The sequence below is a fragment of the Microcoleus sp. D2_18a_B4 genome (assembly GCF_036702475.1).
In the GTDB taxonomy this organism is placed as follows: Bacteria; Cyanobacteriota; Cyanobacteriia; order Cyanobacteriales; family Microcoleaceae; genus Microcoleus.
In genome coordinates this window covers 78,839-135,495 of record NZ_JAUBTL010000002.1, presented here as the reverse complement: position 1 = coordinate 135,495, position 56,657 = coordinate 78,839, and the positions used below count along the sequence as shown (strand labels likewise).

Genomic DNA, 56,657 nt, shown 5'->3' with positions numbered 1-56,657 from the left:
CCCGCTGGCTGACTCTGCAAAACCGCGAGGGAGGTTTTCAAGCGGGAACTTACCAACTGTCGCCGACTCAGCCTCTGAGTGCAGTTGCTGACAAAATTTGGAAGGGCGAAGTCGTACAGCAGAGTTTCACGATTCCAGAAGGATGGTCGCTGCAACAAATGAGCGCTTATTTTGAAGCGCAAGGTTTTTTCCCGGCTAAGGAGTTTATGGCGGCCGCGAGTCAAATTCCTTACGCTCAATACCCTTGGCTGCCGAGCGGATTGCCTCATTTGGAAGGTTTTTTGTACCCGGATACTTATCAGCTAGACGGCGATAGAATTACTCCTCAAGCTGCGATAGCACAAATGCTCACCCGTTTCGAGCAGACAGCTTTGCCGGTATATCAAAAAAATCAGAATAATACAAAGCTCTCTCTCAAAGAATGGGTGACTTTGGCCAGTATTGTAGAAAAAGAAGCTGTGGTTGCTTCCGAGCGGAACCGCATTTCTGGAGTGTTCAACAACCGTCTGAAAAAGGGAATGGCGTTGGGTTCTGACCCGACAGTTGAATACGCTCTCGGTATCAGGCAAACTAAGGAAAAGCCTCTGACTTTTAAGCAAGTAGAAACGCCTTCTCCTTACAATACTTATATAAATCCAGGACTACCCCCAACTCCGATCGCATCTCCGGGAATCGCCAGTCTGGAAGCGACTCTGACTCCTGAAAATACAGAATATCTGTATTTCATGGCGCGGTACGACGGCACTCACATTTTCAGTCGCACTCTGGCCGAACACAATGCTGCTGTGGCTCAAGTTGACCAAAAAGTGCGATCGGGTCAATAGATGGGCAATGACTAATAAAAAAGTAAAAAGTCAAAAGTAACAAAGGAAAAGCAATAATTATTCACTTTTGATTTTTTACTTTTTCAATCTTTAACTCCCAATTTCTTATTTCTCAATCTAAAATCTAAAATCTAAAATCTAAAATCATTATGACTTGGGGTAAATTACTACAGCCTGACTTAGTTCTAGGCGATTCAGTCATGAAGTTAACGGCTGATATTCTGGAGAAACATCAGATTAAAGGATTAGTGTTGGATGTGGACGAAACTCTCGTTCCCATTACGGCAATGAATGCTTCTCCTGAACTCAGCTTGTGGGTACAAGAAATTAGACCCGTGGTATCGCTATGGTTGGCAAGCAATAATTTAAGTGAAAATCGGATCGGTCGAATTGCTGATTCTTTGAATCTACCATACATCACGGGTGCGGCTAAGCCGTCCCGCCGCAAGTTGCGAAAAGCTGTGACGGCGATGAATTTGCCGGTGGAACAGGTGGCGATGGTGGGCGATCGACTTTTTACTGATGTTTTAGCAGGCAATCGTTTGGGTATGTTCACTATTTTAGTGGAACCAATGGTTGATGCTGGGTATGCGCTTCGCAAGCATCCGGTGCGCTCTTTTGAAGTGTGGGTTTCTCAAGCTTTGGGGGCATCTCTGAAAATTAAAGATTAAAATTGGGCATCGGGAATTGGGCATGGGGCATGGGGCATGGGGAATTAGTAATTAGGAATTGGGAATTGGTAACTAATGGCAACAGACAACAGACAACAGTCAACAGTCAACAGTCAACAGTCAACAGACAACAGTCAACAGTCAACAGTCAACAGTCAACAGTCAACAGTCAACAGACAACAGACTAAAACTATTGTTGTTAAAATTGGAACTTCGACTCTGACTCGATCGACTACAGGAAACTTAGCTCTTTCAACTATTGCTGCATTGGTCGAAATTTTAGCTGATTTGCGGCAGCAAGGCCATAGAGTAGTTTTGGTTTCTTCGGGTGCAGTTGGGGTTGGCTGCGCGCGCTTGGGTTTGACGGAACGCCCGCGAAACATTGCTATGAAACAGGCTGTGGCGGCTGTGGGCCAAGGGCGACTGATGCGGGTGTACGATGACTTGTTTACTACTCTACAACAGCCGATCGCTCAAGTATTGCTCACCAGGGGCGATTTAGTGCAGCGTAATGGTTATGTTAACGCTTGCAATACTTTTCAGCAACTGCTCAGGTTGGGCGTGATTCCGATCGTCAATGAAAACGATACAGTAGCGGTAGACGAGCTTAAATTTGGCGATAACGACACGCTTTCGGCGCTAGTAGCGAGTTTGGTAGAAGCAGATTGGTTGTTTGTGCTCACAGATGTCGATCGGCTGTATTCTGCCGATCCGCGCAGCAATCCCGACGCGCAGCCGATCGTCCTAGTCCAAAGTATGGCACAGCTCACAGAATTTCAGGTGCAAACAGGAGATTCCCGCAGCGGTTGGGGAACCGGCGGTATGGTGACAAAAATTGAAGCGGCGAGAATAGCAACTGCATCGGGAGTGCGGACTGTCATCACTGACGGCTGCTTTCCTGGTAATATCGAGAAAATACTCAACGGAGAGTCGATCGGTACTCAATTTGAGCCTCAACCGCGCCCTGTAAACGCTCGCAAACACTGGATAGCTAACGTGCTAATTCCGGCAGGAAAACTATATTTAGATGCGGGTGCTGTCAAGGCAATTTCCCACGGCGGAAAATCGCTTTTAGCTGCGGGTATTGCTCAAGTAGAAGGAGAATTTCAAGCTGATGATTCCGTGCAGTTGTGCGATGCTGCCGGCAAGCAAATTGCTAGAGGGCTTGTGAATTATAGCAGTTTAGAATTGAGACAAATCCAGGGCTGCAAGTCAGAGAAAATTGCTGAGATTTTAGGTTATGCAGGCGTAGAAACGGCGGTACACCGAGATAATTTAGTGATTGTTTAAACTAACAAATATCGAGAAAGTCGATCGGGCAATGAGCGAAGGTAGAAATTGAGGATATTTGCAGCACAGTCTTGCAAGAATGTGTTTGGCTGTGTTGGAATAGCTCGTTCATCGCTTCTGTAAACAGTTCAAATACATTTTGTGCTAATTCTAAAGCTGCTTGGGATTCCGCATTAGTAAGTTTTATCTCTGCTAAAACTTCCAACATCTCTGGCGTGTTTAAAAGGTGATAATTTTCTAAACCCCCATAACCTCCTCCAAAATCAACATATTCTTTTTGGGTAACTTGCTGTAATTCCATTACCACTGCAAGCGCCGCCTCAAAAAAAACTTTTGCCGTTCCTTCGAGGACTTCCACTAACACCAGTTTCTCAATGGGAGAGGCTTTCCAAGCGTAGCGTTCGAGCACTGAACAGAGCGATCGAGTTTTTTTAGTTTCTTCACCCCAAAGCAGTCTGAAGTCGCCGTAACTCATTAATTGGTTTAAGCCTAGTTCCTCTAGGTATTCTAGATAGTCGTGCCAGTAATAGTTGGTTTTATAAGTATATTTATTAATTAGTTCCTGAACTTTGCTATTACTAGAAGATTCTCGCAATACATATTTATTTAAATCGCTCAATCCCACAGCCAAAGGAGCGAGTACAGGCGCAAAAATTAGTCGTTGATTCGCGTGAATGTGTTTATTGGCTAGAAAGTCAAACAAGGGCAATTTTGCAAACTCTTGCTTTTTGGGTTCAATGAATGCTACAATGGATTTCATACTTTTTTCGTCTGAATGGTGGCTGTCAAGATAATCTTCATACCTCTGTTAATTATCTATATTTTTGAGCCTAAATAATTGTGTTTATTATCATACATATTTGTATTTGAGATCATAGGTAAGAGTGTTTGCAGTCACAGCAAATTGTGACCGAAAGCATCCCGGATACAAGCCCCCGGATTCATTCCGAAAGCAGACTCAGGACGGAAAAATAAAAAACCTGTATCCGATAAGCCAGCCCCCGAATTTATCCCTGGGGTCAATGCTTCAATGCTTCAATTCTAAAATCTAAAATCTAAAATCTAAAATCGATTGACTTGTATCATATTGTGCCAGAAGTTCGAGCATCTTGTTCCCTAGAGATAAAATGCTATACATTTAGATTGGATATTTCGGGCGATGCTCAAAGCCACCCCACAAGAGTTTAATTATTTATTGACCGATAATTTAAAGGCTGATTAACTTAATATAGGCAAATGAGCATTCTGCTCAAACTCCTAAAAAATACTTTTTACAAAATCGCGGTTATCCATGCAAATCAGTCCTAGACGCATAGGAGTCTCCCAACCAGGTTTCTTCGGAGATTCATCGCTGAGCAACAAAAATTTTTCTGAGAAACCCGGTTTCTTTAACCCTTGCTTTTATTGGTTCTTCCCTCTTTTCTCTTCCCTCTTCTTATTCCTTCTGGGAGCATCTCATATTTGTAAAAACACTTATTATGGCTCCTTCCTTCTTCCTCCTTCCTTCTTCCTTCTTCTTCTTTCCTCCTGACTCCTGACTCCTGGCTCCTGGCTCCAATTTCTAGCGGAGGGCTGCTTTCATTGAGATGCTCCCTTCCTTCTTCCTTCTTCCTGCAGCCATAAGTCTCCAAATGACAATTTCCAATTCTCAGAATTGCCTTTAGGTGCGTTGTGAGTTACTCTATCTTTTGGATCAGTTAACACAATTATAGGAGTTAATCTTGGAACGGACTTTTTTAGCGATTAAGCCCGACGGCGTACAACGCGGACTCGTCGGCGAAATTATCGGTCGTTTTGAAGCCAAGGGCTTTAAGCTAGTTGGTATGAAGCTAATGACGGCGAGTCGCGAACTAGCGGAACAACATTATGATGTTCACAAAGAAAAAGCCTTCTTTGCTGGATTGGTAAACTTTATCACTTCAGGCCCTGTTGTGGCGATGGTGTGGGAAGGCGACGGCGTTGTGGCGTCGGCGAGAAAAATCATTGGCGCAACAAATCCTCTGAATGCAGAACCGGCGACAATTCGGGGCGATTTTGCCGTCAATGTCGGCCGTAATCTGATTCACGGTTCTGATGCTGTCGAGACTGCCCGTGCGGAAATTAGCCTTTGGTTCAAGGAAGAAGAATTGAGTGCTTGGACACCTTCTTTAACTCCTTGGATTGTGGAATAATTTTGATATTCTCCCGATGGTTAATCGGGAGATATAGCCTTTCTCAGTAACATGAGGTGCACGCTTGATAAGCGGGCATAGGGCATAGGGCATAGGGCATAGGGCATAGGGTATACCTCACCAAGATTGAGAACTGCTATAGCCTTTCTCAGATAGATGATATCGATTCCGGTTGCAGCCTCCGTAATTGTTGAATGTTGACTGTTGACTGTTGACTGTTGATTGTTGACTGTTGATTGTTGACTGTTGACTGTTGACTCGATGTTAAAAAAATGAAAATTGCGCGAATTATTTATTGGCAGCTTGATTAGACTTTACGCCCGACGATGAAGCGCGGATTTGAGATCATTCCGGGGTAGCCGGAATTGATATGAAATATCATGTCGCTGACTCACTCATCACCGTAAAATATAGAAGAGTTTGAGATTTTTACTCGTTACCAGGAGCTTCTTGGTAACGAGAAGAAAAAACGTTAATCGGAACTTAAAAACTCCAGATAATTATTAGTCAATTCTTTGACTGCTAATTCGTAAAACTGCTGACCGTGTTCGGGGGTTGCTAAACCCGGATTTGAACCCATTCTCCCGTCGGGAAATCGGCGGCGGAAGTCAGCAGCACCGAAAATTTTGTGCCCGGAAGCGACTTCTTCCGAAAGCGGAGCTTGCTTGATTGCTTCTGGATAAAGGTACTGGGTTAAGGCGATTTCGCTGGGGGTGGCGTGGGAACCTTCTTGGTTTCCGTACAATTCTTTTGCTAGTTTGTAGACTGAGCCGCACATGAACCAGTTGCCGATTTGACACTGGATTCGATCGGCATTCGGTAAATTTAAGTCAGACAAATGCGCGTAAGTCTCGGAAAATGCTGCTTTCATGGTGGCAATGTTGCCACCGTGACCGTTGATGAAGAAATATTTCTCAAATCCCGCTTTTGCCAAAGATGTGATGTAATCCCTGATTACCAGTATCAGCGTCTGCGGTCGGAGGCTGATTGTGCCGGGAAAGCTGGTGTGGTGCAAGGCCATCCCTACATTAATTGTCGGGCCGATTAAGGCATTGGCAGCTTCGCCGACACCGCGGGCGATCGCCTTGGCAGCAATGGCGTCAGTCCCGATCAAGCCGGTGGGCCCGTGCTGTTCGGTGGAGCCGATCGGGATAATTATGCCTCGGGAGCTTTCGAGATAAGCTTCTACCTCGGGCCAGGTACTCAAATGCAGCAACATGATAGGCAGTCTACAGAATTTTTACTTGCTATCGTCGATCGTAGCCGGCACAGGAAAAACAGGACTTTGGGCCAGTTTATTATTGTATTATTAAAAAAAGCTCTAAAGTGCGATCGCAACTTTACCGTTATATTACTTAACGTTAATAATTTAACCAATTGATTACCAAAATTTTACCTTTTAATAACCTTTTAAGAGTAGTATAACAAGCATCTCCCTATAGATTGGGTGTTACGTGGTCAATTAACAGCGGGCAATGTTTTATGAAATTAACACCGACCCCGAAAAATGACCAGACTTCTGTGGCCTGGACGCAGGCAGACAGCGCGGTTCCGGCAACTGCTCTACGGCTGTATTCCTTGCATGAGCAAGTAGCAAAGGTCGAGCGCGTGTCTGTGGCATGGACTGGCGAAGGATTCTAAGCGATCGAACAAATGGCGATCGTACAAACGATCGCAGCGCGAGAGTACCTCAGCTACTGAAGAAGGTACCTCGCGCTAGCCACATACAAACATCACTCCCACTGATATTTATGTCTTCTGCTGAATTAAGCGAAAGTCCTTCAAGGTTGGCTGTTGGACAAGCCGGCCGTATCTTGTTATTGGAAGGTGAAGACCTGTTGCGGGAAATGCTAGCTTTAGCCCTTAAAGAACAGGGCTACGAGGTGGTGGTTACTAGCGACGGGCGCAACGCTCTGCCTTCTGTACAGGCTGCTTCGTCATACCACGGTGAATTTGCCTTTAACCTGTTAATTATGGATTCAATTAACGGTTTGGATCTGTGTCGAATGTTACGGCATCAAGGAAATCCCGTCCCTATTTTGATTATCGGTGCTAGAGGAAGTGCCAACAATTGCGCTTTTTACCTAGAAGCCGGATCGGATGATTATCTGACCAAGCCTTTTGGAATGCGGGAGTTTATCGCTCGCTGTCGGGCGCTGATGCGGCGCCAGCGCCTCAGTCGGTTACCGGAAGCGAGGACGCTGCAATATAAGAGCATAACTCTGTATCCTGAAGAGTGCCGCGTGTTGGTTCGTGGTCTGGAAGTGAAATTTTCTCCTAAACAGTTTCGCTTACTAGAACTATTTATGAGTAATCCCCGGCGAGTTTGGTCTCGCGATCAGTTGCTGGAAAAAATTTGGGGTCAAGATTTTATCGGAGACAGCAAAACAGTTGACGTTCACATCCGCTGGCTGCGCGAAAAGTTGGAAATCGATCCGGGCCAACCGGAATATATCATTACGGTACGCGGGTTCGGCTATCGATTTGGTTGAATTTTTAAATCAGTTGTACGGTGGCAAGTTGCCGTCGAATAGACAAATAAGGACACAACATTGTTGTGTCCTTATTTGTCTATGGAGGGTGTGCAATACAATAGCTTGGAGGTGCAACCAGTAGAGCTCTTCCAGCGACTGTTGCCGTTCTCTTTTACCGTGGGCGAGCTGTATAAACTCACATCTTGCACCATTCTCAGGAACAGGCAAGATGCCTGTTCCACAAACAGTGAATTTTCTTGTGGAACAGGCATCTTGCGTCAGGAACAGGCAAGATGCCTGTTCCACAAAGAGTAAATTTTCTTGTGGAACAGGCATCTTGCCTGTTCATAAAAAGCTTATTGATAATGGTTCAACATCTCAGCATAAATTAAAACTCCCCTGTCCACTCCCAACAATGAAGTTTCCAGCAATCTCCTGGAACCGCAACAGCCGCCACCATATCTGAACAGGGAATTAATTCAATTAAAGACCATCTCGATGCTTCTTCGGGGTTGTCTTCAACATTTAACAGCGCTGCAGGTTCTCCTGGTGCGAGGCTGACATCAAACTGATTCAGGGGAATAGAAAGTCCTTTACCAACTGCTTTGATATAGGCTTCTTTGCGAGTCCAGCCGGTGAAAAAAGCGCGGGGTTGGATCTGTTCAGGGAGCGAACGCAACACAGAATTTTCTAATGGTGAAAAAAACTTTTCAGCAATTTCTAGGCAAGGAAAGTTGGGATTTATTCCTTCAATATCGACACCAATATCTCGATTTTTGGTAATCGCAATTAGAGCCATGTTTCCTGAGTGAGACACATTGAAACGGAGGGAATTTCCACCTTGGGCGACGATGAGAGAGGGTTTGCCGTAGGGATTGTAGTCAAAGCGCAAAATGTGAGGATTTATGTTAAGATAGCGACTCAGAATCGCTCTGAGTGCGCCACGACTCACAATAAATTGCGATCGACCTTTGGGAAAGTGAAAACCCTCAGCTTTTGTCCGCTCATCGTTAGAGAGAGTCTGTTGTAAACTCTCCAAGCAAGATTCTGTTTGAGCCAGAGACACGCGCCAAACATGAATTTCGCCCAGCTCCAATGTCAAGTCTAGCGGTGGGGAATTCCACGAATCAAAAGCAGCAATCATGTATTTATCTTCTTTTCTGAGTCACCTCATCCAGCATTCCCAGAAACAGGCAAGATGCCTGTTCTACTTTTGTTCTACTTTGAGAAAGAGGCAAGATGCCTGTTCTACAACAGATGAATTTCAATCGCAAGGGTCAATTAATCCAGGTTTGTACAACTTTTCCTGCTAATTCCTGTCCCAACCAAGGTGTATTTGCCGATCGCGACTTCAGACTTTGCCCGTCAACAGTCCAACTCATTTGCGGGTCGAACAAAATCAGCTCAGCAGAGACTCCTGGTGCAACAGTGGCGGGGGTTTGCTTGAGACAAACGGCCGGCCGGGTACTCAAAACTCGCCACAGTTCCAAAGCCGAAAAATCGCCCGTTTCTACCAGTCCGTGCCATAGCAAAGGCAAAGCTAATTCCAAGCCGATCGCCCCCGGCGGACTATCAGCAAAAGCCACAGTTTTCTCCTCATAAGTATGCGGGTTGTGGTCGATCGCGATCGCATCAATTACACCATCTTTCACAGCTTCAATCAGCGCTAATTGGTCGTTAAGATTGCCCAGCGGCGGTTCTAGGTGTAAATTCGGATCGTAGGCCAACGAAGCAGTCAGAGCATTTCTCCCGCCGGAATCTTGAGAGTTTCCTGAAATTGCCCCGACATTCAACAGTAAGTGCATCCAAGTCACACTCGCAGTCACCGGCAAACCCCGCGCCTTCGCATCTCGAATCAATTCCACGCTGCGCGCCGTGGAAACGCGCATAATGTGCACCGGAGTTCCCGCAGATGCCACCAACTCCAGCAAACCCGCCAAAGCCGAAGTTTCCGCACTCGCCGGAATTCCCGGTAAACCCAACCGCACGGACACCGCACCCTCCCGCGCCGCGCCATTTCCTGCCAAAGTTCGATCGCACGGCCACAAAGCCACAGACTTGCCCAAAGGCTGGATATACTCAAGCAAACGCCTCACCAGAGCCGGATTAGACAGCGGCAAACCGTCCGCAAAACCCACCACTGCACAGGAGGCCAGCTCGCCCAACTCGGCCATCTGCTGCCCTTTAACGCCCGCTGTCAGCGCACCCCAAAAATACAAGCGGGGCAGCCCAGGCGACAAATTGCGGATATATTGCTGCAACAAAGCTAAACCGGCCAAATTGTCAACAGGCGGCGACGTATCCGGCAAAATCGCCAGCCGCGTAAAACCGCCAGCCGCCGCAGCCTGCATCAAGGATTCTAGGGTTTCCCGATCCTCAAAACCCGGTTCTCCGCTGTGGCTGTAGATATCTGTTAATCCCGGCCCCAAAATCAGTCCCTGGCAATCCCGCACTTCTGTGTCAGCGGGAAACTCAGCAATTTTTTCCTCAACTGCTTTGATATTACCTTCAGCAATCAGAATATCAGCGATGCGATCGCTCCCTGAAACTGGATCTAGCACTCGTACATTTTGTAGCAGTTCGCGGCTCATATAACAGAAGGAAGTTCGGCAACGGATTATGTAACGGATGTAACGGATGTCAGGAAGAAGGAAGAAGGAAGAAGGAAGAAGGAAGAAGGAAGAAGCAATCCACCGCATTAGTTTCAGGAATTAAGAACTTCCTAAGCATCGGGCGCGATTGTTATCAAAATTCAAACATTTTTTAGGCGCGAACTCGTAGCGGTGGGCAGTGGTGTTAACTTAAGCCTAAAAGCTTTGATAAATTTCGCTTTGACACGAGTCTCGATCCCCCTAACTCCCCCTTAAAAAGGGGAGTAGGGGTTGACTTTAAGAAGGCTCCTGTCCCCCCCTTCGTAGGGGCGGTGCCCCCGTGCCCGCCCTTGGCTAGGGGGGATCGAAGGCCTAATCGTCAAACAGCAGACTGGTAATACGTCTACGGGTTCGCGCCCAGCACTTTACCGATTACAGTGCTCCGGCTGCTGTTTTGTCAAAAACGCCGCCGCTCAAATGAGTTGTGACATTCATCGCTTGTAATACCGGCAAACCATCGGGGCCGTGGGGATAATCAATCACGCTAACGGCTCCGTTTCCTTGTTTGAACTTCCAGAAATGTTCTGGTTCCAAACCGAATAGGTGGCAGAGAATAGCTTTGTTAATGGCATCGTGAGCAACGACAATCCCAGTACCAGAAACAGATTGTACGATTTCTCGCCAAGCTGCGATCGCCCGATCCCAAACGTGCTGCAAATTCTCTCCTTCGGGCATTTGGACTTTTTCAGGAGATGTTTTCCATTCGTGTAGCAAACCCGGATAGGATTGTTCTATTTCTGATTCAAATTTTCCTTCCCAAAGTCCGTGGCTAATTTCTCTCAAGTCGTCGCGGAGTTCTAGTTGCAAACCGCCGTGATGTTGGAGAATAATTTCCGCAGTTTCTTTCGGGCGCAGCATCGAACTGCTAATCGCAAAATCTAATTTTACGTCCTTGAGAAATTCTGCTGCTCGCCTGGATTGTTCGCGGCCGTTATCGTTGAGAGGTACGTCTATTTGCCCCTGAAATTTACCTGCTTTATTCCAGTCGGTTTCGCCGTGACGCACCAGCAACAATCGCGGGCCTTGGTGTCCGTCCCTCGGTTTGGGAAAAATTTCCCCGGTATGGGAAGTTAAATTCAGCGATTCTAATTGAACTGCAACTTTCTTTTTTTGCTCTCCGAGTTCGTTGTTAGTAACAGGGGAAGTTCCAAAATTAATGACGCTAATTCCGCAATTTGACTGTTGAATTGATTGATAGTAATCCGGGGTGATTTCCGAGGCTGTGGCGATAAGAGCGCGGTTGATTCCGTTGTGACCTATTACTAGAATTGTGCCGTCTTGGTGGCGCGATAAAAGTTCTTGCCAAAAATGACGAGCGTTAGCAAAAATTGCCAATACGGGAAAGTGTTCGATTTCTCCGTCAGCAGATGGCAGTTTCATGGAAAATTTGTCTGGCTGTCTTTGCCACTGCTGATATGCTTCGGGGAATTTGTCGATCGCATCTTGGCGTAGCATTCCTTCCCACAGAGGCAAATCGATTTCCATCAAATTATCAGTTGGCTGGAGTTGTGGCGGATTTGTCAAGCGCGACAGGATGATTTCCGCTGTTTCTTTGGCTCGTTGCAGGGGACTGGTATAGGCGGCATCAAAGGCGATACTGCTGAGTGTGTCGCCTACTTGCAGGGCGGCGCTGCGGCCTGCTTCTGTCAAAATTGATTTATCGAGGCGGCCTTGGATGCGGCGTTCTTGATTGTAGGTGCTTTTGCCGTGACGGACTAAGATAATGCGAGTCATTCGATTTTAGATTTTAGATTTTAGATTTTAGATTTAGCCTGCTACCCCGCTGCGGTTGCGCCGTGCGGATATTACCTCATACATCGCGGGTGCTTATGCCGCACTACTCCTGTATGGTGCGCCATAAGCACCGTTGGGCTAAGGTGTGAACCTTACGTATACATGGCGGAGCGAGGATTTGTGGCGTAAGTCTTGTTGAGGAGAGTCAAAAAGATGAGCCAGTGAAATTTTACCAGTTGTCGGGATACTCTCGTCTGCAACGACCTATGATGAAAGACGGAAAAGATTTAGCCACGGATTCGCGCGGGACGGAAAAGCAGGAATGACACTGAAGCGGGTTATTTTAGGTATTTTAACGGCGATCGCGATCGCCCTGGTCGGTTTATCTTTACTTGCTAGTTGGAATCAGCCGCAAATTCAAAGCCGGCTGGAACTCTACCAGACAAATTTGCTGCTGCACGCCTCGGAGTGGCAAGGAGAAAATAATCAGAGTGATAATTTAAGTTCGGCGCGCACCAATATTGTCGGTGCAGATCCTTTAAATACGGCTTTGACGCAATATCAAGAAGCGCGAGACTCGACTCGCAAAACTCTCGAAACATCTCAAGCACAAGTTAAAGAAATTCAGTCTGTCATTGCCTCTAAGTCTGAGGATAATACTCTGAATTTGGCTCAAAATAAGGCGGCGTCCGAGTCGATAAAGCAACAGTCAGTGCTGCTAAACGAACTTGACTTGCGATTGGGAATTTTGCAGGCAAGCAGTGGCAAAACTGAGGCTGCTCTCCAAAGTTGGAAAAATTTAGTTGAGCGCTACAAAACTAAAAGTGATGATGATTCTTCGGTGGAAACTGCTCAAGTTTTAACGGGAATTTGGAGCAATCCGGCTCAACTGCTGCCGGATGCCGAGCCGCGCATTCAAAAGTCTTTGGATGGCTGGTTTCGCTATCGCGCTCTAGCTCAACTTTACAAGCTGCAAGAACGTTCTAAAGAGCTGGCGGCGCTGCAAGCAGCAGAGCAAGTAACGGCCCAGCAAGCTGTAGAAAAGTTGGCAATTATAGTGGGCGTTCCGGCGATCGCACTTTGTATTGGTACGGTTTTGCTGGTTGGTTTGACCGTGCAGTGGCTGTTGCAGCGGAAGCAGTTAGATACAGCAGGTTCCGGCCCGGTGTTGGCGCGAAATGCGAGCTTGACTTGGGATGTACCTTGGGACGGCGAGATTGTTTGGCAGGTACTGGTGGTCGGCTTTTTCTTTGTCGGGCAAATCTTGATTCCCTATTTGTTGCTGCCAGTTTCTCTGGCTGTTTTAAAACTCAATCCTGCTACTTTTGACCCGCGCGACAAGGCTTTTTATATCTTTGCTACTTATTTGTTGCTGTCGGGTGGGGGGCTTTCGGTACTGTATTTTTCGGTCAAGTCTTTTTTGCCTTTGCCGGAAGGTTGGTTTCGGATTAATTGGCGGGGAAGTTGGTTTTTGTGGGGTTTTGGCGGCTATTTTGTTGCTTTGCCTTTGGTAGTTTTGGTGTCGCTGATTAATCAGCAATTGTGGCAGGGACAAGGTGGCAGTAATCCGATTTTGCCAATCGTTCTCGAAGGTAGGGACAACGTGGCTTTGGCGGTGTTTTTCGGCACTGCTGCGATCGCGGCTCCGGTTTTTGAGGAAATTGTGTTTCGGGGCTTTCTGCTGCCTTCTCTGACTCGCTATTTGCCTGTTTGGGGGGCGATCGCAGCTTCTGCTTTCTTGTTTGCTGTGGCTCACTTGAGTGTCTCGGAGATTCTGCCTTTGGCGACTTTGGGTGCGGTTTTGGGGTTTGTGTACACGCGATCGCGCAATCTCCTTGCTCCTATGCTTCTCCACAGTCTTTGGAACAGCGGTACTCTGCTGAGTCTGTTTCTTTTGGGCGGCGGCGCGAGTTAATTCGGGCGGTTGTTAATAATTGTGAATTAATCGAGTTTTTGGCAAGAGCGATCGTCAGGGCGATCGACTCTTGCCAAAAACACCAGTAGGGTGTTCGGTGCGCCCCTTATATCTAGCCCGGTAAAATAACCGGAATTTCATTAGGGGCGGGTTCACCCTAATCTGTAATCTCAGCCACAGATCCAGATAGACCCGCCCCGGTCGCTTATTTTAGCGGAAAAACAGGGTTTAACATGGAAGTAATATCTTGTCGGCTGAGGATTGAGAGACTGACGCGGGCGATCGAACCAAGCGGAAGTTGACAATCCGGCTAATTTATAGGTAAATTTTAATTTAGGATGAGGCTTAAACCCCATGAGCAATTTGAACAGCCACAAGTTAGAGGGAACGCCGAGTTGGATGCGTTTCGCACCCTACGCAGCCTTGGGTCTGTTAATATTTTCTTTCAATTCAGGCAGCGAACTCAATTATTTCTTGAGAGGCTACTTGGTGATTATGCAGGCTCAAGTCGGTATAGTTCTGCTGTATTTTGCGATGTCTAAGTTTCGCAAAAACCCAAATAAATGAGGAAAATTTAGTAAAATTACTTAGCTCGATCGTTCAAGGTCGCGCATTCAAAGTCGATCGCGGAAGTTAAAATAAAAAACTGGAGAAAGTAAAAATGGTAAAAGATAAAAGCGTAGCAGTTGTGTTAGCTTTCTTTGTAGGAGGTTTCGGTGTTCACAAATTTTATTTGGGCAATAACTTAGCAGGGGTATTATACTTGCTATTTTCTTGGACATTAATTCCGTCAGTGATCGCATTTTTCGATTTTATCGGCCTGCTGCTGATGTCGGAACAAGCTTTTCAGGTTCAGTACAATGGTGGCACGTTGCCGTCGGGGTATGCCCTCAGAGCGGCAAAAGATGTAACCGGGGCGATCGGCGAATTGAAAAAACTTTACGATATGGGCGCAATTACGGCCGAAGAATATGAAGAAAAACGCCAAAAACTGCTGCGAGAATTGTAATTAAGAAGGAAGTTCGGCAACGGATTATGTAACGGATGTAACGGATGTAACGGATGTCAGGAAGAAGCAAGTTCGGCAACGGATTATGTAACGGATGTAACGGATGTAACGGATGTCAGGAAGAAGCAAGTTCGGCAACGGATGTAACGGATGTAACGGATGTCAGGAAGAAGGCAGAAGGAAGAAGAAAGCTCACTTTAAAAAAGTGGGATTGAAATAAGTAAGTGTGAGAGCACAACTATTTAAGGATAAAATTAAAGTGTCTCAAGATTTATACTGGCTGCGTCAAACTCCAAACTGGGTGTGGTATTCTTTTATTCCCTACTTCGGCGGATTGGCGATCGCCTATGCAGGCCAAAAGTCAAATATTCGCAGTTGGATGGGATGGGGTGTTGCCATTACTTTAGCAGCACTAGCGGTATCTTCTTCAACTAATTTGGGTACGATCGTTTGGATTGCTCAAATTGTCACTGCTTTTAGTTTGAAAAAGCGCTATCTGATCAAAACTGCACCCAGAGGTTTACTGGTTCCTGCAAGTCCGACGAATGCCGAAGAACTGGCAAACGTGCGCGGCAAAATAGATATTAATGAGTGTACCAAAGACGATATGGTCAGAATCTTGGGTTTGCCGATCGTCTACGCCAACGATATTGAATCTCTGCAAAACGAAGGCTACATTTTTACCCACGCCGAAGAGTTATCAGAAATAGCCGGAGTTCCCGAAAGTCACGTTCGACGCATCGCCCCGATGATTTGCTTCAGCTACAATTATCAAAAAGAATTGCAGTTTACTTGGAAACGGTTAAATATTCTTTCGCCGGAAGAGTTAATCGCCAGCGGTTTAGATAGATATGTTGCGGAAAAAATAGTTAGAGAAAGGCAGAGAAAAGGCGCTTACAAATCAGTTGTCGAAGTAAAGCGGCGGACGGGACTGCCTTTTGATTCCTATCGCCATATTTGTTAATTTGCATATGATTCAAGGGTAGTATGGCAAAAAACTCGATCGCCTCCTGGTAATTGACATTAAATGCACCTGCTGGCAAAAATCTCCCCCAGCAGGCGGGCAAGCGCGAAATTATAAAAAAAAGTATTTATAGCAATCCTAAGTGATTTTCTAGATATGTAAAATCTGAAAGTCTTGCTATATAAGAAGTCTAGGAAGACAAGAAGGCGTGGTGTTGTGAGACTCAGATCGGATTGCTATATCAAAAAACTGGGTTTAAAACCCCGTCCTTCTAGGACGACTTTTATGTAAACTTTTGTTGTACCACCTCTTACTTTGTGCCAGATGATGTAGCATAAGGTGGGAGGTAAAACAATGCTAGTCTTCGAGTTAAAAGCTTACGGAAAATCAAGCCAGTTCACGGCAGTAGACGAAGCAATTCGCACTGCCCAGTTTGTTCGCAATAGTTGTTTACGCTATTGGATCGACAACAAAAAAGTGAACAAGTACGATTTGAACAAATACTGTGCGGTATTGGCAGCATCGTTTCCGTTTGCTGATGAACTCAATTCGCAGGCTAGGCAAGCTAGCGCCGAACGTGCTTGGTCTGCTATCTCCCGATTCTACGACAACTGTAAAAAAGGAACTCCCGGCAAAAAAGGGTATCCAAAATTCCAGAAAGACTGTCGTTCTGTCGAGTATAAATCGACTGGCTGGAAACTTGCAGACGACAGGAAATCGATTAAATTTAGCGACAAAAAAGGAATTGGCAAGCTCAAGCTAAAAGGTACACGCGATCTGCACTTCTACCAAATCAACCAAATTAAACGGGTTCGATTAGTAAAACGTGCAGACGGTGTATACGTCCAATTCTGTATCGATGTCGATAGAAAGGAAAACACGGAGCCCTCTGGCAATACCATCGGACTAGACGTTGGGTTGAAAGAATATTACACCGATTCAAACGGAGTTACGGTGGAAAATCCTAGATTCCTGAGAAAAGGTGAGAAAGTTCTCAAGCGTTGTCAGCGTCGCGTATCCAGAAAAACTAAAGGTTCCAAAAATAGAGGCAAAGCTAGACAGATTTTAGGTAAGCAGCATCTCAAAATAAGTAGACAACGCAAAGATCATGCAATAAAACTTGCACGGTGCGTAGTGAGCGTCAAGCGACTTGATAGCCTACGAAGATTTGAGAATCAAGAATATGGTGCAAAATCATTGCTTAGCTAAGTCTATTAACGACGCATCTTGGTATCAGTTCCGCATCTGGCTTGAATATTTTGGAAAAGTATTTGAGCGGGTAACGGTTGCGGTAAATCCGCAATATACCAGCCAAGAATGCTCTAACTGCGGAGAAGTTGTTAAGAAAACGCTGTCCACAAGAACGCACGTCTGCAAGTGCGGGTGTACCTTGGATAGAGATTTCAATGCAGCCAAAAACATCCTAAGTCGAGGATTGGGTACGGTAGGGCATACCGGAACCTTTGCACTTGATGCAAGTAACGCTTTGGGAGAATCAATCTCTACTTTGGCTGGAGAAATCCTGTCTCAGCAAATTGACTCGTAGATCAAAGAATCTCTGTGGCTTTAGCCCGGAGAGTGTCAATGAAATGCAAAACGACACAATAGTAGCAGTACCGCTAACATCACATTATGTCTGACTCTCCTCCATCCCAAATCTCCCCAGAAGCTGCACCGGAAAGTGTTGCTACCGAAAACCGCAGTGCCAAAACTAGGCAACTGTTGGGCATGAAAGGGGCAGCTAGCGGGGAAACTTCCATCTGGAAGATTCGCTTGCAATTGATGAAACCGATTACCTGGATTCCCTTAATTTGGGGCGTGGTGTGCGGGGCGGCGTCTTCTGGAAACTATGTGTGGAACCTAGAGAATTTCTTGATCGCAGCCGCTTGTATGTTGATGTCAGGGCCGTTGTTGACCGGGTACACTCAAACTTTGAACGATTTTTACGATCGCGACATCGACGCCATTAACGAGCCCTACCGTCCGATTCCCTCCGGTATCATCTCGATTCCCCAAGTAGTAACGCAAATTTTGGTATTATTAGCCGCTGGTATTGGGGTGGCTTATGCTCTAGACTTGTGGGCGGGTCATGAATTCCCGATAATGACTGTTTTGACTCTCGGCGGCGCGTTTCTAGCTTATATCTACTCTGCGCCCCCGCTGAAACTCAAGCAGAATGGCTGGTTGGGAAATTATGCCTTGGGTGCTAGCTATATTGCCCTGCCTTGGTGGGCGGGTCAAGCTTTGTTTGGTACACTAGATCCCACGATTATGATCTTGACCCTGTTTTACAGTTTGGCTGGGCTGGGGATTGCGATCGTCAACGATTTCAAAAGTGTTGAGGGCGATCGGCAATTAGGGTTAAAATCTTTGCCAGTGATGTTTGGCATCAGCACCGCAGCTTGGATTTGCGTGTTGATGATCGACATCTTTCAAGCTGGGATTGCAGGCTACCTGATCAGCATCCACCAAAACCTTTACGCTGTCATTCTGCTGCTGCTGATAATTCCCCAAATTACTTTTCAGGATATGTACTTTTTGCGTAATCCCCTGGAAAATGATGTTAAATATCAGGCAAGTGCTCAGCCTTTCCTGGTTTTGGGTATGCTGGTAGCAGCCTTGGCACTGGGTCATGCGAGTTAAGCAGAGTTTTGAGGTTTGAGTTAAAAAATTTTGAATTCAAAAAATATAATTCACTTCTCAAAAAAATACCAAACTCTGCAGCGTTAAGAAAAGTTTTGAATTTTGAGTTGTGAATTAAAAACTTTTTAATTCAAAAAATCTAATTCAAGGCAGCGTGTTATTCAAGAAAAAATGTCGAATTAAAAATTAAGAATTTAAGAAAGCTAGCTTTTTAAATTTTTAATTTTTAATCGGACTTGATGAGGTTTGAAGGTCTGAACGTGGCAGAATTTTTCTCAAATATCAAAGATACATTGAGCAAAGTCACTAACGCAATAAGCGGTAATTCCGATCGAGAACCGCCGAAGCCTGCGAAGGGCAATAAGCTCAACTCGCCGGAATCGGAGGCGGAATTTTATACAGGGACAACGGCCCAAAGATCGGAGTATGTGGTATCAGAAGATGCTGCACCTCTAGAAGAGTCTGAATTAGAATCAGAATATTTAGAATCAGAATATTTAGAACCAGAATACGCTCGATATCCAATAGTCAACCGCAGGTGGGAAGGGTTGAGGCGCTTAATCGCTTGGTTGGAAATTGAACCTCAAGTTACCAGCTTGCAAACCAAGGGAAAAGAATTGTTGCGGCCGGGATTAAGTTTGCTGGAAACTAAATCACCCAAAAAATCGGATAGTAGCCAATTGCGGGAAAATAGCGCACCGCAGAACACCGAACTGCAGAGACATACGGAACTACAGGAAATTAGCGCACCGCAGGAAAATAGCGCACCGCAGGAAAATCCTAAAAAACGGATCTCCCGTCGCCCTAGATTTTGGATAAGTTTAGGTGTGGCCAGTATAGGCGGGGGCGCTTTAATCTACGGTTTATGGATTTTGTACACCTTAGACAAAGGTTTGCCGGATGTTAACGATTTGTCGGCCTTTAACCGCGACGGGACACTGACAATTAAGGCGGCAGATAAGACGATTTTGTTGCAGTCGGGGCCTGCAACTAGAGATAAACTGAAACTTCAAGAAATTCCCGAACTGTTGGTTAAAGCTTTTATTGCCATAGAAGACCGCCGTTTTTACCAACATCGCGGGGTGGATTATCAAGGTATTGTGCGATCGATAGTTTCTAATTTGATAGCAAGAGATTTAGTGCAGGGCGGCAGTACAATTACCCAACAATTGGCTCGCGTTGTTTTTCTCAATCAGGAAAGAAGTATTAGGCGGAAGGTTCGGGAAGCTCTTTTAGCTCAGAAAATAGAGCGGGAGTTGAGTAAAGAGCAAGTTTTAGAAAGATATTTAAATCTGGTTTATTTGGGTTCGGATGCCTACGGAGTGGCAGATGCAGCTTTGGTTTTCTTTAGCAAAACTGTCGATAAATTAACTTTGGCAGAGATGGCAACTTTGGCGGGTTTGCCGCCGGCACCGAGCGAATATTCGCCTTTGGTTAATCCCGATATTGCTAAGAAACGGCGCAATCTTGTGCTGCAACAAATGCAGGAAGCAAAGGTAATTACAGAGGCTCAGGCGAAGGAGGCGATGGCGGAACCTATCGCCGTTAAACCAAGTCCGCCGAAGCGATTTAAAGTAGTCGCACCTTATTTTGCTAGTTACATTCGGAAGGAATTGCCGCGCTATGTTTCTCAGGATGCTTTGGAAGCTGGCGGTTTGACTGTCGAGACGACGGTGGATTTGAAGTGGCAGAAAATAGCGGAAGAGGTGGTTAAAAATGCGATCGAAGTTGATGGCCGCCGTCAGGGTTTTGAACAGGCCGCTTTAGTTTCTATGGACACTAAGACTGGGGAAGTTAAGGCGCTGGTAGGAGGTGGAAATTTTAAGGAAAGTCAGTTTAACCGTGCTACGCAGGCTTTGCGGCAGCCCGGATCGACGTTTAAAGGGTTGGTTTACGCAGCAGCGATGGCGGCTGGTTTTTCTCCCTATGACAGTTACGAAGACGAACCAATTATTATCGACGGCTATCAACCGAATAATTATGGCAAAAAATTTAGCGGTTGGCGATCGATCTCTGATGCTTTGACGAGTTCGGTGAATGTCGTAGCTGTGAAGGTGTTGATGGATGTGGGGTTTGAACCGGCGATAAAATTAGCCAACGATATGGGGATTAAGTCGAAATTGAGTCCGATTTATTCCTTGGCTTTGGGTTCTTCGGAGGTGAATTTGCTGGAGTTAACCAATGCTTACGGTACTTTAGCCGCGCAAGGGAATTTTATTGAAGCCCACGGAATTAAGCGGGTGATTAATCAGCGGGGAGATGTGATTTATCAGGCGAATTTTAAACCGAAGCGGGTTTTGGATAAGGATAGTGCTGCGATTACTACTTGGATGTTGGAGGGTGTGGTGCAAGACGGTACGGGGGGGCCTGCGGCTTTAAACGATCGCGCTGTAGCCGGCAAAACCGGTACTTCGGAAAATGTCAGGGATTTGTGGTTTATTGGTTACATTCCACAGGTGGTGACTGGGGTTTGGCTAGGGAATGATGACAATTATCCCACCTGGGGAACTAGCGGTACGGCGGCGTATAATTGGCGCGATTTTATGAGTCAAGCTGTTAAGGGAATGCCGGTTGAGAAGTTTCCGAAGTTGCCGGAGTTGGAGGGCCGCAAACGCAGTATTAAGCCCAAACCGGTGGAGCCTAAGAGGATTATTCGGGGGATGATTGTGAATGAGGATGGTGCGATCGTACCGTACAATCCTAATCCTGAACCGAAGTATTACCCACCGCAAGAGCCGGCTTATCAAGAACCTGCTTATCAAGAGCCAGCTTATCAAGAGCCGGCTTATCAAGAGCCAGCTTATCAAGAACCGGCTTATTAAACTATCGGTTTGGATTGACACTCCCTGGCCTGAAGGCACAGGGATTCTTGGATCAATCAGTCGAACTTGTCTCTGTTTTGCTACCACCAACGAGTAGAGATCGGTCTGTCCCCAAGCGTTAATTTCGGTGTGCCCCACCGTATTTAAGTTGACACCTGCCTGCTTCAACCCTTTAGCCAAAATGTTTTTTCCAGCGTTGTGGTCGCGATCTAATGTTGTACCACAACCGCAAATGTGAGTTCGGGTTGACAGCATTTTTTTGACTAAATTGCCACAATTTGAACACGCCTGGGATGTGTATTGAGGTGGAACAGCAATTACCGTTTTACTGTACACTTTTCCAAAGTATTCTAACCATTGAGCAAATTGTGACCACGCTGCATCGCTAATTGATTTGGCAAGCTTACGGTTTTTAACCATATTCTTAACCTGAAGGTCTTCGTAGGCTACAAAATCGTTAGATTTTACCGCGCCGGGCGTCGTCTTAATGGCGAAGTCTTTGCGCTGTCTACTCACCTTCAGGTGTTTTCTTCCTAACTTGTTAATCGCTTTTTTTCGATTCTTGGAACCTTTTTTCTTTATAGAGACGCGCTTTTGCAATCTCTTTAAAGCTTTTTCACTTTTCTTGAGATAGCGTGGGTTGGCGACTGTTTTGCCATCGCTGTCGGTATAAAAATGGTTCAATCCCACGTCTATTCCAATGGCTTTACCAGTCGGAACAATTTCCTCTTTGCGTTCCACGTTGATGCAAAATTGGGCGTAGTATCCGTCAGCACGACGCACAATCCTGATTCGCTTAATCTCATCGGGCGCGTAGAAATGCAAGTCCCGGCTACCGATTAATTTGAACTTTCCAGCAGCAAAGCCGTCCTTAAATGTTAGGCATCTTTTGTCGGCAGAAAGCGCCCAACCTGATTGCTTGTATTCAAGTGAGCGAGTATATTTTTTGAACTGCGGATAGCCCTTTTTTCCTGGTTTTTTAGCCTTGCAATTAGCGAAAAAACGTTGGATAGCAAAAATTGCCCGCTCCGCCGAAGCTTGACGTGCCGTTGAGTTAAGTTTGCCTGCCCATTCAAACTCTTTTGCCATTACGGCGCATTGCTTGTACAGATCGACCAGCTTAATTCCTTGATTTTCTGTCCAGTATCTAAGAGTTTTGTTGCGAACAAATTGAGCTGTTCTGATCATCTCGTCGATGATCCGATATTGCTCCGCTTTGCCTTTTAATTTAAACTCTAATACTATCATGGGAATAGTTTATCATCCTTGCAAACACGTTCACCTGCGAAATGTGTGTATTTCACAATTATTTACAAACTGTAGAAATTAAAGCCGTCCTATAAGGACGGGGCTTTCAACCCAGTTTCTTGGTAAGGACTTTACTCGTTTTTCAATTGCTTTAGCCTCACCATAAAAAAGCCGTCCATGTGATGTCTGTGCGGCCACACTTTCACCCATCCTTCGGGTGAGGGCTGTACGGGTAAATCAATTGTTGGCGGTTCTATTTGCCAGTGAGGATTGTTGTCTAAGAACGATCGAATAACTGTTTCATTTTCCAAGGGATGAATTGTGCAAGTTGCATAAACTAATACGCCGCCGGACTTGACAAATGTCGCTGCATTTGCTAGCAATTCCGATTGCAGTTGAGATTGTTGTTGAATGTTTTCCGGCGTGTGATGCCAGCGGGCGTCGGCGCGGCGGTGGAGGGTTCCCAGGCCAGAACAAGGTGCGTCTAGTAAAACTCTGTCTGCGAGATTAACAAACTCTGGGAAATGGCGGCTGTCTCCGGTATGAATTTTAATAGATTTCATCTGGAGTCTGTCTGCATTTTCTTTAAGTTTTTTGAGTCTGCTGGCGGTTTTGTCGCAAGCATAAATTGTGCCTTCATCCTGCATTAATTCGGCGCTGTGGGTGGTTTTTCCCCCCGGCGCGGCGCAGGCGTCGATAATGGTTTCCCCTGGCTGGGGCGCTAGTAAATGGGTGACTAATTGAGCGCTGCTGTCTTGGATTGTCCACCAACCTTCGCTGTATCCGGGGAGGTTTTGAATTGCGCCGATGCTGCCATTTAGTCTTAATGCTTGTGGCAAGTGTGGGATTCTGCTAGTTGAGATGTTGTGGGATTTGAAGGCGGTTTCAATTTGGGCGATCGAGCTTTTTAAGGGATTGATTCTCAGGTCAATTGTGGGGGATTGGTTGAACCATTCACAGAGTTGTTCGGTTTCGGTTTCGCCTATTTGTTCGATCCACAATTTTACCAACCATTCGGGGAAGCTGTGCAGAATTCCTAGGTGTTCAACGGTTGATTTATAATTCGTAACTGTTAATGGGTTTAAGTTGTTATCTGTTAAACGGATGTACTGGCGCAACAAACCGTTGACAAAACTGCTGAGTCCTGAAAATCCGTTTTCTTTTGCTAGTTGAACGGTGGTGTTGACGGCGGCGGAGGGGGGAATCTGGTTGAGATATTCGAGTTGATATAAACCTAAATGTAAGATGGTGCGGAGTTCTGGCGGTTGTTGGGAGGATTTCTTTGTTGCTAGTTTGTCGATGATGAAGTCGATCGATCGCATTCTCCTGACGCTACCGTAAACTAATTCTGTCACTAAACGCCGATCGAGGTCGTTGAGTTGAGAATTGCTGAAAGCGCGATCGAGTGCGGCATCTGCGAATGCACCGCGACGGTGGACTTCGCGGAGTGCGAGAAAGGCTATTTGGCGGGGATTTTGCATGGCGGCTTGCTAATAGGTCAAGTTATTATAGGTTGTTTGAGGATTGAAAATAAAAAATAGAAATCACGGCGATTGAAATCGCATCTATACAAACAAAGATAAGACGGCGATTGAAATCGCGCCTATACAAACGATGTCCGCCTCTGTGGACGGAAGAAAATAACCCGGTTTTAACCGCCCGGTCTTTTTTGTTCAAATTTCGTCGGGATTGATGCCCATTTCTCGCAATTTCTCGGATAGGCGATCGGCTTTTTGCTGTGCTAACTCTTTATCTTGCCGTTCTTGTTCCATTTGTTGCTGTGCTGATTCCTGTTGTCTTGACAACTCCACATAAGACAAAAACTTCTGTCCATCAGGCCGATAAATTTCCAAGTCTCCCGATGCAGTTTCAAAACGTGTCTGCAAACGCGGACTTACCCAACCCTCCATTAATTCAATATAGTTGAGTTTTCCATCAGAACGCAGCCAACCAATTAATTCATTATCCTCTGGACTGTAGACATAATATTCTTCGACTCCATAATCCTGGTAGAAATTAAACAGCTTAAACAGTGCTCCGATTCGATTTCCAGGCGAGAGGATTTCAAAGACAACTTGCGGGGCGATATTATCTTCAAGCCACTGTTGGTAGGAACCTCTGTAACCTTTCGGCCTGCCAAACACTACCATCGTATCAGGTGCTTGGCGAGTTTTGTTATCTCCTTCCACGGGATACCACAGCAAATCACCTGCTACAAAGACATTTTCGTTGTCTTTGTATAAGGCATCTATTCCGCCTTGAATGGTGACAATTAGTTCAAACTGTTTGGTATTGTCTGACATGGGTTTGCCGTCGCTGTCTGGGTAGATGATTTCTGCTGAGGTTTTAGTTGGAATTGTTGCGGTCATGGGGATGACTCCATTGCTAGTAGCATCAATTTCTATTTTATACCTATTTTATAGGACTTACGCAGGGGGCCAGAAACCGGGTTTTTCACGAAAAGACTTCGTTGCAATCGGCAGATTAGGTAAAAAACCCGGTTTCTTTGTCGGAGTGCGTAAGTCCTGTTTTACTTATTCTGGTTTGGTTGACACCAACGGTTCTAATAAATTGCGTTCTTCTATGGGAAGTTCTAGCAAAACTCGTCTATCGCCCTTTGTTTCCTTATAGCGGACAGCCGCATTCAGCAGGCGGATGGGAATTTGGAATTGTTCGTACTTGCTGGTTAGTTCTTGCCACAATTCTAACCAAGTGCGTGCGGCTTTGTCGCTTACCATTTCTGACATTAGCGCGGGGATGTTTCGCACAATTCCCTGTCCTAAGATTGATAGATATTCGTATTTTTTGTAAACTGCAATCAGGCTGGCGATGCGAGGTTTCCATATCGCTAGATCGTTGTTGTCGAAGAGGTTGTTGATAATTACCTCAGTATGTTCGCTGCTGGCATCATCGTCTGATTCAATACATTGGAATGCGTCATCTAAGGCAGCGATGCCTTCATCCCAATGATTCAATCCAAGAATAGCAATAACGACGTTGAAGAAGACAGATGAAGATGGATTGCCAAGTTCGATCACTCTATTTAAAGATGCTAAAGCTTCATCGTAGCGTTTGATTCTGTTGAGTAGCTCGCCTCGTAGAGCCCAAAAGAAGAGATTGTCGTACTCAAGCTCGATCGCTCTATCTAAGGATGCTAAAGCTTCATCGTAGCGTTTTAATCTGTTGAGTAGATCGCCTCGTATAAACCAAACAAGCCGATCGTCGCACTCAAGTTCAATCGCTCGATCATAAGATGTTAATGCTTCATTATAGCGTTTAAGATTGTTGAGTACATTGCCTCGGTGAGCCCAAGCCCCAGCATCATTAGTATCACTTTCGAGCGCCAGATCGTAAGCTGCTAAAGCTTCTTCATAACGTTTTAGGTTATTAAGTACATAGCCTCGGTTAGCCCAAGCTGGCTGATAATTGACATCAAGTTCCGTCGCTCGCTCGTAAGATTCTAATGCTTCATCATAGCGTTTTAGATTATAAAGTACATTGCCTCGTAAAGTCCAAATATCCAGATCGTTGGGATCGAGTTCGATCGCCATATCAAATGATACTAAAGCTTCTTCATAGCGTTTGAGCTGGTTGAGTACATTGCCTCGTAAAAACCAAATATACTGAATATTACGATCGGGTTCGAGCACTTGATCGTAAGCTCCTAAAGCTTCTTCATAGCGTTTGAGCTGGTTGAGTACATTGCCTCGTAAAAAACAAATATACTGACTATTGTCATTAAATTCGAGCGCCCGATCGAAAGATGCTAAAGCTTCTTCATAACGTTTGAGAGCATTTAGTACATAGCCTCGTACAACCCAAATCTTCTGAGAATTTGCATCCAGTTCGATCGCCCGATTAAAGGATTCTAAGGCTTTTTCATAGTGTTTGAGGTTGTTGAGTAGATAACCTCGCTTAGCCCAATGCCACGGATCATACTCGTCAAGTTCGATCGCCCTATCGTAGGATACTAAGGCTTCATCATAGCGTTTGAGGTTGTCGAGTACATCGCCTCGATTTGCCCAAGCCCTCGCATAATTGGAGTCACTTTCAATAGCTTTGTCTAAACATTCCAAAGCTTCTTCGTAGCGTTTAAGCCTATTTAAGCAGCGTCCCTTTTGTACCCAATCCTTTGCCTCACCCCGACTTGCTACCAATTTTTCCGCATATGCTAAAGCCGAAACATAGTCTTTCTGTTCCATACAATATTCAATTTGATCAAAATAAGCCTTCAGACGCGGGTCTTCCTCATTTCTCTCAGTAGCCTCAAGCGCCCGCGTATAATATTCTCGTTCCATCACAGCATCAGGTGGAATCGGTTTCAAACCTTGCCAATACAGAAAATGACTTTCTTTCTCCGCCATATCAACATCCGCCATCCTCAATCCCAATCGCTGCTGCAATTCTTTCCGCGTATAGCAAAGCCGAATGAAATCCACAATTAATCGAATCGGTTGATTTCGCTGCTTCTTTACCTCCAGACAAAAACGCATCAATGGTTCCCGCAATTCATACCACGATTCCCGTCCTATCTCCTCAGTTTTTACATAACCCTTATCTCGCAAATCTTTAAGTTGGCTAGATACAGTTCGCTGCTCAATAAAACAGCGTTTAGCAATTTGTTTTACTGGGGCGGCACCACCTCGATCGCACAAAAAGTCAACAATTTTTCGCTGCTGATTTGATAGATATTTCATCCGATCCTGATAGTAGGGCGTGAGGCTATCCAGCATTTCCATGAACGGTTCTACCAATTTATCTAGCGATTCAGGAGTCATCAGAAAAGCTGAAAAAACAATGTAGACGCGAGGACTGCCACCAGAAAGGTAATGCACAACTTTAATGCGATCGCGCCCTGTTGGACTTTGAATAAAAGATGCTAAATCATTATTTCCTTCTAAGGTGGCAATATGATTTAATAAAGCTACAGCATCATCGAGATTAAACTCATCTAATTCATGTAAATCAAAAAAATCATAAAAAGGATTATTAGAGAGTTTGACTCCATCAAACAAGCTTTGTGATGTTGCCAAAATAGTCAAAAAAGAATAATTTTGAATGTACGCCCTCAACTGCTTCTGCCCAAAATCCCCCAAGCCGCTAAACACGTCCTCTAAATTTTCGACAATCAACAACAGCACCCGCTTGCCAACAAAGTCTCTCAGCAATTCTGCGGCCTTAAATTCAGCTTGCTCCGGCGACAAATCATAAAGCTTTTCAACATCATTATGTAACTCAGCTTCATATTCTTCCTCATATTCTTTAGCAATTGCCCGGAATACTCCCCGCAATAAATCCAAAAAAGACGCAATCCCCCATTCTTCTTCCTGCAGCCACGCAATTAGCAATTTATCCCGCAAATCTTCCATGTTGTATACGCGGTGATAAATCAGGGAAACCAAGTGCGTTTTGCCAATGCCGCGCGGCCCTATTAGTAGTTGAAAATGCTTGTTATCTGTTAGGGCGCTCACCCGAATTAGCTCTACTAAACGTTCTGCCAGTGCGTGACGCTGTACTAAGATAGCTTCCAGGGTTTCTGGGGTCATCAAGCTAGGAGTAAATCGAGAGATAAATGTATTTTTCATAATATATATTGGGTTTAACTGGTTCCCCCGCTGTGCCTGGGAACCGATATCTAGAGGCTCTGCCTCGTCGGTTGCGGAGGAAAACAGGAGGCAGAGCCTCCGGATCAGCGTCCCCAGGCTGAGCCGGGAAGGAGAAAATGCTTGTTAGACAAGGCTTGTAGAAGTTATACGTCTAATTTACCATAGCTTTCCAAAAAATACGTCAAAACAGTTGTATATTTTTTAAAGCAGTGTTAGACTGCCCTTAACAAGCAAACAAGCGCCCCTAGCTGTAACTAGAGACGCTTTCGATCGCTTATCAGTTTTTGGGAGCCACTGGGTGCAACCAGTAGGACTCTCATGTTGTTTATGGTCTATATAGACCGAGGATTTCTCATGACTAATTATAACAGCGAACAGCTCAATCTGTTCACCCAGCCGATCGCAGTTTCGGTGGAAATGGGCTGCACTGTTGAACGTGCCGCCGAATTAGTAAAATGCTCAAAAAGCTCAATCTACTTCCCGCTAAGGCAAAATAAGCCGTATTTGCGGGAGGTTCCCACAGGTACATGGCAAGTTTACTCTACAGGCAAAAAAGATAGATCAATTCTTGTGAATGTTGCCTTCATTTATTCTCCAAAAGATAAGAATTGGAGACTTGCTTGAGCTCAAATCTCAAGGCTGCGTTAGTCCAAAGCTTAACGCAGCCTTCTGCCTCTTCGGTTGCTGAGGAAAACAGCAAGCAGAGCCTCCCAATCTGCGTCCCCAGGCAGAGCCGGGGAACAAAAAAAAATATAAAAAATCTTCTTTAAGACTTGTTACAATACACAAAACTTCATACTTTCCCCAACACTGGATGACCTTTTTCAACGCCTCCGAACCCCTAATCCGCTGCAAACAGGAACATCTCGACGTACAAGACATCGAAGGCCTGTTGCAACTCCGCTGGAAAATTGGAAATATTACTCTTTTCTCAGGATTTTATACCCGCATCGACCAAACTTTTCTGCTTTGGGGTTTGGTGACAGGGGGGATTTTTTTTACGGCTCAGTTTGTCCCCATCAGTTGGAGCTTTCAGGCGATTCTGTGGTCAAGTTTGACTTTAGTTGGCACTGCGGTAATGGCTGTTTTGACTTTGTTTTGGGTAAGAGTCGAGCGTGTTAGCTGGATTCTTTACTCTTGGGCGATTTTGATGATAACTGGTTTGGTTTTGACCGATTGCAGTATTTTTGCCGGTTGGGCAGGTTTGTTGCTGCACCTTTGCGATTTGTGGTTGGGGTTGAGCGCGATCGGCTATTTGTTGACGGGACTCGGTTTGCGATCGCGCACTTTTCTCCTGATCGGACTAACTCATTTATTTAGCATCCCTCTATTAACTTTTGTTGCACCTTGGCAATATCTAACCACAGGAATAATTATGGCTGGCTGTTTGTTGTTATTGTCCGAATTGCAGTGGGATATGCGATCGCCGATCGACAATAGTTTGCTAAGCGCAGAACAGAAAGAATTTAACAAAATTCAACAGCAACTGCGACAGAGTGGCGCGATGGTATCCAAATAAATCACAAATGTAAAGAATTCTGTAGCACTGCTGACACTTTCCACAAATCGTACACAATAGTAAAGATACAGCATAAATAAAAAACAAACTTTAACCAGAACAGGTGTTTTGCTGTTTTACCTGTGAATCGCCAACTTTAGGGGAACGGTGTCCGGGAGGCGACTGGCTAACAATGCTGTACTTGCAACCATAAAAGTTAATTCCGGTTGAGAGTAGTTGTTAAAACAAAAAAAGTGGTGCAGGGTTTTTACCGTTTCCCCTGCTTCGCAGTCTCTGAGGAGAGGCTAAACCCTCTACTAGAACAGCCCGACGAGATTGACACAAGTTTTGACAGTTGCTCATACCGATTTTTAAGTTCAGTGTTTAAGAAAATTGAGGAAATGCTCGCTGACGAGCATTGCAGGACTTAGGATTAAATAAGTCCTGCTTTAGTTTGGGAAATTTAAGTTCTGTTTTACTCTGACGTGCGTTTTCGCAATATTTCCCTTACTTCCATTAAAATCTGGCCCAACATATTTTTGCCGCTGCCATCTTTACCGCAACCCCAATAGTAATCAACAGGGGAATTTTCGACTATTTCCTCCTCCGCAGTAGCGAGTAAAATTTCTCTAATTTCGGCATGAGTTTCAAATTTTCGGAGTACGGCTTTTCTCATGATATCATCTTTTACTTTTTCCCAATCTTTGCGGAGGGGACGAGAGCGATCGCGCCCCATTTTTGCGGCATCTTTCGGTGTTTTTGCTTGGCGAATTTGGTCACAATGAGCCGTTTTGGGAAACTTTTGTGCTTGAAAATAATGTTCGGTAGTTGCCCAATATTCTCCGTCTAACTCGAATCCATGACTGGAAAAATTAGAAAAACAGCCGTATTCGCTGCCAGTGGTGTAGAAGTAGATAGTCATAATGTCGGCGATTTCAATTTCGTTAAGAATCTTGGTTTATCGTCAGCTTTACCTCTCTTGATTTTCCACTATCTTCAACCGCAAATCAATATTTTCCAGATAGGAACCGATGTAAGACAGCAGGGCGTAGATGAATACTATCACCCCTACCATTTCCAAAATTTCCTCAACAGAAGCCATCAAACCGTATATCAAGTTTCGCTGACCTACTGCATCTGCATAATAGCCGCAAACCATTTCCATGCCAAGTGCTCCACCGACATATATACTGCCTGCTAGTAAGAAAAAGTTCCTTGTTTTCCGGGGTAGGTGCCGGAGAAACTTGAGATAAGTCAGCCCAGTAACCCCAACAAAAATCGCCCCCGGAATTACCCAAATGAAGTAAAAAATTCCCCCTAAATCCAGTGCTTTTCGCAAGTCGTTAATAATTAATATTTCGTGCAGACTCAAGATTTCATCTAAACAAAAAAATACAAACATGAACCCCAGGGCTTTCCAGTGCCCAAAATAGCGATCGCCCTCTTTCTTCTTAGCACTAGCAATAATACCTAGCAAAATCCCGCAAAACAGCAAAGTAAATGACGAGTACCACGAAGGATAATTTATTTCTCTGTCTAAGTTAAACAAACTAATCCAGCGTTCTTGATAGTTAAAACCGTAACGCAGAACTTGTACGATGCAACCAGCAACAGCAAAGAAGAGCACCCAAATGCTGAGAGAGAAAGCAACTCTCTTCGGCGAAACAGAAATCAGGAATTTCATCAAGTTTTTGATAAACTAGAACAAGCAAAATCAAACTATAAAGTAAAAAGTTACAAATCGCAAGAGCGGCGCAATCCGCCACCTCGGATTTTTATCTACAAAAAATCACCAATCCCTGACAATGCACGTTCAAATTGAAACTTTCACTGTCCGCAAGCGGTTTGCCCTTACCATCAGCCGCGGGACAACAGCCCAAAGTACCAATTTATGGGTGAAGCTAGAACACGAAGGCATCGAAGGCTGGGGAGAAGCTTCGCCGTTTTCCACAGGTTCTCGGCCCCAAACTACCGAAATTCTGCTAGCCGCATTGCAGGAAGTTGCACCGCTGCTAGAAAAGTTTACTCCGTTCGATCGCCAAAAAATCGAACAAGTATTAACAGAGGTCAACTTACCCTCAGCCGCCCGCGCCGGCATCGACATGGCAATGCACGACTGGTTGGGCAAAAAAGCAGGCTTGCCGCTGTGGAAAATGTGGGGATTAGATCGATCGCGCATCGTCCCCACCTCCGTCACAATCGGCATTAACTCCCCGTCTGGTGCAAGAGAAAGAGTGCGCGATTGGTTTGGTAAAGATGCGACTGATCCAGCAAGCATCAAATACCGCGCCGTTAAGATTAAATTAGGCAATCCCGAAGGAATCGAAGCCGACAAAGCTATGTTAACAGCAGTGCTAGACGAAGCACCAGCTAACCTTAAAATCAGTGTAGATGCTAACGGCGGTTGGAGTTTGACCAGCGCGATCGAAATGTGTCGCTGGCTGGAAAAATACCAGATAAATTATGTCGAACAGCCGCTTTCACCAGTCGCCGATATGGATGAATTCTCAGAACTGTACCGTCAATCGCCATTGCCAATTTTTGCTGATGAAAGTTGCTTTAACAGTTCGGATATACCCAAGTTAGCGCACTGCGTCCACGGCATCAATATCAAAATGATGAAGTCAGGCGGCTTGACCGAAGCAATGCGGATGATTCACACAGCAAAAGCCTGCAATTTGCAAGTAATGTTCGGCTGCTATTCAGATAGCGCGATCGCAAATACAGCAGCAGCACAACTTTCACCCCTAGCTGACTATTTGGATTTGGACAGTCACTTAAATTTATTAGACGATCCTTTCACCGGTGCGATCGTCGAAAATGGGTGTTTGCTGCCAAACGGGCGATCGGGATTGGGAGTGCGACGAATTGAGATTGTAGAATAGAAGTATCGCTCAAAACAAATCTGGAGATAGTATGATACCAGTAGAATCAATAGGAGAGCAAATTAATAGAGAAGCCAAGCTTTTCTTTGAAGAACACAAGCCGCCGACTGATTTAATTTTTGATGATGGTGCAGAAATGGAAAGCAACCGCCACCGTATAGCAATGACCGTTTTAATCCGTTCCGTAGAACAAGGTTTAGCTAACCGGAACGATTTTTTTGTCGGTGGCAATATGTTTATTTATTACAGCGCTAAACAGATTCGGAATCAGGATTTCCGAGGCCCGGATTTTTTCGCTGTGTTGGGTGTTGACAGCAATCCTTCCCGACAAGGCTGGGTAGTTTGGGAAGAAAACGGACGTTACCCGGATGTCATTGTGGAACTGCTGTCGCCGTCAACGGCAAATCAGGATACAGGCAAAAAAAAGGATATTTACGAGCAGGTTTTTAGAACTCCTGATTACTTTGTTTTCGATCCTTTCGAGCCGAATTCTTTGCAAGGATGGCGTTTAGATGCCACCCTGCGTTATCAGCCGTTAGTGCCCAACGAGCGGGGTTGGCTGTGGTGCGAAACGTTAGGTTTTTGGTTGGGCACTTGGGAAGGAATTGTCGATCGAGAAACAGCGACTTGGGTGCGTTTTTTCGATGAATCTGGCAATTTAGTTTTGTTGCCGGAGGAAGCCGCTCAACAGCAAGCCGAAGCCGCTCAACAACAAGCGGAACAGGAACGCCAGCGAGCCTCGCGACTAGAGGCCAGATTGCGAGAATTGGGAGAAGATCCGAATGATCTTACCCTGAACCCAAATCACAGCTAACACCCAATCGATTTTAGATTTTAGATTTTAGATTTTAGATTGAAGTTAAAATCTAAAATCGCCCGTATCAAAAGTAAATCAATGACTAAAAACTATCCGATCAAAAATGGCAAAGTTGCTATCTTGTTCCACGAGGGAATTCTCGGTTCTTCAGGGAAAACAGGTTTAGCATTTTTGCGCTACAGCGAAGCACAAATTGTAGCAGTAATAGACCGCCAATGTGCCGGACAATCTTTACCTGAATTAACGGGCATTCCTCAACAAGTACCGATAGTTGCTTCCGTTGCAGAAGCACTGGAATTTGCGCCGGATATTCTGCTAATTGGTATCGCTCCTTCCGGCGGTGTTTTGCCGGCAGAATGGCTGCCAGAAATTAATCAAGCGGTAGCAGCAGGTTTGTCAGTTGTCAATGGTTTGCACGCGAAACTTGCACCTTTGATAACAGTTCCTTTAACCGAAAATCAATGGATTTGGGACGTGCGTCAGGAACCGAAATCTGTCGGTGCGATCGCCTCTGCTGCTGCTGCTCAATTAAGTTGTCGCCGCGTGTTAACTGTCGGCACAGATATGAGCGTTGGCAAAATGTCAACCAGTCTGGAACTCAATCGCACTTGCTTGCAGCGGGGTTTGCATTCCAAATTTTTAGCAACCGGACAAACTGGTTTAATGATCGGAAACGAAGGCATTCCTTTGGATGCAGTGCGAGTTGATTTCGCCGCTGGTGCTGTCGAACAAATGGTGATAAAATTGGGTTCTGAATGCGATATCCTGCACGTAGAAGGGCAAGGTTCGCTATTGCATCCGGGTTCGACCGCGACTCTGCCGCTGTTGCGGGGTTCGCAGCCAACTCACTTAATTTTAGCCCACCGAGCCGGACAAACTAGCATTCGCAATCACCCGCACGTATCGATTCCCAGGTTATCAAAAGTGGTTGAATTGTACGAAATGGTAGCCGCTGCTGCGGGTGCTTTTGCAGGGGGAAAAGTGAGCGCGGTCGCCATCAACACTCATCACTTAAATGAGGCAGAAGCGCTATTAGCAATAGCTGAAGTTCAAGCAGAAACGGGATTGCCTTGTACCGATCCGGTAAGGTTTGGCGCGGAGGTTTTGTGGGAGGCTATCGACAGTTGATATGCTACAATAAATTACCACTTGCAAATCGCTACAATAAACTATGATACAATCACTTCAAGCAAAAACACTGACACTGCGTGAGGTTAAAACAAAATTTAACTTGCAACTTGCAGAAGACGAGCAATTTTTTCCGGAGTGGATTGACGATTTACCAGAAATTACTGATGAAGAAAAGCGATATCTAGACAAAGTAAAAGCTGGCTACACTAACAGTGCTGAGTACCCCATGATAGAAGATACCGTAAAAATGGTGGTACTGGCTCCCTTGCTATTTTTAGCAGATTTTTACCTGACTCCCTTTCACATAGAGTCAGAAAAATCGGTGGAACTGGTTACAGTGGATGAAGATATACTTGTCAGAGGAAGCATTGATATTCTGCTTTTAATGGAATCTTTTTGGGTTGTGGCAATCGAAGCCAAGCGAGCTCAATACTCCCTTGAGGCAGGACTTCCCCAGCTACTCTTTTATATGCTGAGTAACCCCAATCCAGACAGACCAACTTTTGGGCTTCTGACAAATGGCAGCAACTTCAGATTTCTTAAATTGATTAAACAAGACACTCCGCAGTACGCTTTATCTTATGAGTTCGTAATCGATCGCGCTAATGACTTTTACGAGGTATTCCGCATTTTTAAACGAATTGCTGCTGTAGTTACCAACTATAACTAATGACTGAAACTTCTTTTTCCTTACCGTCTGAATGCGCCATCCGCCCAGCCTCAGCTCAAGATATCAAATCAATTAGAAGGTTAGTGTGGAGCGCCAGACTCGATCCAACTCAGTTGCGCTGGGAGCAATTCTGGGTCATCGAATGCGAGGGAAAATTGGCAGCTTGCGGACAGTTGCGGAACTTTGCGGGCGCGCAAGAATTGGGCAGTTTGGTGGTGGCGAAAGATTGGCGCGATCGAGGTTTGGGAAGCTACCTCACAAAATATTTAATTCAACAAGCTACAGAACCGCTATATTTAGAATGTTTGGGAAAGCGACTCGCATCATTTTATACTCGCTTTGGATTCGTAGAAGTTTCCGTACAAGAAGTGCCGCAGTCGCTTAAATTCAAGTTCGGTTTGTCTCAATTAGCTAAAACTTTATTCAAAATTCCTGTAACAATTATGCAGTATCCAGCAGGTTCTCTATAAGTATGACTTTTATGAATTTAAGATTCTGAATTTATGAATGGATTTTAAGTTCGACCTGTTCAATAATTGGATAACAGGGTGCGATCGACCTGCATCGATCAAAAACTCCTACCGCCTCCTGATATCTGCGTAAGTCTCGATCGCCTATTGTCTAGGCCTAAATAGGTAGGTACACCTCAATATCGCATGGGGAGGGTGGGTGAGTTGCCAAGTTTACTTGCTTATATCATAGATCCGCTTACGGGCCCCTAATGGCGCACAGGGTGTCAGAAACCGGGTTTTTAGGGGTTTGGTGCGTAAGTCACCGACTAGATATGTATGGATATTCCGGATTGGGCGATCGAGACTGCGTAAGTTCATAATTCACTGTTTGCGGTAGTCCAGTTAGCTAAATTGGCACAGCTAGCAGCCTGATATGTAGGCAAAAACCTTTGAAAAATGGTTGTTTGCGGGTGGGAGAGTGTCATGTGCCAGTACCAGACTCGGAAAGTGGACTGGCGATCGCCCCAAAGATATTGGACTCCTGGCAAATTAGTAAGTGTAAAGCAAGTGAGTCACAACCCAATCAAAACATAAAACCCAAAAATAAAACATTTTCACAGCAGCAGTAATGCGGAATCAGCCAATCTCTAATGTAGCTAACAACATCTACCCTTAAGGTAAATCCCACCAACTGCTCAACCACTAAATCCTTAATTCAATACCTCGGAATTACTGGATTTAGACTCCCCGCAACCGCTTCGCAAATCCCCTCAACATTTCAAAAATTCTTTGCCTTTTATCCTGATAGAACCACGGAAGGCAAGAACAATGAAATATCAAGGCAATCAATCAATCTTAACCGAGGAAATGCAGCCTCTCAAATAGCATAAACGACAATTACACATCCCCATATATTTTAACACAACAGGAGTAAATATCATGTTCAACGTAGTAAAAGCTTTCGGCTCGATTTTCTCTACCCAAGGATACAGCACAGCTAACAATATGCTTATCAAAAATTACGTCAACACCAATTTTAACTACTTCAACGAAGAAGCTGTCGTCGATGAATCGATTTACCCGAATCAAACAGGTCGCGTCCGCTTTCAAGGTAGCTGGTGGCCCGCACGGTGCGATCGCCAAATCACCCTCACACCGGGAGACACGGTTTATGTCATCGGCGTTGACAACATCACTCTCTTAGTTTCCCTCGCTCCCGCAGACTAAATCAGAGCATGAACAACCTGGGAATCAATTTCAACCAGGAAATGCTACTTTTCAAAGAGCCTCAAATAGGCGATTAAACTTCGATATATTTTAACACAAAAGGAGTCAACAAAATGTTTAACGTAGTAAAAGCTTTCGGTTCTATTTTTTCTCTTCACACCTACAGCACAGAAAAAAATCTCTTAATGGATAACTACATCAACACCAATTTTCACTACTTCAACGAAGAAGCAGTCGTCGATGAATCGATTTACCCGAATCAAACAGGTCGCGTCCGCTTCCAAGGTAGCTGGTGGCCCGCACGGTGCGATGGCCAAATCACCCTCACACCGGGAGACACCGTTTATGTCATCGGCGTTGACAACATCACTCTGTTAGTTTCCCTCGCTCCCGCAAACTAAACTAGAAAGTAATCTCAACCTTTTCACTGTCTGAGCCCCGACTTATTCAATAAGTCGGGGCTCAGACTATTTTGTTTTTTAGTGGCAATTTGGCGATCGCTTCCATTCAACACCTGACGCAAGACAGCAATATCTGCCTCTGTTTATTTACCAGTAGAAATATGGCCGATCGCGCTACAATAAAATGGCATTTTTGAGAGCTTGTTTGTTGAGGCGATCGCGGAGTTGAGATTCGCTATTTTCTCCGGTGACTGCTGCTTTTTCTGATGCCTTAGCGATCGGCGGTAGTGGTTCGAGGAGTTGGGCTTGAGCTTCCTGAATAGAAGGGTAATTTTCCGCCCAGGATGAAATCGCTTCTGAAAGGACATCGATGTCATCGGATAAGGGTTCAATTAGCTGGGCTAGTTCGGTTAATTGTTCGGCCCCGAAGAGCGATCGCTGCTGAGTTAATAGTTCGATAAACGAGTCGATATTTTGTTCGGGGAGTGACATCGATTCCCGTTGGATTTTGTTAATTGTTTGGCGAACAAATTCGAGAGACAAATCTAATAATTGCGCGATCGTCTCTAAATTTATCCCCAACCCTATCGTGCGACGAATGGCTTCTAACTTCGCCTGCCGCTCACCTTGTTCGAGTCCTTCTTCTAAGCCTTCTTGCTTGACTTCCTGGTAAAATCGAGTTTGTCTGAGTTCGCTTAAATTCAACATGACGGCAATTTCCTCGCGGCTTTTCTGGGGGAGTTTGTAGACGATAATTGTTTCGATGAGGTTAATTAAATCGCGTAGAACGGTTGGATCGGACAACTGTTGTCGGGCCATTGCGATCGACTGCCGTGCTTGTTCTGCTGCTGTCTCTGCTGGCTCGATTACCAGTTTAACAACTTTCACTCCCAGCGATCGATCTGCGGCTTCTGGCAATTCATCGAGGTAAATCCGTTGGACGCGCTGACTGGTTAAGAGTTCCTGAAATTGCAGCATCTGTTCGTGTTCGATGCGGCGATTGGGATAGATGACAACGACGCGCCAAGGATTGAGGGGTTTGTATTGTCGCAGATAGAGAAAGAGTTCGCCAAAGATGCGGTAGTACAAGTCGGCATCGGGTTGAAACTGAACTTCAGCCAAGTAAAATGGTTTTTCAGGTTCTTCGGTTTTGGGGAGAAATAACCCGTCGATGCGGAATGCGAGTTGTTTGATTTCGCGGGAGGTGAATTCATAGGCTGTGGCTTCGTCTGGGGAACGATCGATCAGTTCAAAGAAGAAGCGGGGAAATTCCTGAAACAGGCTGTAGAAAATGGTGTCTGTTTTCATGGGTTGTCGATGGGAATCGAAGATGGGTACTATACCATGCCGAGAGAGAACTATGACACAAGAACCCATTATGGGAGAAATCGATTTTTAGGCAGGGCAACATTTTATGCTATTGTCAAACTTGATTTTTACAGGAAATTTGGTATAAAATGGTCGATAACAAAGATACTATAGAAGTGCCTTTACGACCTCTTGTTTGGATGGGAGACTCTCGCAAAAATATCCGCGAGTTTCCTGAAGAGGTACAAAAAGCGGTAGGTTATGCGCTACAACTGGTGCAAGCTGGGGAAACACCTTTGTCAGCCAAGCCCTTTAAAGGGGTGGAAAGCGGTGTGTATGAAATCGTCAAACGTTACGATACGGATACTTACAGGGCGGTTTATGCTGTCAAGATTGGTGACAAAATCTATGTGTTGCACGCTTTTCAGAAGAAATCAAAGCAAGGGATTAAAACCCCACAGGCTGATGTTGACTTAATTAAAAAACGCTATCAAGACGCACTAGCGAGGGAGGAACAATTATGACAGAAGAAACCATTTTTGAAGAAAGCAGCGGTAATGTATTTGCTGACCTTGGATTGGCAGATGCTGACGAACTTTTTGCGCGGGGTAAAATCGGAATTCAGGTACTTCGTCTGTTGAAACAGCGCAACTTGGAACAGCGTGAAATGAGCGAGTTACTGGGCATTCCACAACCAGAAGTCTCTCATTTAATGGACGGAGAGTTTCAACGGTTCAGCGAGGGAAAACTACTGCTTTTCCTCAAGCGACTCGATACGGAAATTACTTTACATCTTCGCCCTCGTAATGGGGGAAATCAATCTGCTGAAATTGCGATCTCGCTATAGGGGTTGATGAAAGCGGATGGTAATGTCGTTCGTGATTGTATCCGCACCTTCGTAAATGCGATCGCGCAAGCGTGCGCGGCTAGCGCGATCGCGTTCATCAATCGCCGACTTCAACCGCAACAACGCCCGAATCTTCGCCAGCAGATATTTCCGTTTAATCAGCTTGCAAATAAAATTATCTGCGCCACAATCTAGCCTATAAACTAAGCTGAGAGTAGAGTCTTAGCCAACGCAATAACCTGACTGTTCCAAAATTCCTCAAAAAACAGAATGCAAATAATTCTAGAAGTCTCCGATCGCCGTGGTGAAAAACTGCAACCATTGGGCGATCGCCTCCCAGAAGCCCTCGATCGCGCACTCTAGGAAATCACCCCCCCAGAGAGGCCAAATCGTCGAACTATTCGATCGCCATAAATCCAGCACTCTCTCCCAATCGGAAGCAGTCGAACTCGATCGATACTTGCTGCTAGAACCTTGGGTGCGCTTAGCCAAAGCTCATGCTTACAAACACTTACAGACAGCAGCATGAGTTATGTATCAGGCACTTTGCGTCGCTTAGTGACTCAATGCGCCCGATCGCAATGCGAGTATCGATCTAGAAAACATTGCTATTATCGATCGCCATAACTCGATCGATACAATATACCTGAAAAAAGAACTTAAATATCCAGCAATACGTTCAGCATCTCTTATCTAATTTCGCCAGGGTTTATTTCAATAAATCCTGCCTTGAGTATGCTTAAATAAGTTGAGACACATACTAGCCATATTTAAACCAGTGAATTTTCAATCAGTCATTGCCACCTTAAACAAATTCTGGAGCGATCGAGGATGCCTGATCGCCCAATCCTACGACACAGAAAAAGGTGCAGGAACCATGAATCCCCACACCTTCCTCAGAGCAATTGGGCCCGAACCTTGGTCAGTCGCCTACATCGAACCCTGTCGCCGCCCCACCGACGGACGCTACGGCGAAAATCCCAACCGCTTCCAACATTACTATCAATATCAAGTTTTAATTAAACCCTCTCCTCCCAACATCCAAGACATCTATTTAGACTCTCTCAGAGCATTAGGAATTAGCCCTGAAGACCACGACATTCGTTTCGTAGAAGACAACTGGGAATCGCCCACCCTCGGAGCTTGGGGCGTCGGCTGGGAAGTCTGGCTCGACGGCATGGAAATCACCCAATTTACCTACTTTCAACAGTGCGGTAGCATTGACTGTCGCCCCGTCTCCATTGAAATTACCTACGGACTAGAACGCCTCGCAATGTATCTCCAAGAAGTCGATGCGATGACGAAAATTCAGTGGAAAGATGGCATCACTTACGGCGACGTTCACCTGCAAGGAGAAATAGAACAGTGTACTTATAACTTTGAAGCTTCCAATCCAGAATTGCTGTTTACTCTATTTGGATTGTACGAGCAAGAAGCGGAACAACTGACAAAAAAAGGATTGGTTTTGCCGAGTCTTGATTATGTGTTAAAATGTTCTCACACTTTCAATTTACTCGATGCTAGAGGTGTGATTTCGGTAACGGAAAGAACTCGGTATATTACCAAAATTCGCAATTTGGCGCGGCGAGTTGCTCAGCTTTATTTGGAACAGCGCGAAAAACTGGGTTTTCCTTTAGAAAAAGCTGTAAAAGTTTGAGTTTGAGTTGGATTGTGGGGAGTAGGGGGTTGGGCATCTTGCCTGCTTCCAGAACGGGCAAGATGCCCGTTCCACAAAGAGTCAGTTGGATTGTGGAGGGGGCATCTTGCTTGCTTCAAGAACGGGCAAGATGCCCGTTCCACAAAGAGTGAATTGGATTGTGGAGTGGGCATCTTGCCTGCTTCCAGAACGGGCAAGATGCCCGTTCCACAAAGAGTGAGTTGGATTGTGGGGCGGGCATCTTGCCTGCTTCCAGAACGGGCAAGATGCCCGTTCCACAAAGAGTCAGTTGGATTGGGGAGTGGGCATCTTGCCTGCCTCAATAACGGGCAAGATGCCCGTTCCACGAAAGCCATATTTTTAATTAATTAAATGCCTAATTATTCGGACAATAATACAGAAACAAATCCTCAACTGCGAATTGATAATGTTAGTTTAAAAACACCGATCGCCTCAAGTTATTTGTTGGAAAATATATCGTTTCAGGTACACAAGGGATCTCGCGTGGCAATTGTTGGCCCTTCAGGTGCCGGCAAAACAACGCTGTTGCGACTGCTAAATCGGCTCACCAGTCCCACCAGCGGCTCGATTTATCTGGAAAATACAGAATATCGCCAAATACCTGCGATCGAACTCCGCAAACAAATCACCCTCATTCTGCAAGAATCCAAGCTTTTGGGAATGTCGGTGCGAGAAGCATTGGCTTATCCTTTGAAGCTGCAGGGGGTGACTGCATCAAACATTGCTGAGAGAATTAGCGGGGCGATCGAACAACTGCACATACCCCAAGAATGGCTCAATCGCACCGAATTGCAGCTTTCCACAGGCCAAAAACAGCTCGTGGCGATCGCCCGCGGCATCATCCTACAACCAAAAATCTTGCTTTTAGACGAGCCAACATCCGCCCTAGACGCAGGAAAAGCCGCCCACCTTTTGCAAGTATTGACACAGCTAACAAACGGCGAAACCACAATTGTAATGGTAAACCATCAATTAGAATTAGCCGAGCAATTTAGCACCAGAATTCTGCATTTACAGCGCGGAAAGCTGATCGAAGATTTGCCCTCTCATCAAATCAATTGGGTGCAACTGCGGCAAAATTTAATCCAAGCAGAGGCAGAAGCCCAACAAGAATGGTGAACAAGCTAAAAAACGTTTTCTGCGACGGGTTGCGGAATTAATTTGGATGTTTTAACCGCAGAGGGCGCAGAGGGCGCAGAGAAAGAGAAGAGAAGAGATCAAGAGAGAAGTTTACCTATTGTTGAGGATTGCTAGAGATACTGTCAGATATTAGCTTTGGGAATGTTGTTTAATGTTGGCCTTTGTGCTTTTACGCTAAATTGTTACTGCGGAATTAAACCCATTTTTTGATAAAGTGGCCGGACGAACTTTTTTAAAGCTGGCAACTGTTTGGTAAAAACTATGGAGCCTAAAACACAAATTATACCTCCAATGATCACTGTATTGGGAGCGCCGATATAATTTGCCAATCCGCCAGCAACTAAATTCCCAAACGGTGTCACTCCAAAAAATGCCATTGTGTATATGCTCATCACTCTTCCGCGTTTGTCGTCTTCCACAATTGTTTGCAAAAATGTGTTTCCTCCGGCAAATTGGATAATGAAACCAAACCCCACAAACAACATCATGATTAATGACAGCCACAAGACGCGGGACAAACCAAAACCTATCAGTCCGAATCCCATAATGGCCGGTGACATCGCAATCAATTTGCCGAGGCCAACTATACTTTTGCGCGAAATCAAATAAATCGCGCCCGCGAAGGCTCCGACTCCCGAAGATGCCATCAAAAAGCCGAGGGTTTGTGCGTCGCCTTGCAGTATTTTGGTGGCAAAAATTGGGACTAAAACTGTGTGCGACATTCCGGCAAAACTGACTAATGCTAATAGCAGTAAAATTGCTCGAATCGGGGGAAACCCGAAGGCATAAACGAATCCTTCTTTTAATCTTTGTAATGGTTTGGTATTAGTTGCGGCAATTTTACGGGCTTTGATCTGCATCGCTAATAAGCCTGCAATTACAGCGATGTAGCTGAGTCCGTCAATGAGAAAGCAATAACTTGCCCCGACTGTAGCTATTAGCAAACCTGCAATTGCTGGGCCGATTAATCTGGCGCCGTTGAACATGGAAGCGTTGAGGGCGATCGCATTTGCTAAATCTTCTTTCTTTTCTACAAGTTCCGGTACAAAAGCTTGCCGTGCCGGCGCGTCAAAGGCGTTAATTGCGCCTTGAAAGAAACTCAGTACCAGGATCTGCCAAATGTTAACTACTCCTGTTAGCGCTAAAAATGCTAGCGCTAAGGATTGAACCATTGCTAATATTTGAGTGGCAATTAGGACTCGGTGGCGGTTCCAGCGATCGATTAAAACTCCTGCAAAAGGCAGTAAAATTAATGTGGGGATTTGACTTGTAAATCCCACCACGCCGAGCATCCAAGGTGAATCGCTCAAATTGTAGACAAGCCAAACAGTAGCGACTTGCGTCATCCAACTGCCAATCAGGGAGAGGCCTTGTCCTGCAAAAAACAGGCGATAATTTCTCGATCGCAGGGCTGGAGGAAGTTGTATTGTTTTGATTTTTGCTAGTAGATTCATTCTGCAAGTACGGCCTTAGCAATCCTATTTGATTGGTAAACATTTTTTAGGGGTAGCACCCCAGGGCCTACCCCTAATTAGCGAAGGGCAACCATCGGGGGACTGCCCCTAGACTCATTATTACGAATCATTGAGAATTGGGATATGAGCCGAAGGTTCTATTTTCACAACTCCCGAAAACTGAGATGTTGACCATTCTCAATAAGCTTTTTATGAACAGGCAAGATGCCTGTTCCACAAGAAAATTCACTCTGTGTGGAACAGGCATCTTGCCTGTTCTTGAGAATGGTGCAAGATGTGAGGAAAACCAAGATTTGAGTAGAGTTAAATTTTTGCCCGTAGGAAAACGATCGCCACAGTTAAATTTTTCTGTCGCGATCGCTTGAATAACGAGAAATTCCTTCCCCGAACCCTTCCCTCAAGTAATGCTCAACAGCCAAGTACCGAGGTAACGCAGCAAGGGAACATCTCCGGGGGTGCGGATGCGGACGTTGAAATGGTACATTCCGCCCGGAGATGGGTTTCTGACGTTGGAGAGTACAACCTCAACATTGTTGCCGGCGGCAATTGGTTCTGTGGGATAAATTTCTATGAATCGATTTTCTTTGTCCCAGATTACTTCTTGCAATTCTATTGTTTTGTCTTTGACGCGCACTTTAATGTCTTTTTGGTCGAATTCGCCTTTGTAGTAGTCTGGATAGGATATGTTCAGTTGGGCGATCGCCAGACTTACTTTCTTGGAAGGAATTCGCAGCCGATATCTATCGCCACTCATCCCGGCTGTACCGTAATCCAAGCGATAGTTTAATTGGTTGGCGCGCTCCGGGCCGCCGAAAATCGTGAATCCTGGCATCGACTGGGCTAAACTGATGGCGGGTAATCCAGCCACCAAGCAACCTGTAACCGCTAGTGCTGAAAATAATCGTCGCATAACAACTCCTCTAATTAAACTCTTGGTGAACATTTAATATTGCTCGCCCGAAATTTGCGATCGTGCCTACAATATATCGAATCTCTCAGCAATTTGATGAGGGCGATCGCCCGCCGGCTGAGGTCACTTTTTTTTGCGTAATTTTTGCGTAATACTGATAACTGACATTCAAACTACAGAATTAGGCGACATAAAATTATATCATAATCGGTGGCAAACTTAACCATTTAGCGAATTTGAATGTATAAGATAAGTTAAAGATACGGGTCGAATTTGGGCGATCGGCTTTAGTATCAACGAGAGAAGTTTAGGGGAACGGCTGCTTCAATGTAAAGGAAGGCATCGGGCGATTAAAAATCGCACTTCAAGAAACCTGCGGAGGCAGGTTGTGTCTGTGTAGGCGCGGTTTCAACCGTCCTAGGAAGGCTTAAATAAGGAGAGTGTATGAAATTAGCGATCGCAAAAGAAATAGCAGCAGGGGAACGCCGGGTGGCTTTAGTACCCGACGCTGTAGCCCGATTAGTCAAACAGGGCGTCGAAGTTTGGGTTGAGGCCGGTGCCGGCGCACAATCCTTTTTCTCGGATCTTGCTTACGAAGAAGCGGGAGCTCAGGTTGTCGCCGATACCGCTAGGGTGTGGGGCGAAGCCGATGTCGTCGTCAAAATCGGGGCCCTGCAAGAATCAGAAGTTCATCAACTCCGGGAAGGAGGCGTTTTCATCGGATTTTTGAATCCTCTGGGAGATCCAGCTTTAGTGCAGCGTTTAGCCGATCGCAAAGTAACGGCATTCAGCATGGAAATGATCCCGCGCACCAGCCGCGCTCAAAGCATGGATGCGCTGTCATCTCAGGGTAACGTCGCCGGTTACAAAGCGGTACTGATCGCAGCCGCAGCTTTGCCAAAATATTTCCCAATGCTGACAACGGCGGCGGGTACGATTCGCCCCGCGAAAATATTGGTAATGGGTGTCGGCGTTGCGGGCTTGCAGGCGATCGCCACGGCGCGTCGTTTGGGTGCGGTAGTCGAAGCTTTCGACATCCGCCCGGAAACAAAAGAACAAGTGCAAAGTTTGGGCGCTAAATTCCTGGATGTCGAACTCAAGGAAGAAACCGTCGCCGCCGGAGGCTATGCTAAAGAACTATCAGAAGCGGCCAAAGAATACACCCGCCAAGTGCTCACCCAACACGTCAGCGCTTCCGATGCAGTGATTACAACCGCTCAAGTTCCCGGCAGAAAAGCACCTATTTTAGTTACTAGAGAAATGGTTTCTCAAATGAAGCCCGGATCGGTAATTGTTGACCTCGCGGGCGAACAAGGCGGCAATTGCGAATGCACGGAAGCGGGGAAAGATGTTGAATGGAACGGCGTTAATGTCATCGGCCCGATTAATGTGCCCTCGTCGATGCCTGTCCACGCTAGCGAAACTTACTCGAAGAATATCTCCTCTTTACTTCAGTTGATGGTGAAAGATAAGGATCTCAATTTGAATTTTGAAGACGATATCATTGCTGGTGCTTGCGTTGCCCGCGACGGTGAGATTAGCAACCAGCGAGTTCGCGATGCTTTGGCAGCTCAGGCTTCAGCAGTCAGTTAACAGGTTTGTAGTAAGGACTTTAGTCTTTTCTCTCGTTACAATGCTCTGCATTGTAATGTACTCCAGGAGGCTCGGCCTCCAGTCTATATCGAAGGCTCTGCCTCCGAGGAATGCGTTAAGAGCATCGGGGATCTTAACGAGTCATTACCAATTACCCCTTGGTGTCAACAAACAGGTCAAACGCAGTCACAGAATGTTGTTTGGTGACTAGGGCCAGATCCCCCCTAGCCAAGGGCGGGCACGGGGGCACCGCCCCTACGAAGGGGGGAACAAGAAGTATTCAAAGTCCCCCTTCTTAAGGGGGATTTAGGGGGATCGAGACTCGGCAACAAACGAGAGATATAAAGGACTTTAGCGTTAATTTCACACCAATTTCCAATTACCAATTACCAATTGTTATGGCAGAAGGATTGATTGCAGGTTTAGTGGTGTTTACTCTAGCGTCGTTTGTGGGATTTGAAGTAATTAATAAAGTCCCGCCGACGCTGCACACACCTTTGATGTCGGGATCGAATGCGATTTCGGGAATTGCCGTTTTAGGTGCAATTCTGATTTCTGGCCAAGGCAATGTGACTGTTACTTCGATTTTGGGGACGATCGCGATCGCCCTAGCCACAATTAACGTTGTCGGCGGTTTCTTAGTAACCGATCGAATGCTGCAAATGTTCAAGAAAAAAGAGGTTAAAGCGTGAGCGATTTTCTGCCCAGTGGCATTCAACTAGGTTATTTAGTTGCCGCATCTTTGTTTATTATCGGTTTGAAACAGTTGGGTTCCCCTGCAACCGCGCGTCAAGGGAATGTGTTAGCTGCGATCGGGATGTTAATTGCGATCGTCGGAACCTTGCTGGAAAAGCAAGTAGTCAGCTACGAATTGATTGCTGTCGGAATTATCGTCGGTTCCATTTTGGGAACTATTATGGCGAATACCGTCGCGATGACGGATATGCCGCAGATGGTGGGTTTGCTTAACGGTTTTGGGGGCGCGGCTTCTGCACTCGTTGCTGTGGGCGAATTCTGGCGCTATCTCAGCATCCCGGAATCGCCAACTCCAGACGCGACAATCACGATCCTTTTGGGTGTGTTGATTGGCGGAATTACTTTCACTGGTAGCCTTGTGGCGTTTGCGAAACTGCAAGAATTGCTACCGGGTGCGCCCATGACGTTTCCGCTGCAACAGCCGTTTAATGCCATGCTGGCGATCGCGCTTTTAGCCGGCAGCGGTTATATGCTGACGAAGCCGGAGGATGTGCCGGTATTCCTGGCTTTGGTGGCGATTTCCAATATTCTGGGAATCATGTTTGTGCTACCCATTGGGGGCGGCGATATGCCGGTGGTGGTGTCGCTGCTTAACTCTTATTCGGGGATTGCGGCGAGTGTGGCTGGGTTCATTTTGATGAACAATATGCTGATTATCGCTGGTGCATTGGTGGGCGCGTCGGGGATTATTTTGACGCAAATCATGTGCAAGGCGATGAATCGATCGCTTGGTAGTGTGCTGTTTAGCGCGTTTGGTAGCGGTGGCGGTAGTGCTGCGGGTGCTGCTGGGGCTGCTGGTGATGCGATCGACAAAACTGTTCGCAGCATCAATCTCGAAGAAAGTGCGATGATGTTGGGTTATGCGCGATCGGTTGTAATTATTCCCGGTTACGGAATGGCTGTAGCGCAAGCACAGCACGCGGTGCGCGAGTTAGCCGACGGTTTGGAAAAAATGGGTGTTGACGTGAAATACGCGATTCACCCGGTGGCTGGGCGGATGCCGGGGCACATGAATGTGCTGCTGGCGGAAGCAAACGTGCCTTATCCGCAGTTGTACGATATGGACGATATCAATCCGCAGTTTGAAGAAACGGATGTGGCGTTGGTGATTGGTGCGAATGATGTGGTGAATCCGGCGGCGCGTCACGATACGGCGAGCCCGATTTATGGGATGCCGATTTTGGAGGTTGATAAGGCCAAGCATACGATCGTGATTAAGCGCGGGATGAGTGCTGGTTTTTCCGGTGTAGATAATGAGTTGTTCTACAAGGATAAGACGATGATGTTGTTTGGTAGCGCTAAGGATGTGGTTGCCAAATTGGTTTCTGAGGTGAAGCAGTTGTAGGATTTTTTAACCGCAGATGAACACTGATTAACGCGGATGATTAAACCCGGTTTCTTGAAGAAACCGGGTTTTTGTTTTGGGTTTGTATAGATGCTAATACTTCTATTTCTTTCAGTCTCGTAGAGAGGGACTTCGTGTGACAAGAAGCAATTTTAATCATCGCCGAATCTTATAGAAAGATACTGCTATATTGTCCACCCTGCGAATTATCTCAGTGGGATAAATTCAATCCTATCTTGATATTCATTTTCAAAAGATGCTCCCGCAATTTCAATTAACTCGTCAATCACTTGGCCCATATCTGCATTCAAGCGGATTGTGAGAATTCCTAAAACGTGGCGACCTTGGGCTGTATGATCTGACAAATGAACTGGCATTGAACGTCGGTTATTAGTAACGAGGATAAAGTTATTCTCCTCGCACCAACACAAGATTTCTGGATCTTTCGTTCCTTTAGGCGGAACACCTTCATCGCCAACCATCAAAACGACGATATCGGATTGATGATACAAAAGCTGCACCCGATATTCAGGGTCTATGTTTTCGTCTAACAGGTATTTAACAGTCATTAATGAACTTTATCCCGTTGTGTAGATATGTTCTTTTGTTCCTTAATTTGACGCATTTTTAAAACAAAAGGTGATGGATTGCGATCGTATTCAGCTTCCGCTTTGAGGCAATATTCCAACCAATCTCCTACATATTTACCTACAGTTTTGGGATTTTCCAGATAGTACAAAATCGTAGCATAAACTTGAGCCATAGTTAGTGTCCGAAATTTTTGAGCTATTGCTTCTGGAGTTTTGCCGCAGTGGATGTATTCGTAGAGAACGTGTTCGATACCTACGCGAGTTCCTTTGATGCGGATATCTTCTGGTGTTAAGAATTCAAAGTAATCTTCTAATTGCATGATTGTTGTTCATTTTCATTGTGAGTTTTGAGCGTATACTGAGTGTAGCACATTGGCTACATCAACTCGCCCCAGTCCGGCAGGGGTTGAAACCCCTGGCGGATTTCGGGAATGCGTTACTTGGCTGATGTAGAAATTTTCAACTTATTATCGCTCTTGTAGTCTATCAAAACTTTATCGAGGATTGTACCGTGAGTAATAGTGGAAAGTTCTTTAACGTCGCAAATCTGACTATCGGTGTACTAGGTTTGTTAGCGGCTGTTGCCGGTGCGGGAATTGCTGTTGTTCAAGGTTGGCCGCCTCTGTTGTTTGGAAAAAAAGCCCATTTTTACTGTGAATCTCGGCCAGATACTCAGCGGGGAGGTGAAGTTTGGACTGTCATGTACCGTCACGAGAAAGGTGTGCAACCTTGGCTGAAAATGGTCACAACTTTAGGCGGTGGTTATACACCCCTAAAACGCTGCGAAGAAATTGCTGAACGCTTGGACAATTATCGCAAAGATGGTTTGACTCAGTTAATTTATAGACGCGATTCTAATACGCCCAATCAATATGTGGTTTGTGCTAAAACTAAGTTGAGTGGCGATAATTGTCCGCTGTTGGTGACGTTGAAGCCCGGTAGCGAAACGGAGGCTTATAAAGCATTGCAAGATATGACTGAAAATTTGCAAAATGGTACTGGGGTTTATCAAAATAGCGATGGTAAGTTGGCACCTTCTAATTTTTCTCCGACTTCGCCAGTGATTAATTTAACTCCTTTTTTGGCAGAGGAGGATCGGATTGCTGGATCTAATTCTGCTAAGTGATATTAAACTTACAGGAATTACGCATGGGGTTCAGAAACCGGTTTTTTTCCGAAAATACTTCGTTACATCCCGCAGATTCGGAAAAAGACCCGGTTTCTTTGGTCGGAGTGCGTAAGTCCTGATTCATTGAAAAGTTCGTTTTGGCTAATTGTTATAACCCTCAAATTGCTGGCAACATCCTGGCTGGTAAGTGGCAGTGCCAGGTATCGGAAACCCAGGTACAGCATGACTTCGTGGATTTTAAGTCCCTCACAATTCTTGATAAAAACTTGAAGCCTTTATCGGTTACACTCTACAAGTCTCGATACGAGAGAAGAAGGCGCGGTTCCGACCAGACCACCCCCCCCACCCACCCACACCCACCATCCCCCACCCACCCCCCCACGTAACCACCGGCAGGTGGGCTCTGGGTGCTTGGGTATTGAAAGTTAGCTGGGAGTATTCTAGCCATTTTCCTTTTTCTCCTTTCTGTTTCCAGCCGATCGCCTCATTAAAATCTTTCCATTCTTTTGAATTATACTCTTTTGTGCCACCAAGACTTTGATAAATCCGCTTTTGCACCGAAAAGCCGAAGCGTCCATCACTGTATTTTACCCAAAGTCGATCCATCGCCCGCAAATCTGGACAGGAAAAATTGTAGATATTTTCACTGTCTAGCCAACGTTCTTTTTGTCTCCCCGCCACTTCTAACATTTTGTTAGCAGTTTCCCCATCTGCTGCTTGCCACTGCCCCGCCGCCAATAACTGTTCCAGTTTAGTATAGTCTGCCTTAGCAAGGGGTTGATTTTCCCAAGACTGATTTGCCAGATAAGTTTGAATCGGAATTCCCCACCGAAAAGTATTAACTTGTACCCCTCCAGCAACTCTTGCCGCCGCTTGTTGCAGCGTGGCTTTTTGTTGTTCGGACAAACTCGCTTGCTGACTCTGCAAATCAGCAACAATTTGAGCATCCGTCTTCCCGTGCACTGCAACCACTTTCCCGCTAGTATCTAAAACAGGCCCGCCACTCATCCCTCCAAAAGTAGAAGCATCATAGGAAATCCCATAACCTTGCTCCAACACATCCAAGCCCGATACCGAACCTCGCACAAATTGTTGTACTAATTTGCGGCTTCCCACCCTATCTGGAAACCCAGAAATGTATATTTGGTCTGTTTGTTTCACGCTATCGGAATCGCCAAGATTGAGACTCGGATAAGGACAATTTTCCCCAGCAGGCTTAAATGTTACCACAGCTAAATCCAGATTAGGACTTGCTTGGATGCTGTCAGTTTTATAAAGTTTTTGGTCGTTAGTTTGCAGGTTCAAACTGCGCCCTTCCACCACATGACGTGCCGTGAGTACCGTGCAAACTCCCGTTTTCCCCGGCACAATAAAGCCCGTACCGTGTCCGCCTTCATTTTGGTAGGAAATGAGCACGATGCTATTGGCAACAGCTTGGGCAATTTCTTGAGATGACTTCGGCTGGGAGCAGCTTGTTAAGGAGAGTCCGATGAGGGGAAAAATTAGCCAGCAAGAGCGGAATTTCATGAATTTTGCTGAGTGTTTTAGGGAATAAGGGAGTAAATGAATAATTTCTACAACAGTGATGTGTTGTTTTCCAGGTAGGAGATTAACAGGAAATCATACCATTTTTTTGAAATCGTAGCTACGGGTAAGGAGATGGGAGTTATCAGAGGTGACAAGTTAAGATTAAAAGCCTCTCGATATCTCGCTTGTAGCCAAGTCTAGATCCCCCTAAATCCCCCTTAAGAAGGGGGACTTTGACTGCACTCTTGTCCCCCCCTTCTTAAGGGGGGCTAGGGGGGATCGAGATTTTGTGGACTCACTTATAGCTAATCTATCGACAGCAACGAAGTATTTTCGTAAAAAACCCGGTTTCTGGGCCCATGCTAAGCCCTATTCCGTTATAATTTAGCTAGGATATTCTATCTGTAAAAATGGGATAGTAAATAATGACACTCACAGAATTAAAAATTGATCTAGCATCCTTAAATTCAGCCGACAAAGCAGCGGCTATAGAAATTTTACTTCAAACCTTAAGCACTGGTGCTATAGGCATTAAAAAAACTCCAGGCGTGTGTGGCGGCGATGCCTGCGTTGGCAATACTCGCATACAAGTTTGGGTACTTGTGGGTTATCGCCGTCTCGGATGCAGCGATGCTGAACTTTTTAAGTGCTATCCCCATTTGACTGCGGCTGATTTAGTCAATGCTTGGGCTTATGCTGATGCTTACCCAGAAGAAATTGAACAAGCAATCAAAGAAAATGAGGAAGCCTAAAACATGGCGCGACTTTATGCAGACGAACAGTATCCGTTGCCAGTAGTGGAGTTTCTTCGACCTTTAGGTCACGATGTTTTAACAGTTCAAGAAGCCGGAAACGCAGGATTAGGAATTCCTGATGAGGATGTATTGGCTTTTGCCGTGAGTAATGAGCGAGCAGTTTTGACTCTCAATCGAGGGGATTTCATTCGACTGCATCGCTCACAACCCAACCATGCTGGTATTATCATTTGTACTCAAGATAGCAACTGGAAAAGACAGGCGACCCGAATTAATGAGGCTATTTCTGCAGTTGATAATTTGAACGGTAAATTGATTCGAGTTAACCGTCCTTCGACATAAAAAAGCCGCTCCCCATTGTTAAATCCAAAGCAATAGTTCGATGGGAACGGTGCTATAATCTAGATAATGTATTACGGCGATCGCACTTATGACTATACAAGAATTAGAAACTCAAGTCTTAACCTTAAATGCGGTTGATAAAGCTAAACTAATCAGCATCCTAACTCAAACTTTAACCAACGGTTCTCTAGGAATTAAAAAAACTCCGGGTGTGTGCGGAGGCGATGCTTGTATCGGCAATACTCGCATACCAGTTTGGTCACTGGTGTGCGATCGACGTTTAGGTGCTTCCGATGGTATCATCCTAGAATCATTTCCCGATCTAACCGCCGCTGACTTGGTAAATGCGTGGGCTTATGCTGATGCTTACCCAGAGGAAATTGAACAGGCAATTAGAGAAAACGATGAAGTTATGGAAGAAAGCGAGGTTTATTAAAAGTTGGCACGTTTTTACACAGATGAAAACTTCCCGCTAGCAGTGGTAGAATTACTGCGGGCTTTGGGTCACGATGTATTAACAGCGAGGGAAGCAGGGAATGCAAATCTTCAAATTCCTGACGAAGATGTGTTGGCTTTTGCTGCGAGCAATTCCAGAACAGTTTTAACGCGAAATCGCCGTCATTTCATGCGATTACACATTCAAAACTCTGACCATAGTGGTATTGTTGTTTGCACGGAAGATCCAAATTTTGAAAGGCTGGCGACGCGAATTAATGATGCTATTTCGGCGATCGATACTTTGAACGGTAAATTGATTCGAGTTAACCGTCCTTCGACATGAAAAAAAGCCCCTCGCCCTTCCCGACCCAACAACCTTACAATTAAATCCCCCATTGCTCCCAATATTAGGTAAAATTATTGGCGTGTCTGAGGATAAACTATATGCGCTGGGTTCGATATATTGCGATCGCCATTATCAATGGTTTCGGTGTCGTCATCGGTATTATTTGGGTTGCAGTCCCCACAACAGTGGCTCAACCTTCCCTAAACTACCAACTCGCACTCTCTGGGCGACAGCCAGACGGCGAAAATCCGCAATCGCTCCCGGAGCTCTACAAATTGCGCGATCGGCTGAAAGTACAATTAGATAACCTTGCCAAAACTTCCGACAGCGCCCCGTTTCCTGGTGAACTTTGGAAATCCGCAATCAACCGCCAGCAATCCCAAACTCTGACGCAGCAACTCCAAAACGTTCAAAGTCAGATTCAAATAGAAGAAAGAGCCAAATATAATTGGGACGATGCTGCTAAATTAGCCGCCCAAGCTGTCGTAATTGGACGCACTTCTAATCCTTCTTCTGCTACCTGGGAAGAGTCCCAGCGGCTGTGGCAGTTGGCTATCAATACGCTGCGACTCATTCCCCACGATTCTTTTTTGGCCGATCGGGCGATCGACAAAACCATCGAATATCAAGGAAACCTCAGTGTAGCTACCTATGAAATGCAAGTTGCACGTTCAGTTGAGAAAATTAGAGCCGAGGAAGAAGAGATAAGAGAGCGAGCCCGCAAAGAGCAAGAGAAAAAAGAATTTGCTCGTCGAGAAATAGAGAGAAAAGAGCAAGAGAAAAAAGACCGGGCTAGAAAAGAACTTGAAAGGCAAGAGTTTGAAAAGCAAGAATTAGCCAGGAAAGAACTTGAAAGGCAAGAATTAGCCAGGAAAGAACTTGAAAGGCAAGAGTTTGAAAGGCAAGAATTAGCCAGAAAAGAACTTGAAAAGCAAGAATTTGAAAGGCAAGAGTTAGCCAGAAAAGAACTTGAAAAGCAAGAATTAGCCAGACAAGAATTAGCTAGACAAGAACTTGAAAGGCAAGAATTAGCTAGACAAGAGTTAGCTAGACAAGAACTTGAAAGGCAAGAGTTAGCCAGACAAGAATTAGCCAGACAAGAACTTGAAAGGCAAGAATTAGAGAGAAATCAGCAAGCAACTCCTCAACCAACTCCTGAATCAACTGCAACACCAACTCCCGCCCCAGTTACGCCTGCTGCGTCCCCGTCGAACTTTTTCTTTGCGGGAGATACTAACAGAGATGGCCAAATTAACCAGCAAGACGACGCCGGAAAAGAACAATGGTCTTTGTCCAAGGGCGCGCTAATTTTATTTAACGATCGCAATAACGATCGCGGCAAGATACCGACTTGGAAACAAACCAAAGTTAGCGCTCCCCGCCGTGCAGCAATGCTTTCTCAAGTTAACTTAACACTGTCTGAAAGCTTCAAAACCTCTCAACTATTTATCACGGCTGACAGCATTGCTAGCCCTCACATCAGCGTTTTTCAGAAGACAGGGGACGGCTGGCAACCTGTAGATATATCCGGTGCTAAACCTCTAGTTTTTAGCACGAATATTGTTTTAGGTGTCGAAGCAAAACAATTTGCCGATCGCAACTGGAACGGCACTGTTAATCTCAAAGCAACTGCCCAAAACAACGGTCAAGAAATCGCCTCCACAACAATCCAAATGGGCGTTAGTCCTTGGATGATAGCGCCCAATACAGCACCAGTAACCGAAGTTCAGGTCAGCGACAGAGGCTCGGTAAACAGCGAATTTATCTCGCAACTAAAACAAGCAGTAGAACCCACGGGCGCTAAAGTAAAAATTCTCCAGGGCGATCGCACTTGGATGCAAGATACCCAGAAAAACGGATTCGTTCAACTCCCAGAAAAATCGGATATCCGCCAGTTTAATGTAGCCCTAAAAAGCAATAGCGAGCCAGAGAAAAACCCGCCTGTTAAATCAACTCAAGACCGGGATTTGAAAGTAGTTAAAATTGGCAATCCTCGTTCTTTAGACCCTGTAAGTCAGTGGTCTGACGGATACGGCAATTTGCAGGTGACACCGCCGATTCCCGGACACCCAATGGGTCGAGTTTATTACGGGAATTCGGGAAATGCTAGTTTTAATCCAGAGGTACTTGATTTTATTCAAGCTCAGAGAATTCAAGGGCCGCCAGTGGATATTGATACTTCTTGGCTTTTGACTCGCCAAGTCGATGAAATTATCAATTTTATTCCCACTCAAACTCCCGGACAATATGTAATGGCGATCGCCAGTCCCGAAGCTGGAGTTAAGCTGTTGGAAGAATTGGAGGGAAGAGGTTACGGCGATGTGGCGATCAATCGTGGTTTGAGCACTCAAACAACTGTCAGCGCCGCTTTGAAAAACCGTGCTTTAATTCAACACAATCTCTATTTGCAAAATCAGAAACTTAATCCGATTATAGAGAAGTTGAAAAGAGAGTTTTTACTCGGAGACGACCAAATTATTCAAGTTCCGGTGATGTTTGGCTACAGCGGTTATGCTTGGTGGCCAAATATGGTCAATTCGGTGCCAGTTAACGGCAAGTTGTTAGTTTCAAATCCGCGCGGGCCAATGATTGACGGTGTAGATTACACTCAGGAAAGATTGCGCCAACTGCTGCTTCCTGCTGGCGTCAGCGTTAGTTTTCTGGATGACAGGTATTATCAAGAATTAAAAGGAAACGTGCAGTCGGCGACGAATACTGTGAGGAAGCCTGAAGAGCGGCCTTTTTGGCAATCTTTGCCTAATAATTACTAATTGGGAATCGGGCATGGGGAATCGGGCATGGGGAATCGGGAATCGGGAATCGTGAATCAGGAATTTGTAGGGGCGGGTTCACCAACAATACTCGCCTGTAACGAACAATCTCGTAAACCCGCCCCCACCCAACAGTAAATCTCAATATACCTCCTAAACCCGCCTCCCTATGCTAATATTTAGCAAAACTATGCTAGGAGTTTAACAGATGGCTACCCTACAAATAGAAAATATACCAGAGGAATTGTACGCGAGACTGCAAGAGTTAGCCGCAGCTCAAAACCTCTCGATTACCGCGTTTGCGATCGCCATTTTAGAAGCCGAGTTGTCAACAGAGACAAAATCCCTCTCAGGAAAAAATAAAAACTCTGTAACAGAAATATTGGCAGAAATCAGCCACCGTCGCGAGTCTCGTCCGGCGAATATGGGGATGATACTAGATAGTACCGCTTTAATTAGAGAGGAGCGCGACAAATAATATCTTGCACCATTTTTATGAACAGGCAAGATGCCTGTTCCACAAAAGTACCATTTTTATGAACAGGCAAGATGCCTGTTCCACAAAAGTACCATTTTTATGAACAGGCAAGATGCCTGTTCCACA

The 56,657-nt window shown here is 45.4% G+C and carries 55 protein-coding genes and 2 pseudogenes (1 of these 57 cut by a window edge); 38 read left to right on the top strand and 19 right to left on the bottom strand.

Features of this window, described 5'->3' with window-relative positions; all coding sequences use genetic code 11:
* From mltG to proB, 3 genes are all read left to right on the top strand, one after another.
* Positions 1 to 824: the 3' portion of an endolytic transglycosylase MltG gene (gene mltG, locus QUB04_RS01975; RefSeq protein WP_333280400.1), read on the top strand. Its footprint begins 301 nt before the window's first position; the window shows 824 of its 1,125 coding nt (coding positions 302-1,125); the start codon falls outside the window, past its left edge; it ends in the stop codon at positions 822 to 824.
* Positions 825 to 973: 149 nt separating this feature from the next.
* Positions 974 to 1,495 (top strand): YqeG family HAD IIIA-type phosphatase, encoded by a 522-nt coding sequence (locus tag QUB04_RS01970; protein WP_333280398.1) that lies wholly within the window; start codon positions 974 to 976, stop codon positions 1,493 to 1,495.
* Positions 1,496 to 1,570: 75 nt separating this feature from the next.
* Positions 1,571 to 2,785: a glutamate 5-kinase gene (gene proB / locus QUB04_RS01965; RefSeq protein WP_333280396.1), complete on the top strand. Its 1,215-nt coding sequence runs from the start codon at positions 1,571 to 1,573 to the stop codon at positions 2,783 to 2,785.
* Between the two features lies 1 nt (position 2,786).
* On the opposite strand, the gene QUB04_RS01960 is transcribed toward proB, so the two are convergent.
* A complete protein-coding gene (locus QUB04_RS01960) occupies positions 2,787 to 3,545 on the bottom strand; it encodes a hypothetical protein (protein WP_333280394.1) in 759 nt (252 codons plus the stop codon).
* A 628-nt stretch (positions 3,546 to 4,173) separates the two neighbouring features.
* Positions 4,174 to 4,416 (bottom strand): hypothetical protein, encoded by a 243-nt coding sequence (locus QUB04_RS01955; RefSeq protein ID WP_333280392.1) that lies wholly within the window; start codon positions 4,414 to 4,416, stop codon positions 4,174 to 4,176.
* A 90-nt stretch (positions 4,417 to 4,506) separates the two neighbouring features.
* On the opposite strand from QUB04_RS01955, the gene ndk reads away from it, so the two are divergent.
* Positions 4,507 to 4,956, top strand: coding sequence for a nucleoside-diphosphate kinase (gene ndk / locus QUB04_RS01950; protein ID WP_333280390.1), 450 nt, complete (start codon positions 4,507 to 4,509; stop codon positions 4,954 to 4,956).
* A 472-nt stretch (positions 4,957 to 5,428) separates the two neighbouring features.
* Here the strand turns inward: ndk and QUB04_RS01945 are convergent, their stop codons facing one another.
* Positions 5,429 to 6,175 carry a creatininase family protein gene (locus QUB04_RS01945; protein WP_333280388.1) on the bottom strand — a complete coding sequence of 249 codons (747 nt, stop codon included), beginning with the start codon at positions 6,173 to 6,175 and terminating at the stop codon, positions 5,429 to 5,431.
* Between the two features lie 532 nt (positions 6,176 to 6,707).
* Between QUB04_RS01945 and QUB04_RS01940 the strand changes: the two genes are divergently transcribed.
* On the top strand, positions 6,708 to 7,448 hold the full coding sequence (locus tag QUB04_RS01940; RefSeq protein WP_333280518.1) for a response regulator transcription factor: 741 nt from the start codon (positions 6,708 to 6,710) through the stop codon (positions 7,446 to 7,448).
* A gap of 370 nt (positions 7,449 to 7,818) precedes the next feature.
* Here QUB04_RS01940 and QUB04_RS01935 read toward each other — a convergent pair whose 3' ends face one another.
* The 3 genes from QUB04_RS01935 to QUB04_RS01925 form a co-directional block, all read right to left on the bottom strand.
* On the bottom strand, positions 7,819 to 8,574 hold the full coding sequence (locus QUB04_RS01935; RefSeq protein ID WP_333280386.1) for a 4'-phosphopantetheinyl transferase superfamily protein: 756 nt from the start codon (positions 8,572 to 8,574) through the stop codon (positions 7,819 to 7,821).
* A gap of 133 nt (positions 8,575 to 8,707) precedes the next feature.
* Complete coding sequence (locus tag QUB04_RS01930) at positions 8,708 to 10,021, bottom strand: dihydroorotase (RefSeq protein ID WP_333280384.1); 1,314 nt, start codon at positions 10,019 to 10,021, stop codon at positions 8,708 to 8,710.
* 432 nt (positions 10,022 to 10,453) lie between these two features.
* Positions 10,454 to 11,815: a histidine phosphatase family protein gene (locus tag QUB04_RS01925; protein ID WP_333280382.1), complete on the bottom strand. Its 1,362-nt coding sequence runs from the start codon at positions 11,813 to 11,815 to the stop codon at positions 10,454 to 10,456.
* Between the two features lie 322 nt (positions 11,816 to 12,137).
* Here QUB04_RS01925 and QUB04_RS01920 point away from each other — a divergent pair, with 322 nt between their 5' ends.
* The 8 genes and pseudogenes from QUB04_RS01920 to QUB04_RS01885 all read left to right on the top strand — a co-directional run bounded on the left by QUB04_RS01920 (position 12,138) and on the right by QUB04_RS01885 (position 21,168).
* Positions 12,138 to 13,730 carry a CPBP family glutamic-type intramembrane protease gene (locus tag QUB04_RS01920; protein ID WP_333280380.1) on the top strand — a complete coding sequence of 531 codons (1,593 nt, stop codon included), beginning with the start codon at positions 12,138 to 12,140 and terminating at the stop codon, positions 13,728 to 13,730.
* Between the two features lie 354 nt (positions 13,731 to 14,084).
* Positions 14,085 to 14,297, top strand: a complete 213-nt coding sequence (locus tag QUB04_RS01915) for a hypothetical protein (RefSeq protein WP_333280377.1) — start codon at positions 14,085 to 14,087, stop codon at positions 14,295 to 14,297.
* 94 nt (positions 14,298 to 14,391) lie between these two features.
* Entirely contained in the window at positions 14,392 to 14,739 is a 348-nt protein-coding gene (locus QUB04_RS01910; protein WP_006633318.1) for an NINE protein, read from the top strand.
* Positions 14,740 to 14,792: 53 nt separating this feature from the next.
* Positions 14,793 to 14,954 carry a hypothetical protein gene (locus tag QUB04_RS01905; RefSeq protein ID WP_333280375.1) on the top strand — a complete coding sequence of 54 codons (162 nt, stop codon included), beginning with the start codon at positions 14,793 to 14,795 and terminating at the stop codon, positions 14,952 to 14,954.
* Positions 14,955 to 14,965: 11 nt separating this feature from the next.
* Complete coding sequence (locus QUB04_RS01900; protein WP_333280372.1) at positions 14,966 to 15,703, top strand: helix-hairpin-helix domain-containing protein; 738 nt, start codon at positions 14,966 to 14,968, stop codon at positions 15,701 to 15,703.
* Positions 15,704 to 16,057: 354 nt separating this feature from the next.
* Positions 16,058 to 17,249: pseudogene (locus QUB04_RS01895) on the top strand (RNA-guided endonuclease InsQ/TnpB family protein).
* A gap of 86 nt (positions 17,250 to 17,335) precedes the next feature.
* Entirely contained in the window at positions 17,336 to 18,346 is a 1,011-nt protein-coding gene (gene chlG / locus QUB04_RS01890; RefSeq protein WP_333138645.1) for a chlorophyll synthase ChlG, read from the top strand.
* A gap of 239 nt (positions 18,347 to 18,585) precedes the next feature.
* The gene (locus QUB04_RS01885; protein ID WP_333280371.1) at positions 18,586 to 21,168 is read left to right on the top strand and encodes a PBP1A family penicillin-binding protein; all 2,583 of its coding nucleotides are present in this window, start codon (positions 18,586 to 18,588) and stop codon (positions 21,166 to 21,168) included.
* A gap of 63 nt (positions 21,169 to 21,231) precedes the next feature.
* On the opposite strand, the pseudogene QUB04_RS01880 reads toward QUB04_RS01885, so the two are convergent.
* The 4 genes and pseudogenes from QUB04_RS01880 to QUB04_RS01865 form a co-directional block, all read right to left on the bottom strand.
* A pseudogene (locus tag QUB04_RS01880) lies at positions 21,232 to 22,416 on the bottom strand (RNA-guided endonuclease InsQ/TnpB family protein); the annotation flags it as partial.
* Between the two features lie 131 nt (positions 22,417 to 22,547).
* A complete protein-coding gene (locus tag QUB04_RS01875) occupies positions 22,548 to 23,897 on the bottom strand; it encodes a 16S rRNA (cytosine(967)-C(5))-methyltransferase (RefSeq protein WP_333280370.1) in 1,350 nt (449 codons plus the stop codon).
* Positions 23,898 to 24,089: 192 nt separating this feature from the next.
* The gene (locus QUB04_RS01870; protein ID WP_333280368.1) at positions 24,090 to 24,785 is read right to left on the bottom strand and encodes a Uma2 family endonuclease; all 696 of its coding nucleotides are present in this window, start codon (positions 24,783 to 24,785) and stop codon (positions 24,090 to 24,092) included.
* A 165-nt stretch (positions 24,786 to 24,950) separates the two neighbouring features.
* Positions 24,951 to 28,001 (bottom strand): tetratricopeptide repeat protein, encoded by a 3,051-nt coding sequence (locus tag QUB04_RS01865; RefSeq protein ID WP_333280366.1) that lies wholly within the window; start codon positions 27,999 to 28,001, stop codon positions 24,951 to 24,953.
* Positions 28,002 to 28,376: 375 nt separating this feature from the next.
* On the opposite strand from QUB04_RS01865, the gene QUB04_RS01860 reads away from it, so the two are divergent.
* Positions 28,377 to 28,646 carry a hypothetical protein gene (locus QUB04_RS01860; RefSeq protein ID WP_333280364.1) on the top strand — a complete coding sequence of 90 codons (270 nt, stop codon included), beginning with the start codon at positions 28,377 to 28,379 and terminating at the stop codon, positions 28,644 to 28,646.
* Positions 28,647 to 28,836: 190 nt separating this feature from the next.
* Positions 28,837 to 29,541, top strand: coding sequence for a hypothetical protein (locus QUB04_RS01855; RefSeq protein WP_333280362.1), 705 nt, complete (start codon positions 28,837 to 28,839; stop codon positions 29,539 to 29,541).
* A gap of 454 nt (positions 29,542 to 29,995) precedes the next feature.
* Here the strand turns inward: QUB04_RS01855 and QUB04_RS01850 are convergent, their stop codons facing one another.
* Entirely contained in the window at positions 29,996 to 30,442 is a 447-nt protein-coding gene (locus tag QUB04_RS01850) for an NADAR family protein (RefSeq protein ID WP_333280358.1), read from the bottom strand.
* A gap of 48 nt (positions 30,443 to 30,490) precedes the next feature.
* Positions 30,491 to 31,204: a hypothetical protein gene (locus tag QUB04_RS01845; RefSeq protein ID WP_333280356.1), complete on the bottom strand. Its 714-nt coding sequence runs from the start codon at positions 31,202 to 31,204 to the stop codon at positions 30,491 to 30,493.
* 121 nt (positions 31,205 to 31,325) lie between these two features.
* On the opposite strand from QUB04_RS01845, the gene QUB04_RS01840 reads away from it, so the two are divergent.
* The 7 genes from QUB04_RS01840 (at position 31,326) to QUB04_RS01810 (ending at position 37,103) form a co-directional block, all read left to right on the top strand.
* Complete coding sequence (locus tag QUB04_RS01840; protein WP_333280354.1) at positions 31,326 to 32,405, top strand: dipeptide epimerase; 1,080 nt, start codon at positions 31,326 to 31,328, stop codon at positions 32,403 to 32,405.
* A gap of 31 nt (positions 32,406 to 32,436) precedes the next feature.
* The gene (locus tag QUB04_RS01835) at positions 32,437 to 33,219 is read left to right on the top strand and encodes a Uma2 family endonuclease (protein WP_333280352.1); all 783 of its coding nucleotides are present in this window, start codon (positions 32,437 to 32,439) and stop codon (positions 33,217 to 33,219) included.
* An 81-nt stretch (positions 33,220 to 33,300) separates the two neighbouring features.
* Positions 33,301 to 34,350 (top strand): DUF1611 domain-containing protein, encoded by a 1,050-nt coding sequence (locus tag QUB04_RS01830; RefSeq protein WP_333280350.1) that lies wholly within the window; start codon positions 33,301 to 33,303, stop codon positions 34,348 to 34,350.
* 43 nt (positions 34,351 to 34,393) lie between these two features.
* Positions 34,394 to 35,023, top strand: coding sequence for a restriction endonuclease subunit R (locus QUB04_RS01825; protein ID WP_333280348.1), 630 nt, complete (start codon positions 34,394 to 34,396; stop codon positions 35,021 to 35,023).
* The gene (locus tag QUB04_RS01820) at positions 35,023 to 35,493 is read left to right on the top strand and encodes a GNAT family N-acetyltransferase (RefSeq protein WP_333280346.1); all 471 of its coding nucleotides are present in this window, start codon (positions 35,023 to 35,025) and stop codon (positions 35,491 to 35,493) included. Before QUB04_RS01825 ends, QUB04_RS01820 begins: the two co-directional genes overlap by 1 nt.
* A gap of 921 nt (positions 35,494 to 36,414) precedes the next feature.
* On the top strand, positions 36,415 to 36,702 hold the full coding sequence (locus QUB04_RS01815; protein ID WP_333101688.1) for an NfeD family protein: 288 nt from the start codon (positions 36,415 to 36,417) through the stop codon (positions 36,700 to 36,702).
* Between the two features lie 113 nt (positions 36,703 to 36,815).
* Complete coding sequence (locus QUB04_RS01810) at positions 36,816 to 37,103, top strand: NfeD family protein (RefSeq protein ID WP_333280343.1); 288 nt, start codon at positions 36,816 to 36,818, stop codon at positions 37,101 to 37,103.
* Positions 37,104 to 37,277: 174 nt separating this feature from the next.
* Here the strand turns inward: QUB04_RS01810 and QUB04_RS01805 are convergent, their stop codons facing one another.
* On the bottom strand, positions 37,278 to 38,411 hold the full coding sequence (locus QUB04_RS01805) for an Rpn family recombination-promoting nuclease/putative transposase (protein WP_333280341.1): 1,134 nt from the start codon (positions 38,409 to 38,411) through the stop codon (positions 37,278 to 37,280).
* A gap of 149 nt (positions 38,412 to 38,560) precedes the next feature.
* Here QUB04_RS01805 and QUB04_RS01800 point away from each other — a divergent pair, with 149 nt between their 5' ends.
* The 4 genes from QUB04_RS01800 to glyQ all read left to right on the top strand — a co-directional run bounded on the left by QUB04_RS01800 (position 38,561) and on the right by glyQ (position 40,915).
* Positions 38,561 to 38,935: a type II toxin-antitoxin system RelE/ParE family toxin gene (locus tag QUB04_RS01800; RefSeq protein WP_106150423.1), complete on the top strand. Its 375-nt coding sequence runs from the start codon at positions 38,561 to 38,563 to the stop codon at positions 38,933 to 38,935.
* Positions 38,932 to 39,258, top strand: a complete 327-nt coding sequence (locus QUB04_RS01795; protein WP_333280339.1) for an XRE family transcriptional regulator — start codon at positions 38,932 to 38,934, stop codon at positions 39,256 to 39,258. Before QUB04_RS01800 ends, QUB04_RS01795 begins: the two co-directional genes overlap by 4 nt.
* Before the next feature lie 304 nt (positions 39,259 to 39,562).
* Positions 39,563 to 39,787: a hypothetical protein gene (locus QUB04_RS01790; protein ID WP_333280337.1), complete on the top strand. Its 225-nt coding sequence runs from the start codon at positions 39,563 to 39,565 to the stop codon at positions 39,785 to 39,787.
* 249 nt (positions 39,788 to 40,036) lie between these two features.
* Entirely contained in the window at positions 40,037 to 40,915 is an 879-nt protein-coding gene (gene glyQ, locus QUB04_RS01785; RefSeq protein ID WP_190660228.1) for a glycine--tRNA ligase subunit alpha, read from the top strand.
* Here the strand turns inward: glyQ and QUB04_RS01780 are convergent.
* Positions 40,858 to 41,271, bottom strand: coding sequence for a hypothetical protein (locus QUB04_RS01780; RefSeq protein ID WP_333280335.1), 414 nt, complete (start codon positions 41,269 to 41,271; stop codon positions 40,858 to 40,860). The two genes, glyQ and QUB04_RS01780, sit on opposite strands and share 58 nt — an antisense overlap.
* 16 nt (positions 41,272 to 41,287) lie before the next feature.
* Here QUB04_RS01780 and QUB04_RS01775 point away from each other — a divergent pair, with 16 nt between their 5' ends.
* Positions 41,288 to 42,055 carry an ATP-binding cassette domain-containing protein gene (locus QUB04_RS01775; protein WP_333280333.1) on the top strand — a complete coding sequence of 256 codons (768 nt, stop codon included), beginning with the start codon at positions 41,288 to 41,290 and terminating at the stop codon, positions 42,053 to 42,055.
* 203 nt (positions 42,056 to 42,258) lie between these two features.
* Here the strand turns inward: QUB04_RS01775 and QUB04_RS01770 are convergent, their stop codons facing one another.
* Positions 42,259 to 43,530 (bottom strand): MFS transporter, encoded by a 1,272-nt coding sequence (locus tag QUB04_RS01770; RefSeq protein ID WP_333280331.1) that lies wholly within the window; start codon positions 43,528 to 43,530, stop codon positions 42,259 to 42,261.
* Positions 43,531 to 43,742: 212 nt separating this feature from the next.
* On the opposite strand from QUB04_RS01770, the gene QUB04_RS01765 reads away from it, so the two are divergent.
* Positions 43,743 to 43,916 (top strand): hypothetical protein, encoded by a 174-nt coding sequence (locus QUB04_RS01765; RefSeq protein ID WP_333280329.1) that lies wholly within the window; start codon positions 43,743 to 43,745, stop codon positions 43,914 to 43,916.
* 32 nt (positions 43,917 to 43,948) lie between these two features.
* Here the strand turns inward: QUB04_RS01765 and QUB04_RS01760 are convergent, their stop codons facing one another.
* Complete coding sequence (locus QUB04_RS01760; RefSeq protein ID WP_333280327.1) at positions 43,949 to 44,461, bottom strand: DUF2808 domain-containing protein; 513 nt, start codon at positions 44,459 to 44,461, stop codon at positions 43,949 to 43,951.
* Positions 44,462 to 44,905: 444 nt separating this feature from the next.
* On the opposite strand from QUB04_RS01760, the gene QUB04_RS01755 reads away from it, so the two are divergent.
* The 3 genes from QUB04_RS01755 to QUB04_RS01745 all read left to right on the top strand — a co-directional run bounded on the left by QUB04_RS01755 (position 44,906) and on the right by QUB04_RS01745 (position 48,155).
* Entirely contained in the window at positions 44,906 to 46,054 is a 1,149-nt protein-coding gene (locus QUB04_RS01755) for a Re/Si-specific NAD(P)(+) transhydrogenase subunit alpha (protein ID WP_333280325.1), read from the top strand.
* A 398-nt stretch (positions 46,055 to 46,452) separates the two neighbouring features.
* Positions 46,453 to 46,746: an NAD(P) transhydrogenase subunit alpha gene (locus QUB04_RS01750; protein WP_006633295.1), complete on the top strand. Its 294-nt coding sequence runs from the start codon at positions 46,453 to 46,455 to the stop codon at positions 46,744 to 46,746.
* On the top strand, positions 46,743 to 48,155 hold the full coding sequence (locus QUB04_RS01745) for an NAD(P)(+) transhydrogenase (Re/Si-specific) subunit beta (RefSeq protein ID WP_333280323.1): 1,413 nt from the start codon (positions 46,743 to 46,745) through the stop codon (positions 48,153 to 48,155). The genes QUB04_RS01750 and QUB04_RS01745 overlap by 4 nt, the downstream gene beginning before the upstream one ends.
* A 206-nt stretch (positions 48,156 to 48,361) precedes the next feature.
* Here the strand turns inward: QUB04_RS01745 and QUB04_RS01740 are convergent, their stop codons facing one another.
* Positions 48,362 to 48,724 carry a DUF5615 family PIN-like protein gene (locus tag QUB04_RS01740; protein WP_332947362.1) on the bottom strand — a complete coding sequence of 121 codons (363 nt, stop codon included), beginning with the start codon at positions 48,722 to 48,724 and terminating at the stop codon, positions 48,362 to 48,364.
* Positions 48,724 to 49,065, bottom strand: coding sequence for a DUF433 domain-containing protein (locus QUB04_RS01735; protein ID WP_333280321.1), 342 nt, complete (start codon positions 49,063 to 49,065; stop codon positions 48,724 to 48,726). Before QUB04_RS01735 ends, QUB04_RS01740 begins: the two co-directional genes overlap by 1 nt.
* 191 nt (positions 49,066 to 49,256) lie before the next feature.
* Between QUB04_RS01735 and QUB04_RS01730 the strand changes: the two genes are divergently transcribed.
* The gene (locus tag QUB04_RS01730; RefSeq protein ID WP_333280319.1) at positions 49,257 to 49,871 is read left to right on the top strand and encodes a COP23 domain-containing protein; all 615 of its coding nucleotides are present in this window, start codon (positions 49,257 to 49,259) and stop codon (positions 49,869 to 49,871) included.
* 285 nt (positions 49,872 to 50,156) lie between these two features.
* On the opposite strand, the gene QUB04_RS01725 is transcribed toward QUB04_RS01730, so the two are convergent.
* On the bottom strand, positions 50,157 to 51,401 hold the full coding sequence (locus QUB04_RS01725) for a GUN4 domain-containing protein (RefSeq protein ID WP_333280317.1): 1,245 nt from the start codon (positions 51,399 to 51,401) through the stop codon (positions 50,157 to 50,159).
* A gap of 425 nt (positions 51,402 to 51,826) precedes the next feature.
* On the opposite strand from QUB04_RS01725, the gene QUB04_RS01720 reads away from it, so the two are divergent.
* The 6 genes from QUB04_RS01720 to QUB04_RS01695 all read left to right on the top strand — a co-directional run bounded on the left by QUB04_RS01720 (position 51,827) and on the right by QUB04_RS01695 (position 56,531).
* Complete coding sequence (locus QUB04_RS01720) at positions 51,827 to 52,153, top strand: DUF433 domain-containing protein (protein WP_096829719.1); 327 nt, start codon at positions 51,827 to 51,829, stop codon at positions 52,151 to 52,153.
* Positions 52,154 to 52,156: 3 nt separating this feature from the next.
* Positions 52,157 to 52,498, top strand: coding sequence for a DUF5615 family PIN-like protein (locus QUB04_RS01715; RefSeq protein WP_333280315.1), 342 nt, complete (start codon positions 52,157 to 52,159; stop codon positions 52,496 to 52,498).
* A gap of 88 nt (positions 52,499 to 52,586) precedes the next feature.
* A complete protein-coding gene (locus tag QUB04_RS01710; protein WP_333035259.1) occupies positions 52,587 to 52,934 on the top strand; it encodes a DUF433 domain-containing protein in 348 nt (115 codons plus the stop codon).
* Between the two features lie 3 nt (positions 52,935 to 52,937).
* The gene (locus tag QUB04_RS01705) at positions 52,938 to 53,279 is read left to right on the top strand and encodes a DUF5615 family PIN-like protein (RefSeq protein ID WP_333280312.1); all 342 of its coding nucleotides are present in this window, start codon (positions 52,938 to 52,940) and stop codon (positions 53,277 to 53,279) included.
* Between the two features lie 101 nt (positions 53,280 to 53,380).
* Positions 53,381 to 56,053 carry a protein-arginine deiminase family protein gene (locus QUB04_RS01700; RefSeq protein ID WP_333280310.1) on the top strand — a complete coding sequence of 891 codons (2,673 nt, stop codon included), beginning with the start codon at positions 53,381 to 53,383 and terminating at the stop codon, positions 56,051 to 56,053.
* Positions 56,054 to 56,261: 208 nt separating this feature from the next.
* Positions 56,262 to 56,531, top strand: coding sequence for a FitA-like ribbon-helix-helix domain-containing protein (locus tag QUB04_RS01695; protein WP_333280307.1), 270 nt, complete (start codon positions 56,262 to 56,264; stop codon positions 56,529 to 56,531).
* Positions 56,532 to 56,657: the final 126 nt, after the last annotated feature.

Excerpts from the sequence above, each read along its gene's own strand:
- QUB04_RS01755 (WP_333280325.1), top strand. The coding sequence starts at position 44,906 with ATGAAATTAGCGATCGCAAAAGAAATAGCAGCAGGGGAACGCCGGGTG.
- QUB04_RS01815 (WP_333101688.1), top strand. The coding sequence starts at position 36,415 with ATGTTCAACGTAGTAAAAGCTTTCGGCTCGATTTTCTCTACCCAAGGA.
- QUB04_RS01765 (WP_333280329.1), top strand. The coding sequence starts at position 43,743 with ATGAACAGGCAAGATGCCTGTTCCACAAGAAAATTCACTCTGTGTGGA.
- QUB04_RS01700 (WP_333280310.1), top strand. The coding sequence starts at position 53,381 with ATGCGCTGGGTTCGATATATTGCGATCGCCATTATCAATGGTTTCGGT.
- QUB04_RS01970 (WP_333280398.1), top strand. The coding sequence starts at position 974 with ATGACTTGGGGTAAATTACTACAGCCTGACTTAGTTCTAGGCGATTCA.
- QUB04_RS01850 (WP_333280358.1), bottom strand. The coding sequence starts at position 30,442 with ATGACTATCTACTTCTACACCACTGGCAGCGAATACGGCTGTTTTTCT.
- QUB04_RS01820 (WP_333280346.1), top strand. The coding sequence starts at position 35,023 with ATGACTGAAACTTCTTTTTCCTTACCGTCTGAATGCGCCATCCGCCCA.
- QUB04_RS01925 (WP_333280382.1), bottom strand. The coding sequence starts at position 11,815 with ATGACTCGCATTATCTTAGTCCGTCACGGCAAAAGCACCTACAATCAA.
- QUB04_RS01885 (WP_333280371.1), top strand. The coding sequence starts at position 18,586 with ATGAGGTTTGAAGGTCTGAACGTGGCAGAATTTTTCTCAAATATCAAA.
- proB (WP_333280396.1), top strand. The coding sequence starts at position 1,571 with ATGGCAACAGACAACAGACAACAGTCAACAGTCAACAGTCAACAGTCA.
- QUB04_RS01810 (WP_333280343.1), top strand. The coding sequence starts at position 36,816 with ATGTTTAACGTAGTAAAAGCTTTCGGTTCTATTTTTTCTCTTCACACC.
- QUB04_RS01780 (WP_333280335.1), bottom strand. The coding sequence starts at position 41,271 with ATGGCTTTCGTGGAACGGGCATCTTGCCCGTTATTGAGGCAGGCAAGA.
- QUB04_RS01770 (WP_333280331.1), bottom strand. The coding sequence starts at position 43,530 with ATGAATCTACTAGCAAAAATCAAAACAATACAACTTCCTCCAGCCCTG.
- QUB04_RS01855 (WP_333280362.1), top strand. The coding sequence starts at position 28,837 with ATGACCTTTTTCAACGCCTCCGAACCCCTAATCCGCTGCAAACAGGAA.
- QUB04_RS01915 (WP_333280377.1), top strand. The coding sequence starts at position 14,085 with ATGAGCAATTTGAACAGCCACAAGTTAGAGGGAACGCCGAGTTGGATG.
- QUB04_RS01750 (WP_006633295.1), top strand. The coding sequence starts at position 46,453 with ATGGCAGAAGGATTGATTGCAGGTTTAGTGGTGTTTACTCTAGCGTCG.
- QUB04_RS01740 (WP_332947362.1), bottom strand. The coding sequence starts at position 48,724 with ATGACTGTTAAATACCTGTTAGACGAAAACATAGACCCTGAATATCGG.
- QUB04_RS01805 (WP_333280341.1), bottom strand. The coding sequence starts at position 38,411 with ATGAAAACAGACACCATTTTCTACAGCCTGTTTCAGGAATTTCCCCGC.
- QUB04_RS01695 (WP_333280307.1), top strand. The coding sequence starts at position 56,262 with ATGGCTACCCTACAAATAGAAAATATACCAGAGGAATTGTACGCGAGA.
- QUB04_RS01940 (WP_333280518.1), top strand. The coding sequence starts at position 6,708 with ATGTCTTCTGCTGAATTAAGCGAAAGTCCTTCAAGGTTGGCTGTTGGA.
- QUB04_RS01860 (WP_333280364.1), top strand. The coding sequence starts at position 28,377 with ATGACTAATTATAACAGCGAACAGCTCAATCTGTTCACCCAGCCGATC.
- QUB04_RS01870 (WP_333280368.1), bottom strand. The coding sequence starts at position 24,785 with ATGACCGCAACAATTCCAACTAAAACCTCAGCAGAAATCATCTACCCA.
- QUB04_RS01905 (WP_333280375.1), top strand. The coding sequence starts at position 14,793 with ATGTCAGGAAGAAGCAAGTTCGGCAACGGATTATGTAACGGATGTAAC.
- QUB04_RS01800 (WP_106150423.1), top strand. The coding sequence starts at position 38,561 with ATGGTCGATAACAAAGATACTATAGAAGTGCCTTTACGACCTCTTGTT.
- QUB04_RS01835 (WP_333280352.1), top strand. The coding sequence starts at position 32,437 with ATGATACCAGTAGAATCAATAGGAGAGCAAATTAATAGAGAAGCCAAG.
- QUB04_RS01945 (WP_333280388.1), bottom strand. The coding sequence starts at position 6,175 with ATGTTGCTGCATTTGAGTACCTGGCCCGAGGTAGAAGCTTATCTCGAA.
- QUB04_RS01845 (WP_333280356.1), bottom strand. The coding sequence starts at position 31,204 with ATGAAATTCCTGATTTCTGTTTCGCCGAAGAGAGTTGCTTTCTCTCTC.
- chlG (WP_333138645.1), top strand. The coding sequence starts at position 17,336 with ATGTCTGACTCTCCTCCATCCCAAATCTCCCCAGAAGCTGCACCGGAA.
- QUB04_RS01710 (WP_333035259.1), top strand. The coding sequence starts at position 52,587 with ATGACTATACAAGAATTAGAAACTCAAGTCTTAACCTTAAATGCGGTT.
- QUB04_RS01910 (WP_006633318.1), top strand. The coding sequence starts at position 14,392 with ATGGTAAAAGATAAAAGCGTAGCAGTTGTGTTAGCTTTCTTTGTAGGA.
- QUB04_RS01725 (WP_333280317.1), bottom strand. The coding sequence starts at position 51,401 with ATGAAATTCCGCTCTTGCTGGCTAATTTTTCCCCTCATCGGACTCTCC.
- QUB04_RS01920 (WP_333280380.1), top strand. The coding sequence starts at position 12,138 with ATGACACTGAAGCGGGTTATTTTAGGTATTTTAACGGCGATCGCGATC.
- QUB04_RS01735 (WP_333280321.1), bottom strand. The coding sequence starts at position 49,065 with ATGCAATTAGAAGATTACTTTGAATTCTTAACACCAGAAGATATCCGC.
- QUB04_RS01830 (WP_333280350.1), top strand. The coding sequence starts at position 33,301 with ATGACTAAAAACTATCCGATCAAAAATGGCAAAGTTGCTATCTTGTTC.
- QUB04_RS01875 (WP_333280370.1), bottom strand. The coding sequence starts at position 23,897 with ATGCAAAATCCCCGCCAAATAGCCTTTCTCGCACTCCGCGAAGTCCAC.
- QUB04_RS01930 (WP_333280384.1), bottom strand. The coding sequence starts at position 10,021 with ATGAGCCGCGAACTGCTACAAAATGTACGAGTGCTAGATCCAGTTTCA.
- QUB04_RS01720 (WP_096829719.1), top strand. The coding sequence starts at position 51,827 with ATGACACTCACAGAATTAAAAATTGATCTAGCATCCTTAAATTCAGCC.
- QUB04_RS01840 (WP_333280354.1), top strand. The coding sequence starts at position 31,326 with ATGCACGTTCAAATTGAAACTTTCACTGTCCGCAAGCGGTTTGCCCTT.
- QUB04_RS01775 (WP_333280333.1), top strand. The coding sequence starts at position 41,288 with ATGCCTAATTATTCGGACAATAATACAGAAACAAATCCTCAACTGCGA.
- QUB04_RS01960 (WP_333280394.1), bottom strand. The coding sequence starts at position 3,545 with ATGAAATCCATTGTAGCATTCATTGAACCCAAAAAGCAAGAGTTTGCA.
- QUB04_RS01865 (WP_333280366.1), bottom strand. The coding sequence starts at position 28,001 with ATGAAAAATACATTTATCTCTCGATTTACTCCTAGCTTGATGACCCCA.
- QUB04_RS01825 (WP_333280348.1), top strand. The coding sequence starts at position 34,394 with ATGATACAATCACTTCAAGCAAAAACACTGACACTGCGTGAGGTTAAA.
- QUB04_RS01715 (WP_333280315.1), top strand. The coding sequence starts at position 52,157 with ATGGCGCGACTTTATGCAGACGAACAGTATCCGTTGCCAGTAGTGGAG.
- QUB04_RS01795 (WP_333280339.1), top strand. The coding sequence starts at position 38,932 with ATGACAGAAGAAACCATTTTTGAAGAAAGCAGCGGTAATGTATTTGCT.
- QUB04_RS01760 (WP_333280327.1), bottom strand. The coding sequence starts at position 44,461 with ATGCGACGATTATTTTCAGCACTAGCGGTTACAGGTTGCTTGGTGGCT.
- QUB04_RS01935 (WP_333280386.1), bottom strand. The coding sequence starts at position 8,574 with ATGATTGCTGCTTTTGATTCGTGGAATTCCCCACCGCTAGACTTGACA.